The following is a 56,883-nucleotide window of genomic DNA, read 5'->3' as shown; positions in this document are numbered from 1 at the left end:
GGTACGGACCCGCTCGAGCGGGGTAGTGCGGACGCGGGCGATCTCGGTCGTGAACTTGGCCCGCGAGGCCTTCGGTGGCGGGGTCAGGAAGTCCGGCGTGAACCCGACGCGGGGCTGCACTGCCTTCAGCCCGCGCAGGTCGAGCCGGCCGGCCGGCTCCCGCTTCGCCGCGATCCAGTCGCCGTACAGCGGCCGGTGCTTCGATCCGTTCAGCACCCGCACCGCGGACATCGTCTCCCACAACGGCGACGCCCCGAACCGGCAACGCAGCGCGTCCGCCTGCGTGAACCGCAGTACCGTCATGAACCCAAACTTTCGGCCACAACCAAAACTCTACGCCGCCGGGCCGGGACGCGTGCACGCTCAGCGCGTGAGGTCCTACCGAGCTGTACTCAATCTTCCCGGCCTGCGCGCCGTGTACATCGCCCACACCGTCTCGATGCTGGGAACCGTGGCGGCGCAGGTCGCGCTGTCCATCCTGATCTTCGAGCGGACCGGATCGCCGTTGCTGTCGGCACTCGTTCTGGCCTGTTCCTTCCTGCCGTACGCCGTGAGTGGCGTGCTGTTCTCCTCGATCGCGGACCGATTCCCCGCGCGCCGGGTCCTGGTCGTGTGCGATGTGGTCAGCGCGGCCGCCATCGGACTGATGCTGACACCGGGAATGCCGGTAGGCGGGCTGCTCGGACTGCTCGTGATGACCGGGATCGTGGCTCCGGTCTTCGCGGGTGCACGGGCCGCCAGTCTCGCGCACCTGTTGCCGACCGACCTGTTCCCGGCCGGCAGGTCCTTGCTGAGGGCAATCAGTCAGGTCGCGGTGCTGACCGGGTTCGCACTCGGCGGGATCGCGGTCGCGGTGGTCGGCGCGAACTGGTTGCTGGCGCTCGACGCGGTGACCTTCGTCGCGTCGGCGGTGCTGATCGGGACGGGTACGCCGTACACGCCGCCGGGGGAACGCAAGAGCAACACGGTCCGGGAGTCGTGGGCCGGGCTGCAGATCCTGTTCGCCAACGCGAAGCTGCGCAACCTGATCCTGCTGACCTGGGTGGCTCCGGCGTTCTCGTCCGTCCCGGACGGACTGGCCGTCGCATACACCGCGCAGGTCGGCGCCGCGGCCGCGGCCGCCGGTGCGATGTTCACCGGGTACGCCGTCGGCAGTGTGCTCGGCGAGCTCGTCGTCGCACGCTTCACCCCTTCGGTGCGGCGACGGCTCGTCGTCCCGTTCCTCCTGATCAGCCAGCTGCCCGCGATCGCGTTCCTGACCACACCGCCGATCCCGGTCGCCGCGGTACTCCTCGCGATCTCCGGCGCGGGCTACGCGTTCAACCAGGGCATCGACCCGCTGATCCTGCAGCACGCCGACCCGACGTACCGCGGCCGCCTGTTCACCGTCCAAACCAGCGGCCTGATGGCAATCCAGGGCGTCAGCATCGCCCTCGGCGGAGTCGTCGGCTCCTTCGCCGCCCCCAACCTCACCATCGCCGCAGCAGGCATCCTCGGCACCACAACCACCCTGCTGATCGCCCGCCAGGCGCTCGCTAGTGCTGGGGGACCTCTGCGGTGGCGGCCCAGCTGGCGAGGAGTTTGAGGCTGTCGGCGGTGGGCGTGCCGGCGGGTGCGACGTAGACCAGGAGGGTGAGTCCTGGGTGGGCGGGGAGCTCCATCGCCTCGAAGGTGAGCTCGAGGTCACCGACGACCGGGTGGTGGAACTTCTTCAGGCCGGTGCGGTGGAAACGGACGTTGTGAGCGGCCCAGCGGGTGCGGAAATCCTCGCTGCGGGTGGACAGCTCACCGATGAGTTCGATCAGCAACTTGTCGTGCGGGTTGCGCCCGGCCTCGGAGCGCAGCATGGCGGCGATGTCGTCGGCGGCGCGTTCCCAGTCCTGGAAGAAGTCGTGTGACGCCGGGTCGAGATAGACGAAGCGGGCGCTGTTCGCGGGGCGGCGCGGGTCGGCGAGCAGCGGAGCGTGGAGCGCGCGAGCCATCCGGTTGGCCGCCAGCATGTCGTGGCGGGCGTTGCGGACCCAGGCCGGTGCATCGTTGATGGCGTCGAGCACGAGCTGGACGCTGGCCGGTACGCTCGCCGGCGCGGTCTTGCGGCTGCGCGCGGGCGTCGGCTCGGCGGCGCGGGCGAGGTCGAACAGGTGCGCACGCTCGGCGTCGTCCAATTGCAGCGCCCGGGCGAGCCCTTCCAGGACGGTGTCGGAGGCCCCGGCCAGGTTCCCGCGCTCGAGTCGCACGTAGTAGTCGATGCTCATTCCCGCCAGCATGGCGACCTCTTCGCGGCGCAGCCCCTTGACCCGGCGGTTGCCGCCGTACGCCGGCAGTCCCGCCTGCTCGGGGGTGATCCGCGCCCGCCTCGAGGCGAGGAACTCGCGGATCGCAGCTCGGTTGTCCATACCTCCACCGTAGACGGGTGCCAGGGACCGAAGGAGGTACTGGCGTTACCTGGAACGACAGGCACTCCCGCGGCCAGGCAGCAGGACGTTCACTGGCACACATGCAGAAACTTAAGAGGCCCGCGACCGCGAAAGGGCCGGGGGACTGGTTCGCCGGCGACGTCTGGTTCGACCAGATCTGCCGCGGTGAGGAACCGTCTCGCGCCCGGGTGAACACGGTGCACTTCGCACCCGGCGCCCACACCGCCTGGCACACGCACGCCCTGGGCCAGACCCTGCACGTCACCGAGGGCATCGGCCTGGTCGGTACCCGCGACGGGCAGGTGATCGTGATGCACCCGGGCGACACCGTCCACACCCCACCGGGCGAGTGGCACTGGCACGGTGCAACCGCCGACAGCTTCATGACCCACCTGGCCATCTGGGAAGGCACCGACGACCCCGACGTACCGGAGACAACCTGGGGCGAACACGTCACCGACACCGAATACCAACAGACCCGCTGACCCAGCAAGACAGAAGGATTCTTATGCGAGCTACCTACATGTACGGCGCGGGTGACGTGCGTGTTGTCGACGTGCCTGATCCGATCATCAAGGAACCGACTGACGCGATCGTTCGCGTTGTGCGGGCGTGTGTGTGCGGGTCCGACCTGCATCCGTATCACTCGATGGCCGTGAACCCGGACGGCAGTTCGATGGGGCACGAGTTCGTCGGTGTTGTCGAGGACGTTGGCGGCGACGTGAGCACGGTGAAGGTGGGCGACTTTGTGATTGCGCCGTTCGCCTGGTCCGACGGGACCTGTGACTTCTGTCGTGAGGGTTTGCAGACCTCCTGCCGGCACGGCGGTTTCTGGAATGCCGGCGAGGTCGGCGGCGGGCAGGCCGAGGCCGTGCGGGTCCCGCTCGCGGACGGCACCCTGGTCGCCGTACCGGTCGACGAGACCTCACCGCTGATCCCGTCGCTGCTCACCCTGTCCGACGTGTACGGAACCGGCTATCACGCGGCGATCAAGGCGAACGTCGGCCCGCGCACCAGCGTCACGGTGATCGGCGACGGTGCCGTCGGCCTGCTGGCGGTCCTGTCCGCGAAGCGGCTCGGCGCCGAGCAGATCATCCTCATGGGCCGCCACGCCGCGCGGACCGATCTGGGTCGCGAGTACGGCGCGACCGATGTCGTCGCCGAGCGCGGTGACGAGGGGATCGCTCGGGTACGCGACCTGACCGGTGGCGACGGTACGCACGTCGTACTCGAAGCGGTCGGCCATCGGCCCGCGTACGACCAGGCGATCGGCGTCGTCCGGGCCGGCGGTGTCATCAGTCGCGTCGGCGTACCGCAGTACAGCGACGCGCCCGTCGGGTTCCCCAGCCTCTTCGGGCCTAACATCACCCTGACGGGCGGCCCTGCGCCTGCCCGCGCTTACATCGAAACCCTGCTGCCCGACGTCCTCGCCGGAACCGTTGACCCGGGCAAGGTCTTCGACAGCGAGATCGCCCTCGCCGACGTGGCCGAGGGCTACCGCGCGATGGACGACCGCACCGCCCTCAAGGTACTGATCAGGCCTTAGGCGCTCGAGCGGATGACCAGCGGCGCAGTCACGAGCCGACCAGGCTCGTCCGGCTCGCCGCTGATCTCCCGCAGCGCGCGGTCGAACAGGCAGGCGGCGATGTCGCGCAGCGGGATCCGGGCCGTCGTGAGCGGTGTGTCGAGCATGCTCGCGAACGGGAAGTCGTTGAACCCGGTGACCGCGACGTCCTGACCGACCGCGATACCGCGCCGCTGCAGCGTCCGCATCGCGACCACCGCGAACGCGTCGTTGTCCGCGACGAACACGTCCGGCGGGTCGAGCTCCTCGACGTACGCCGCCACCGCTTCGAGCGAACCGAACGAGCGCGCCACCGTCGACGGGAACTCCCGGACGAACCCGTCCCTCCGCTGATGCACCCACGGCAGCGGACTGTCTGTCGCCAGGTACACCGCCCGCTCCCGGCCCGTCGACCGCAGATGCGCGGCGACACCGGCCATCGACGACTCGTTGTCCACGTCGACCCAGCACTGCCGATGCTCCGGCCCCGTCCGCCCGAACGCCACGAACGGGAACCGCCGGCGGCTGAGGAACTCGATCCGCTCGTCGTGCGGCATCGTCTCGAGTACGACGATCGCGTCGACCTGCCGCGCCGCGATCAGCTTCTCGTAGAGCGCGATCTCAGCCGTGGTCCCCGGTGCGCCCTCGGTCGGAGTCGTCACGTGGACGCCGTACCCGGAGACCGCGGCCGCCTTCACCAGGCCGCCGAGCAGTCCGTGCAGGAATCCACCCAGGCCCGGGTTGTCGGGGTCGTCGTCGGGCTCGTCCTCGAAGTACAGCGGCAGGCCGATCACCTGGCTGCGGCCCGACGACAACGCGCGGGCCGCGTGGTTCGGGATGTACCCGAGCTCCTGGATCGCGGCGCGCACGGTCTGGACGGTCGGTGGCGCGACGCGGTGCGGCGCGTTCAGCACGTTCGACACGGTCATCGCCGACACCCCGGCCAACCGGGCGACGTCCGCGACGGTCGTCCGTCGCGGCTTCTGTGCAGTCAATCGTTCCCCCTAAGCACGTACGATCCGGGCCGACCCACCGACCGGTACGTCGATCGCCCACACCTCAGGCGGGGTCGTCGTCTCCCGGTGCACCTCGTGGCCCGAACAGTCAGACACTACGAGGTCGACGGGGAGGCCGCCCGCACCCTCGACGTACAGCCGCCGCTCGGCGCCACCGTTGACCACGACGGTGCATTGCTCGTCGACCCGCACCACAGGGTTCGTGAACACGGCAATCACCGTTTCCGTTGCACCCACCGCACGGACCTGCGAGTAGCGCGCATCCGGTCGCGACGGAAGCAGTACGCCGTGCAGCAGTACGTCGGCGTGGTCGCGCATGAACCCGAGCCAGTACCGGACGACCTGTTCGTGCTCGGGCGGCAACGCGTCCAGCTCCATCGACACCTGCGGCGTACTGAACAACGCGCCGATGAACTGGTGCGCGACGTTCTCCACCGACGCCGACGGGCTCCACATCAGCATGTCCGAATGCACGGCGCGGTCACCGGCCAGCAGTCGGCAGTCGATCGTGCGGACCCGGTTCTCCACCGGGTCGAGCGCGCAATCGCCGGCCCGCAGGAACGTGCCGAACTGCCACAGCCTCGGGTGCACGTAGTCCTGCCGGAACTCGATCAGTACGTCGGGCCGCAGCCTCCGCAGCTCGTCGGTGACGTCCTGCAGGAACCGCTCCACGCCCTCGTCGACGGACGCGCAGTCGCCACCTGGCGCCGGGGGAACGTCGTCCCGCGCCCAGGAATCGATGAAGTCGAGTTTCAGGCCGTCGACGCCCCAGTCGCGCACCGGCCGAATGCAGCACTCCAGCAGGTGTTCGCGCACCTCGGGGTAGCGGGGATCGAGTACGGCGGTCACCTCGCCGTCCGCAAAGCCGAGGATGCGGTCCTTCAACCCGTCCCAGGCTTTCGAGTGCACACCGATCAGCGGCGGCGCGAGCCACAGCACGTAGCGCTGGCCGAGCGTGTGCACGCGACGTACATGCTCGGTCATGTCGGGGAACGTCTGGCTGGTCGGCTCCCAGTCGCCGCAGTACGCGTACCCGCGCCGCGTGTCATCGGTCTGCCAGCCGTCGTCGACGATCACCGCCTCGGTGCCGTACGCCGCTCCCGCGCGGGCGTGCCGCTCCACGGACTCGGTCGACACGTGCTGGTGGTCGCTGTACCAGGTCGAGTACATCGCCTGCCGCGCAACGTCCGGCACTTGCGCGATCCGGTCGCCCAGCTCGGCGGTCCACTCGTCCGTCACCGCACGCAGCGACTCCGCGAAATGCAGTGCGCGCAGGTCGACCCGCAGTGTGAAGCGCGAACTCTCGACATCCGTCACGGTCAGCTCGATCAGCTGCTCGGCGGTCTCCTCGTTCACGCCGACCGCGAAGTCGCAGCCGCGGACGCTCGACGACAAGGAGATCGTCAGCAAACTGCGATCCCGCGCGTCGACCAGCGCGGCCACCGGCGCCGAGCGCACCGACCGGATCTCCCGGTGCGAACCCCAGTCCGTCGGGAGCTCACGGCGTGAACCCTGGGTCGCCCGCCAGAGCGTCACCGCGTCCTCGGCCGGCCAGGTCCACCGCAGCGTCACCGGCCCGTCGGCAACCACGTCGTACCGCAGGACACCGGGCTCGGCGGCGGCACGCTCGGTCAGCGTGCCGCCGGTCAGGGTCGCGCTCCGGACGGTGCGACCGTCGGGGGAGCGGATCTCGAATGTCGTCACGAGCTGGACTATAGCGGTAAAACTCGACCCCCAGAAGGTATTGACGGAATTGCGTGACGTCTCTAGTTTTACCGCTAATATCCGAATGTGAGGAGACGCCGTGCTGGCTGTCAGCTCCGATCTTGCGTATGTCGAGGACGCCTTCACCTGGGCCCGCGACCGGGCACTGGCCTGGGTCCAGACCGGTGGGGAGAACCTGCCGTCGTACTGGGCCGGCTACCCGTCCAGACCGATGTTCTACTCCCGCGACGTGTGCCACCAGGCGGCCGGCGCGCACCTGCTCGGCCTGGACGCGGAGAACTTCGCGATGTTCCGGCACTTCGCCCGCTCCGCGACACCGGCCCGCAAGTGGTTCCCGATCTGGGCCTTCCACTTCGACGGCCGGATCGCCGCCCTCGACTACCACGACGACGAACACTTCGTCCGGGAGATCCCCGCGGTGTTCGACCTCGCCTACCGGGCGCTGGAACAGTACGACTGGACCGGTGACCGCCGCTGGATCGACGACCCCGACCTGGCGGCCTACTACCGGCACACCGTCGACGAGTTCGTCGCCGCCCACGACCAGGACGGCGACGGCATCCCGGAGGCCGGCGGTACGGCGGACATCTTCCTCGGCACCGCGACGTACAACGAACGCGAGGCCCCACTCCTGATCGCGGGCGACGGCCTCGCCACGCAGTACGCCGTACTCCGCAAACTCGGTCGGCACGCCGAGGCCGACGACCTCCAGAAGACGTACGACGGCTGGTGGGACGACGACCACTTCGCCCGCGGCGTGACCAAGGACGGGCTCGACTTCGACTGGGGACTGGAGTCGCACACGCTCGTTCCGCTGTTCGGGCTGAACGGCGACGAACGGTTCCTCGACTACCTCGAGGCGCAGATGGAGTCACATCCGCCGCTCAACATCGAGTCGTTCAGCTACTGGCCCGAGTTCCTGTTCAAGCACGGTCGCGACGAGTCGGCCTGGCGCTGGACGAAACACCTGATCGACAGCCGCGACGACTATCCGGAGATCTCGTTCACGGTCGTCGAGCACCTGGTCGCCGGGCTGCTCGGGCTCCGGCCCGACGCTCCCAACGCGGCCCTGACCGTCGGATCCCATCTGCCCGCGGAGATCGGCGTACTCACCGCCGACCATGTCCCGGTCGGCGACTGGGATCTGCGCATCAGCCAACAAGGCCGCCACACCATCGAGGTCACCGTGCACAGCGGACCAGGTCCGCTCGCCGTGACCGTCGGCATCGAGACCCACTCCCTCGAACCGGGTCAGACCGCCCGGGTCATTCAGCCCAAGGATCTCTCATGAAGAAACTCCTGCCCACCGCGATCGCAATCCTCCTCGCCGCCGGTTGCGCGACCGGCAATGCGCCGGCCTCGAACAAGGACAGCGGGAACGCCGAGATCAGCTTCTCGTTCTGGGGCACGAACTCCGAAGCCGCGTCGCTGAAGGCGATCGCGGCCGCCTTCGAGAAGGCCAACCCGGGCACCAAGGTGACCACGAACTGGATCCAGTCCGACTACGAGCAGAAGCTGCAGACGTCGATCGCGGCCGGCACCCAGTCGACCGTGATGGAGATCAGCAACACGAGCCTGGCCGGGTTCGCGCCCAGCTTCGCCGCGCAGACCGTTGATCCGGGCAAGTACGTGCAGCCGAACATCTCGTCCGCGATGCAGTTCGAGAGCAAGTACTACGCGATGCCGTTCGCCGCGAAACCCAAGGTGATGGCGATCAACACCGACGCCTTCAAGGCCGCCGCCGTACCGTTGCCCAGTGCAACGACACCGCTGACCCTCGACGAGTTCAAGGCGCTCGCCGCCAAGCTGTCCCACGGCGACGGCAAGGCCCGCGTCTACGGGTCCAGCAACCTCTGGTACCGGGGCTGGCTTACCGCGGCCGGCGGCGGCTACTACAACGCCGACGCGACCGAGTGCACCTTCGGCGACGAGACCGGCGTCAAGACCGCGCAGTACGTCGTGGACATGCAGAAGGGCCGTTACGCGCCGACCTCGACGGACATCCAGGGGCAGGACCAGGCGCAGTGGTTCGCGGCCGGACGGCTCGCGACGTTCAGCGACTTCGGGCCGTGGACGGTCGCCGACTTCGCCAAGATCAGCAAGCCGAACTGGACGCTGGTGCCGGTGCCCGGCAAGGGATTCCCGATGGAGGTCGACGGACTCGGCATCGCCAAGACCGCGAGCGGCAAGCAGCTCGAGACGGCCAAGAAGTTCGTCGAGTTCGCCAGTACGCAGCAGGTAGCTCAGGACCAGCTGATCCAGGGCAACACGGCGCTCGGCGTACCGATCATCGCGGCGTCCGCGCCGACGCTCGAGAAGGTGCTGCCGGCCGAGCGGAACCTGGCCGCGTTCACCACCGCGCTGAAGACCGGCGAGGTCGGGGTCTCGGTCGCCAAGGAGGCGCAGCTGTCCGGTGACGCCGACAAGGGCATGACCAGCTACACCGCGCTCGGCACCGGTAAGGACGACGTCGCGAAGATCCTGCCGCAGCTCGCCGAGAAGTGCACGCAGGCCCTCAAGAAATGAATCCGACCATCGGCTGGATCCGCGATCTGGCGTCGTCCTGGGGAGTGCCGGACGCGCTCGTGCCGCTGGTCCCGTTCCTGCTCCTGCTGATCGGCCTGTACGCCGTCATCGCACTGGCGGCGTACGGGGCGCGGCGCCGCTGGCCGCGCGCGGACAAGACGATCGCGTTCTGGCTGTTCGTCTCGCCGTGGCTGATCGGGTTCGTGCTGTTCACGGTCGGTCCGATGGCGTCGTCGGTCTACGTGAGCCTGACCTCGTGGGACCTGATCACGCCTCCGACGTTCGTTGGTCTCGCCAACTACACCGAGGCCTTCCAGGACCCGCAGGTGGCCCAGGCGCTGAAGGTTACCCTGCTATACGCCGTGATCAGCGTCCCGTTGCAGACGGCGCTGGCGTTCCTCGTCGCACTGCTGCTGAACACCGAGCTGCCCGGGATGCGGTTCTTCCGGACGATCTGGTACCTGCCTTCGCTGGTGTCGGGTGTCGCGCAGATGGTGTTGTTCCTGTGGGTGTTCAACCCGCAGTACGGCTTGATGAACGACGTGCTGGCGCGCGTCGGGATCCAGGGACCGGCCTGGTTCAACGACGCGTCGTGGGCACTGCCGACGGTGATCCTGATGAGTCTGTGGACGGTCGGCGGCGCGATGGTGATCTACCTGGCCGGTCTGAAGGACGTGCCGCCGAACCTGTACGAGGCGGCCGCGCTAGACGGCGCCGGCCCGGTGCGGCAGTTCTGGCACGTGACGATGCCGCAGATGTCGCCGATCATCCTGTTCAACGCGCTGACCGGGATCATCGGGTCGCTGCAGATCTTCACCCAGGGCTTCATCCAGAACGGCGGCCCGAAGGACTCGCTGCTGTTCTTCGTCTACTACTTGTACGACAACGCGTTCCAGAACTTCCGGATGGGCTACGCGTCCGCCCTGGCCTGGATCCTGTTCGTCGTGATCCTCGCGCTGACCGCGGTCACGCTGCGCGGGAGCGCGTTCGCCGTGTACTACGAGACCGAACTCGGCCGGAAGCGGAGGCGTCGATGACCGCGCTCGCAGAACCCTTGGTCGTACGTGCGGACCGGCCGTTCTGGCGCCGCAACCTCACACTCACCGTTGTCCTGTACGTCGTGCTCGCACTCGGGTCGCTGGTGTTCGTCTACCCGTTCCTCTGGATGATCGCTACCTCGTTGCGATCGCTCGCGGGCGTGGGGAGCTCGGGCGCGAGCGTCGTACCGCACGAGTTCCTGTGGGACAACTACCGGCGGGCAGTGACGTCGTTCCCGTTCTGGCGGTACGCGCTGAACTCGGTGCTCACCACGCTGATCCCGATCATCGGGACGGTGGTCTCCTGCTCGCTCGCCGGGTTCGCGTTCGCGCGGCTCCGGGTGCGGTTCTCCGGGGTGCTGTTCGCCGTCGTACTGGCGACCATGCTGCTGCCGGGTGAGGTGACGATGGTGCCGCAGTTCATGCTTTTCAACAACTTCGGCATGGTCGACACGCTGTACCCGCTGATCCTGCCGGCATTCTTCGGGTCGCCGTTCTTCATCTTCCTGTTCCGGCAGTTCTTCGCGCGGATGCCGGCCGAGCTCGCCGACGCCGCAGTGGTGGACGGCTGCGGATGGTTCAAGATGTTCCTGCTTGTCTACCTGCCGCTCGCACGCCCGGCCGTCGTCGCGGTGTCGATCCTGCTGTTCATGGGCTACTGGAACAACTTCCTCGGCCCCGCGATCTACATCAACTCCGACCAGTGGAAGACTCTGCCCCTGGCCCTGGCCGGCTTCCAGTCCGTGAACGGCACCGACACCCCGTTGCTGATGGCAACCTCCGTCCTGATCACCGTCCCCTGCCTGCTCATCTTCTTCCTCGCCCAAAAACAACTAACCAACGGCATCACCTTCAGCGGCGGTCGGTGAGTCCGGGCCGGGTTCTGTTGGGTCCGGCCCGGACTCGTCTGCGATCAGTTCACGATGATCTTGTCGACCTCGATCGTGATGCCCTTGACGAGGGGTGTGGAGGTGCCGGTTGTGACCGATCCGGTGCCCTTCTGTACGCCCTTGATGTTCATCGAGTACGTCATCGAGCCACCCGGGGTTCCCGGCGTGCTCGTGACGACGTAGTCCGTCACCGGCGGGCCGGTGATCTGGCTGCCGGCCGTGCCGTCGAAGTTCTCCGCACCCACCGTCAGGCCGTAGCCGGCCGGCGGATCGCCGAGTTGACCGTTGTAGGTGTAGCTGATGTCCTCGGCGCCGTTGAGACCGATCCACTGCTGGAACACCTTCAGTGCGGTCGTGCCGAACACGTTCACCCGCCACTCGAGGACGAGCCACGAGCTCACCCCGTCGGTCAGCGTGGCGGCGAAGATGCCCGGCGCCCCGGTGCCGTCGAGGTCGGTCCAGTACGACGCGAGCACGTTGTTCGGACGCGCCGGGTTGGGCAGGCTCTGCGGAGCGAACGCGACGTCAGCCCCGGACGACGTACCGCCGACCACCGAGTACCCGTTGGAAACCACTCCGATCCGGTTGTACGTCTGGCCTGCGAACACGAACGGCGCGACGTTGAAGTTGAGCGCCTGATCGTCCCCGACCGCGATCGGGGTAATGCCGAAGGCATCCAGCGGTATGTAGCCCGCCGGTGACGTACCCGGCGCGATGACCGGCTTGTCGGGCTGCCGCCCGGCGAGTGTCGCGGTCTTGGTTGCGATCTGGGTGCCGATCTTGGTCGCACCTGTGACGCTGTTGAGCCGCAGGTTGGAACTCAGCGTGCTGACTGCCGTCACGTCCGTGGTCTGCAGGCTGTTGTTCTGCACGGTCACCGTGCAGGTGGACTGGCCGGTGTTCCGCGCGATGGTGGACGGCGCACAGGTCTGGTCGATCGGGACGATGCCCTCCTGGCGGAAGAACGCCACCGGCAGGTGCAGGGCCCGGCTGCCGCCGACCTGCGTGAAGTTGACCTGGCCGAAGTACTGACCGTCGGGTACGTCGGGTGCAGTGATCGCGATCGTCAGCTTCTGCGACTTGCCCGGCTTCACCTGGAACGCCGGCGGCAGCACGGTGATGTTCGCGCCGCTGACCGTCGTACCGGCGGCCTTGAAGGTGAGCGTCTGGTTGGTGACGTTGGTGACCGTCCGCTCGGCGGTGATCAGGCCCGGCATGGTCGGTGCGTTCACCGACGGCAGGTTGAGGTCGATCCGGTTCAGCGGGTCGGCGGCCGAGGCCGCGTAGTTCGCCGCCGTCTCGTCCAGGGTCAGACCGGGGTCGCCGGCCTTGGTGAGGTCGATCCGCCCGCCGCCGTAGTCGAACGGGTCGGCCTGGGTGATGCGGTCCGGCTTCGTGACGGCTGTCTTACCTGTCGTTTCGAGTGCCGACTTGACCTGGCCGGGCGTCCAGGACGGATGCAGGGCGAGGATCAGTGCTGCCGAGCCGGCCACGTGCGGCGACGACATCGACGTACCGGCGATCACCTGGTACAGGTTGCCGGGCGGGCCTTCGGTCGCGGACTCGGGGGTCGGCGTCTGTCCGGCCAGGATCTGCAGACCGGGCGCGGTGACGTCGGGTTTGAGGAAGTCACCACCGGGACCGCGCGACGAGAACGTCGTCATCACGTCGCCCTGCCAGGTGGTCTTGGTGCCCTGCGTGAAGGTTGCCGTGGTCCCTGGATGCGCCGCGAGGAAGGCCAGCAGCACGTCGGCGTCGGGCTTCTCGAGCTGCACGGCCGGCAGCCAGTGGTTGTCGGTGAAGACGTCGGACGGAGCAGTGGCGTTGTACATCAGCATCCCGGCCGCGCCGCCTTGCAGGATGTTGAAGCCCTTCATCACCCGGCCTGGAGTGAACCGGCAGGCGACGATCTTGCCGGTGAACACACCCACAGGAGCCGGGGTGTTGCAGGTCGCGTCGCTGTACCCCGCGGTGCTCCCGGCGAGTACGACGGGTGTCGCGGTGCTGATGCCCGCGGTGATCGACGCGCCGGAGATCGTGGCGGTCGCGGCGCCGCCGGTCAGCGTGACGGTCGAGCGGAACGTGCGGCTCTGGGTCGAGGCCGCGACTGTAGTGACCCACGGGCCGCGGTGGTCGGTGGTGCCTGCGCCCGGACCGGAGTTTCCGGCCGAGGCGGAGACGAACACGCCGGCGGCGTACGCATCGAGGAAGGCGAGTTCGACCGGGTCGCTGTACGGGTCGCTGCCGCCGGAGATCGAGAAGTTGATCACCCGGACGCCGTCCAGGATCGCCCGCGCGACGGCCTGCACCGAGTCGCTCGGGAAGCAGCCCTCGGCGCCGCAGACCTTGTAGACCGACACGGCCGCGGCCGGTGCGATCCCGGCGATGGCGCCGCGGTCGATGCCGAGCGGGTTGGCGTGCGCGACCGGTCCACCGGCCGATGTCGAGGCGGTGTGTGTGCCGTGACCGTTGGAGTCACGCGCGCTGGTCGGGTAGGTGTCGCCGCCGATCACCGCGTTGTAGGTGTCGAGGAACGGCCGGCCGCCGATCAGCTTGTTGTTGCAGTTGAACACGTCGACTGCCGGTGTCAGCGGGTTGTCGCCGAAGTTGCACACGCGTGGTGTCGCGTCCGCGGTCGGCGGTGGTGCGGGCAGGGTGCCCGGGTCGGCGAACGACGGGTGTTCCGGCCAGGCGCCGGTGTCGAGAACACCGACGATGACACCCTTACCGGAGCTGGCCGAGCCGCCGAGCTGGTTGTAGATCGTCGGGGCTCCGATGAAGGCGCCGCTGGAATCGGTGAGCAGCTGCTGCAGGTTGTCCTGCTGGACCGCGGCCACACCGGGTAGCTTCAGCAGGTTGCGGGCCTGGTTCGCCGGCACGCTGAGCGCGATACCGCCGTACACGGTGCGCAGCCGCTGACCTGCCCTCGCGCTTGGGACCTTCGACTGCATCGCGGCGAGGAAGTCGTTCTCCACCGTGGCCACGTGCTTCAGGTACTTGGTGGCGTTCGCGCCCTTCACGTCGAGGCGCTTGCCGGTGACGGACGGGCTGGTGCCGGGCAGGCCCTTGAGCCCGCCGCGGTACGCCGCGAGCGAGTCGTAGTCGAGCTTCACGACCACCCGGACCTGCTTGGGGGACGTGCTGTTCACCAGCGCAGGATCGCTCTTCGCGAGTTGCCCGCTGGGTGACTTGGCGCCGTTGACCGTGCTGGCGGCGCTCAGCGGCGTCGCGGTCCAGGGCCGGCCGTTCGGCGCGGTAGGGGACGGATTTGCGGCTGCCGCGGTCATCGCGGGCAGCAGCGCAGCGACCAGCAGACCGGCGGACACTCCGGCCGTGACACGTCGAGTGGCGGATCTTTGAGTGGCGGTTGTTTGAGTGACGGTACGACGATGACCTCGTCGGTGATGCGGTGACCTCATGCGCGGGCCTCCAGTGAGACGGAACGCCGTCGCCGAAGGAGCAGCACGGGACGTCGGGAGACCCCCAAGGTCGAAACGCGGAAACCCCTCTGTCCTGCGACCGTATCCCCCCGGACCGGCGGCGCGGCCGGCACCCCCGCGGCGCCTGCCTGAGCCGAGGCTATGCCGAGAACCCGTCCTCGGCCAGACCTCGGGGTTCGTCAGTCGCGTCCGAGAATGCCCTGCTCGTAGCCTTTGGCAACGGCTGCGGCACGGTCCGTGACGCCGAGTTTGGTGAAGACGTGGCTGAGATGCGTCTTCACCGTGGCCTCGCTGATGAACAGTTCGCGGGCGATGTCGCGGTTCGACGTACCCTTCGCGACCAGCTCCAGGACCTGCCGTTCGCGCGCGGCCAACGGGCTCGGCGCCGGCGAGCGGACGGCCGAGACCAGCCGCGACGCGACCGCGGGGGAGAGGACCGTGCGACCCGCCGCAGCCTGGCGGACGGCGTTGAACAGCTCGTCCTGGGGCGCGTCCTTGAGCAGGTAGCCGGTGGCGCCGGCCTCGATCGCCGGCAGCGTGTCGGTGTCGGTGTCCCAGGTCGTCAGGACCAGCACCTTCGAGCGGATGCCGCGACGGGTCAGCTCGGTGATCGCGTCGAGCCCGCCGCCACCCGGCATCCGGAGATCCATCAGGATCACGTCCGGACTCAGGTCCGCGGCCAACTCGACCGCCTCGACGCCGTTCGACGCCTCCGCGAGCACGGTGAAGCCCGGCGTGGACTCGAACATGCCACGCAGACCGTTGCGGACCACCGGATGGTCGTCGACGAGGAGCAGCGAGATCTCAGCCATGGAGAACCAACGGTATGCGAGCCGACACCGCCGTACCGAACCCTGGCTCGGACTCGACCGTCAGGGAGCCGGCGATGCGCTCGGCGCGGGCGCGCATGCCGTCGACGCCGAACCCGCCGGTGCCGGTCCGGGCGGAGAGAGCCAGCGGATCGAAACCCTGGCCGTCGTCGCGAATATCCACCGTCACCTCGTCGTCCATGAAGCTGAGGGTCACGCCGACGCGGGTCGCGGCCGCGTGCTTCGACACGTTCGTGAGCGCCTCCTGCGTGATCCGCAGGACGGTCGCCGAGAACTCACCGTGCAGGTGCTGCGCCGTACCGGTCAGGGTGAACTCGGCGGGTACGCCGGTCCGCTCGGACCACTGGTCGACGGTCTTGCGGAGCGCCTCGGGGAGACCGTCGTACGAGAGGCCCGCCGGGGCGAGGTTCTGCACCGAGCGACGGGCCTCACCCAGACTGTGCCGGGCCAGCTCGGTCGCGCGGCCGACGTGCTCCTTGACGGTTGCCGGGTCGGCCGAGTTCGCCACCACCTGCAGTTGCGCGATGATGCCCGTCAGCCCCTGCGCGATGGTGTCGTGGATCTCCGCGGCCAGCCGGCGACGCTCGTCCGCGATGCCCGCTTCCCTTGCCTGCACGAGGAGTTGGGCCTGCAACGCGGCGTTCTCCTCGTGCGCCTGCTCGAGCTCGGTGATGGTGGCGGCTCGGGCCTTCGACTGCGCCTCTTGCTGGTCGGCGAAGTGCTTCACGATGGTCAGCAGCAGGTTGTTCGCGATCAGGAGGCCGGCGAACACCAGCCAGCCCGTCCGGTCGTGGAACGGCATACCGCCGGTCTGTGCGCCGGCGATCGGGATCGTGCAGGCGAACAGCGCGAGCCGCCGCCGTTTCCGGCCGGGAATCAGTTCGTCGGTGTCGTAGTAGCCCGCCACGACGAAGAACGCGAAGAACCCGTTCAGGACCGTCAGCACGAACGCGATCGCCCACCGCACCACGAAGTACGTCACCGACACGGCGTTCGGACCGTGGCGGATGCGACCGCTCCGATCCCACCACACCAGCAGCACCAGCGCGATCGCGACCAGCGCCACGGCCACCAGCCGCTGGCCGACGAGCGGCATCAGCTTCCCCGAGGTCACGCTCGCCAGGAAAGTGCCGAGACCGAGCAGGAAGTACGGCGCCCAGCGCTGGAAGGCAGCCTGGCGCCGCTCGAGCTCGCTGTCGGCCGTCGTCACTCGCCCAGTCTGCACGAAGGTCCTACTCCCACCGGAACCAGCGCGCGGCCGCAACCGACAGGACCACCGTCCACGCCGCCAGCACGCCCAGGTGGGACCACGCCGGCCAGTGCCCGGCCGCGGACTGCTCGAGCGCCTGAGAGGCGGCACCGAACGGCAGCAGTACGACGATCTCCCGCAGTGTGTGCGGCATCGACTGGACGGGAGCCCACAGGCCGGCGGAGAACAGGCTCGGGAAGAACACCACCATGCCGATGCCGGTCGCGAGCCGTGCGGTCGGAGCGAGCGCCGAGATCAGCGCGCCGAGGGCCAGCGCGGCGGTGACCGTGAGCAGGAACGTCAGCGCGTAGGCGAAGGCCTGCTTCGGCAGCTGTACGTCGAATGCGAGCCGCCCGATTGTCAGGCAGAGCAGCGCCGACAGCACTCCTGCGGCGCCGTTCAGCCCCATCTGCGCGGTCAGCAGCGCGGACGGGCGGATCGGGGTCAAGGACATCCGGCGCAGGATGCCGCGTTCGCGGTAGCCGGTGATCACCGGCGGCATCGCCTGCAGACCGGTGACGATCAGCGCGACCAGGACCAGGGTCGGCACGTACACGTCGATGACCCGCATCCCGAGCCCGGCGTCGAACTTCCGGAAGCTCCGGATCGACCCGAGGATCACCAGCAGCAGCGGCGGGAAGCCGAGCGTCCAGAACAGGCTGCCGGCCTCCCGGCGGAACAGCCGCGCCTCCGCGCGCAGCACAGCGATTCCCGGCGAGGTACGGCGTACGGCCGCGGTCGTGCTCATTTGCTGGCTCCCGTGAGGTCGAGGAAGGCGTCGTCGAGGGTGGCGTCGGTGACGCGGAGCTGGTGGGCGGTGATGCGGTGCCGGGCGAGCAGCGACAGCAGCGCGGTCACGGTCTCGTCGGATCCGCCCAGGGTGATCCGGCCGTCCTTGTTCTCGACCGACGCGAGTGCCGGCAGCGCGGCCACGTCCGCGTCGTCGAGCGGCGCCGACGGGGTGAACGAGATGATCGTCGAACCCGCGGTCCGGCTGATCAGTCCCTGCGGAGTGTCGAGCGCAGTGATCCGGCCCTTGTCGATCAAGGCGATCCGGTCGCACAGGCGCTGCGCTTCCTCCATGAAGTGCGTGACCAGCAGGACGGTGACGCCACTGGCGCGGACATCCTCGACGATCTCCCACGTGTCCCGGCGGGCGCGCGGGTCGAGACCGGTGGTCAGCTCGTCCAGTACGACGACGCGCGGGTTGCCGATCAGCGCGAGCGCGATGAACAGTCGTTGCTTCTGGCCACCACTGAGGACACCGAACCGGGTGTTCAGCCGGCCCGTCAGCCCGAGTCGCTCGGCGAGTGGCCGCCAGTCGGCCGGGTTCGGGTACAGAGCGGCGTACAGCTCGAGGGCTTCGCGGACCGTGAGCTTGGCCTGCAGCTCGCTCTCCTGCAGTTGCGCGCCGAGCACCTGCGTGACGGCGGCATGATCGGCGACCGGGTCGAGCCCGGCGACCCGGACCCGCCCGCCGTCGGGGATCCGCAGACCCTCGACGCACTCGACCGTGGTGGTCTTACCGGCGCCGTTCGGCCCGAGGATCCCGAAGATCTCGCCCTCGTCGACACTGAACGACACGTCGTCGACAACGGTCCGCCCACCGTACGTCTTGCGCAGGTTGCCGACTTCGACGATCGGCCTCGTGGTGATCATGCATCGAGCTTCGCGGACGGCGTACGCCGCCCACATCGCCCGACGGGATAGTCCCGGCATCAGCCAATCGGCTGATGCCGGCTCCTACTTCGCGTAGAGCGCCTCGACGTCCGCGCCGTGGTTCTTCATCACCACGTGGCGGCGCAGGGAGAGTTTCAGCGACAGCTCGCCGGTCTCCTGGGTCCAGTCGATCGGGAGGATCGAGAACTTCTTGATCGCCTCGGCGTGCGAGACCGTGGCGTTCGCGTCGTCGATCGCCTTCTGCACCTCGGCGATCAGATCCGGGTCCTGGGTCAGGGCCGCCGGGTCGGTCGGCTTCCCGCGCTCGGTCGCCCAACCCACGATGGTCTCCGGGTCGATCGTGATCAGCGCGGCGATGAACGGCTTGCCGTCGCCGACGACCATGCACTGGCTGACCAGCGGATGCAGGCGGATCTGGTCCTCGAGCATCGTCGGCGCGACGTTCTTGCCACCGGCCGTCACCAGGATCTCCTTCTTCCGGCCGGTGATCTTGATGAACCCGTCGACGTCGAACTCGCCCAGGTCGCCGGTGTGGAACCAGCCGTCCGCGTCGATCGCGTTCGCGGTCGCCTCGTCGTTCTTCCAGTAGCCCTGCATCACCTGGCCGCCCTTGAAGAGCAGCTCACCGTCGTCCGCGACACCGACCGTCACACCAGGAAGCGGCCGGCCCACGGTGCCGATGCGGAGGTCGTCGGGCAGGTTGACCGACACCGCGGCGGTGGTCTCGGTCAGGCCGTAGCCCTCCAGGACCGGTACGCCGATCCCGCGGAAGAAATGACCGAGCTTGTCGCCGAGCGGGGCACCGCCCGAGACGGCGTACTGCACCTGGCCGCCGAGCACCGCCCGCAGTTTGCCGAAGACCAGGCGGTCGAACAGCAGGTGCTTGGCCTTCAGCCCGAACGACGCGCCGCCCTTGTCCTGCGCCTGCGAGTACGCGATCGCGGTCTCCGCGGCGGCGTCGAAGATCTTGCCCTTGCCGTCCGCGTGTGCCTTCTGGCTGGCCGAGTTGAACACCTTCTCGAACACCCGCGGCACGCTCAGGATGAACGTCGGCCGGAACGCGCCGAGGTCCTCGACCAGGTTCTTCACGTCGGCGCTGTGCCCGACCTTGACCCGCTTCATCACGCAGCCGACCTGGATGATCCGGGCGAACACGTGCGCGAGCGGCAGGAACAGCAACGTGCTCGCGCCGGTGGTGTCGAACAGGTCGTCGAGGATCTTCACCGCGGGACCGAGCTCGTCGAGGAAGTTCGAGTGGCTGATCTTGCAGCCCTTCGGGCGTCCCGTCGTACCGGAGGTGTAGATCAGGGTCGCGAGATCCGACGGCGTAACCGCGGAGCGGCGCTTGTCGAACTCGGCGTCGGTGACGTCCTGGCCGAGCGCGGTCAACTGGTCGACGGCGCCGGCCTCGATCTGCCAGACCTCCTGCAGCGCAGGCGCCTCGGCCCGTGAGGACTCGACGACCGCGGCGTGGGTCGCGTTCTCGACGATGGCGACGACCGCCTCGGAGTCGGTCAGGATCCACTGGATCTGCGAGGTCGAGGAGGTCTCGTAGATCGGCACGGTGACCGCGCCGATGCTCCAGATCGCGTAGTCGATCAGGGTCCACTCGTACCGCGTCGGGCTGAGCAGGGCGACCCGCTCACCCGGCTTCACACCGGCCGCGATCAGGCCCTTCGCGACGCCGATCACCTGCTGCGCGAACTCGGCCGCGGTGACATCTGTCCAGGTCGACCCCGTACGGCGGCTGAACACCGCGGTGTCAGGATGAGAGGACGCGTTCGCCCACACCGGATCGCTCAGGCTCCCGGTGGGCGGTTCTGTCACAGCAGGAACGGTGTACTCACGCATCCGCGTCTCCTCAGTCGGTCCCGAATTGTCGACTTCCGGCGCACGCTACAGTCACCTACCCACAAGTAGCCAGGTTTATGTGACCGAAGGAACTAGGTTCTGGGCATGCCATTGCTCGACATCAGTTGCGACGACCTGGTCGTTGCTGATCCAGCCTACGTCGCCGAGCGACTCGGTTCGGACACCCTGTGGCGTGAGTGGTGGCCGGACCTCACGCTGACGCCGTCCGAACGGCGCGGTCGCGAGGGGGTCCGGTGGACCGTCACCGGCGCCGCGGTCGGTACGGCGGAGTGGTGGCTGGAGGCGGTCCGGGACGGGGTCGTCGTGCACTGGTACCTCCGGGCCGACCCCGCGAAACCGGTCCGCGGCCGCGCCGTCGAGCGCTTGAAGGAGCGGTACGTCGCGGCGTACCGGAAGCGGCTGTGGGCGTTCAAGGACGACGTCGAAGCGGGCCGGGCGGCGGGCGAACGCCGTACCGGATCCGATCCCGCGATAGTCTCCGGGGAGGACACGGATCCATCGGGGGGTCCGGCCGTCCCGCAGACCCCGGGCAAAGCGAAGAGGTGAATCGATGGCGGAACAGACCACCTCGACCATCCAGGTGAACGCCACACCCAAAGAGATCATGGCGGTGATCGCGGACTTCGCGGCGTACCCGGAATGGGCCGACTCGATGCGGGAGACCGAGGTGCTGTCCACCGACGAGGCCGGCCGGCCGAACAAGGTGCGGTTCAAGGTGGACGCCGGCGCGATCTCCGACGAGTACACGCTGGCCTACGTCTGGTCCCGCAACGAGGTGACCTGGACGCTGGTCGAGGCGAAGATGGTGAAGGGGATGGACGGCGCGTACGTCCTGAAGGATCTGGGAGCTGAGGGGACCGAGGTGACGTACCGGCTGGCTGTGGATGTGGCGATCCCGATGATCGGCATGCTCAAGCGGAAGGCCGAGAAGGTCATCATCGACACGGCTCTCAAGGGCCTCAAGACGCGCGTCGAGTCCTGATCCAGTGACTCGGGTACTGCTCTACACAGGTAAGGGCGGCGTAGGCAAGACGACCTCCGCTGCCGGGACGGCCACGCTCGCGGCGCTCCGCGGGCTGCGGACGCTGGTGCTGTCGACGGACGCCGCGCACTCGCTGTCGGACGCGTTCGACTCCGAGGTCGGGCCGGAGCCGACCGAGATCGACGACCTGCTGTTCGTCCAGCAGATCGACGTACAGCGCAAGTTCGAACAGTCCTGGGGCGACATCCAGAACTACCTGCGGTCGGTGCTGCACATGGTCGGCGTCGACCCGATCGAGGCCGAGGAGCTGACCGTGCTGCCCGGCGCCGCGGAGGTGCTCGCGCTGCTCGAGGTGCGCGACCACGTCCGGTCCGGTCGCTGGGACGTGATCGTCGTCGACTGCGCCCCGACCGCGGAGACCCTCCGGCTGCTCGGGCTGCCCGAGGCGCTGAACTGGTACCTGGACCGGATCTTCAACGCCGAGCGCAAGATGATGCGGACGTTCCGGCCCTTCATCAACCGAGGCGTCAGTCTGAACCGTGGGTCAAGCATCCCGATGCCGGACGACACTGTCTTCGACGCGCTGCGGCGACTGCAAGCCGACCTGTCCGACATCCGCACGCTGCTGGCCGGCCCGGACGCCTCGGTGCGGCTGGTGCTGACGCCGGAGGCGGTCGTGGTCGCGGAGGCCCGGCGGTCGCTGACCCGGTTGTCGCTGTACGGGTACCGCGTGGACGGCGTCGTGGCGAACCGGGTGTTCCCGGCGGCCGGGGCCGACACATGGCGCCGGCAATGGGTCGCCGCGCAGCGGGGCATCCTCGAGGAGGTCGCGGACTCGTTCCGGCCGCTGCCGATCTGGGAGTCGCCGTACCGCGTCTGTGAGCCGGTCGGCGTCGAGGAACTGGCCGCGTTCGCGGTGGAGATGTACGGCGGGGACGACCCGTTCGCGCGCGCCACCGACGACACGTCCCTGTGGGTGGATCGGCACATCGACACCGACGGGCGGACGTACACGCTGACGATGCCGTTGCCGTTGGCATCCGCCGACGAGCTCGAGCTCGCGCGGCACGGGGACGAGCTGATCATCACCGTCGGGTCGTACCGGCGCGTGCTGCCGCTGCCGGCCGCCCTGGCGCGCGGCGTGGTCGCGGGTGCGCGGCTGGACGACGGACGGTTGCAGGTGCGGTTCTCGCCGCGAGAGGCTACGCGACCGGTTGCACCCTCGTCGGATGTGCCAAGCGGGTCCGGTCCGTTGGAGTCGGCGCAGGGGCTGGCCCAGGGCCTGACGGCGGAGTACCACGAGGCGCTGACCCGCCGCGAGGCGGCCCGGTGAGTAAGGATTCAGTCGGCTCGGTCGCTGAAGAGGCCGCGAAGCTGTTCGCCGTACTGCAGAACGCTGCTCATGACGCGCCGCCTGCGGACGAGACTGCTGAGCATGAGCACAAGCTGGGGCCCGACTGTGTCTGGTGCCCGGTCTGCCAGCTGATCCACCGGGTGCGGAACACCAGCCCGGAGACGATCGAGCAGCTGTCGACCGCGGCCGCGCACGTGCTCGGCTCACTCAGATCTCTGCTTGAGGCCGCCGCGGACGCGGCCCGGCAGACGCGGGAGGACGCAGCGTCGCGGTCCTCGCCACCGGAGGACGAACCGGCCCAAGAATCGACCCGGTCCCGGGTGGACCGGATCGACGTGAGTGAGGACCCCGAACCATGGGACTGACGATCGGCATCGACGTCGGCGGTACGAAGATCGCGGCCGGTGTGGTCGACGAGAGCGGCACGATCATCGCGCGCACGCAGCGCGACACCCCGGCGGACTCGGTCGACGCCACCGCCGCGGCGATCTGCGACGCGGCGGCCGAGCTGATCGCGAACCACGACGTGGAAGCGGTCGGGATCGGCGCCGCCGGGTTCGTCTCCTCGGACCGGTCGACGGTGCTGTTCGCGCCGAACCTGGCCTGGCGGGACGAGCCGCTCGGCGCGCGCGTCGCGGAGCAGCTGAAGATCCCGGTCGTGGTCGAGAACGACGCGAACGCGGCCGCCTGGGGCGAGTTCGCGTTCGGCGCGGCCAAGGACGTCGACCACATGCTCTGCATCACGGTCGGCACCGGGATCGGCGGCGGTGTGGTGATCGACGGCGAGCTGCTGCGCGGCGCCTATGGCGTGGCGGCCGAGCTCGGCCACATGCGCGTCGTACCCGGTGGGCATCGGTGTGGATGCGGGGCGCGGGGCTGCCTGGAGCAGTACGCGTCCGGGCGGGCACTGGTGCGCGAGGGCAGGGCGCAGGCCGAGTCTGGGTCGCTCGCGGCGGCGCAGATGCTGAGCGTGTGCGGGATCACCGACCCCGAGGAGCTGACCGGGCCGATGATCACCGAGGCGGCGATGAAGGGCGACCCGTGCGCCGTCGAGCTGCTCGAGGACCTCGGGCGCTGGCTCGGCGAGGGACTGGCCAGTCTCGCGACCATGTTCGACCCCACGCTGATCGTGATCGGCGGCGGTGTCAGCGCGGCCAAGGACCTGCTGATGAAGTCCGCGCTGCAGGCGTTCGAGAAGAACCTCCCGGCCCGGTCGAACCGGCCGCACGCGACGTTCAGCCTCGCGGAGCTGGGCAACGACGCCGGCCTGATCGGCGCCGCCGACCTGGCCCGCCGCCCTGCGGTGAGGTCGAGCTGAGGCGTAGCGTCCGAAGAACTGTGGCCGACAGCCCTCGATTCTTCGGACCTCACGGGTGGGCGCGGACGACCTGGGATACTGGAGGCAGTTCGGCGGGGGTCGGGGGAACCGCGAGGAAGGGCGTGCTGTGGCTCTGACGCAGGCTTTGACGATCGGGATCGACATCGGCGGGACGAAGGTGGCCGCCGGGGTCGTCGACCCCGAGGGCAACATCCTGGACCGGTTGCGCCGGGACACGCCGACCAAGGACCCCAAGGAGACCGAGGACGCGATCGCGGAGATCGTCCACGACCTGGAGTCGCGGCACGACGTGATCGCGGTCGGCATCGGCGCCGCCGGGTTCGTCGACGGCACCCGGTCGTCGGTGCTGTTCGCGCCGCACCTCGCCTGGCGGCACGAGCCGCTGCGGGACGCGGTCGAGCGCCGGCTCGGCCTGCCGGTCGTGGTCGAGAACGACGCGAACGCGGCCGCCTGGTCCGAGTGGCGGTTCGGCGGCGGGCAGGGCGAGAGCCACCTGGTGTGCGTCACGCTCGGCACCGGCATCGGCGGCGCGATCCTGAACGACGGCGCGTTGCAGCGCGGGAAGTTCGGCATCGCGGGCGAGTTCGGGCACATGCAGGTCGTGCCGGGCGGTCACCGCTGCGAGTGCGGGAACCGGGGCTGCTGGGAGCAGTACGCGTCCGGCAACGCGCTCACCCGGGAGGCGCGGGAGCTGGCGCTGTCCGGTTCGCCGGTCGCACACAACCTGCTGCGGGCGGCCGAGGGCGATCCGCGCAACATCAACGGCCCGATGGTGACCGAGCTGGCCAAGGACGGCGACCCGGTCGCGGTCGAGCTGCTCGAGGACGTCGGCCGCTGGCTCGGCATCGGCCTCGCGAACCTGGCCGCCGCACTCGACCCCGGCACGTTCGTGATCGGCGGCGGCGTGTCCGACGCGGGCGAGCTGCTGCTGGCGCCGGCACGGGAGGCGTTCAAGCGGACGCTGACCGGTCGCGGGTTCCGCCCGGAGGCACGGATCGTCCGCGCGGTGCTCGGGCCGGAGGCAGGCCTCGTCGGCGCGGCCGACCTGGCGCGTGAAGAGGCGACGTGGTTGCGGCGGGTCCGGGTGAAGACCACGGCCGTGACCGCGAAGACGGCCGCGGCGCGTGGACGGTCGACCCGCCTCGAGCGCGCGGCCCGGAAATCCGCGGGACGACGTACCGGAATGCGCGCCGCGCCCGCCGACACCGAGCTCCACCCAGCCGACCTGAACGGCGACCCCGACGCATGACCGGCGGCGCCACCGGGGGCGACTCGAACCTGGGTCCGTCCGGTGGCAGGGCGATGCTGCGGGTGCTGTCCTACAACGTGCACCGGTGGGGTGATGACCGTACGGCGCTCGCCCGGGTCGTGAAGGCGTGCGCGCCGGACGTGATGCTCGTGCAGGAGGCCCCGACCTGGTTCGGGACGCGTCGTAAGCGCCGGGCGATGGCCGCGACCTTCGGCATGCGGTACGTCGCGGCGTCCGCCCGGAACGCGATCCTGGTTGCCGACGGCATCCAACTGACCGGGATCCGTCGCCGGCGCATCTGGCGCCCGTTCGTCCGCCGCCGCCTGAACTTCATCGCCACCCAACTCCCCGGCGGCGCGGTCGGCGGCGTACTGTCCCTCGGCCCCACCCGCCTAGCCGTAGTCGTCTGCCACCTGGGCCTCCACCCTCGCGGCCGAGTCCACGAGATAGCCCAGGTCCTCACGCTGTGCCGCGCGTTCGGTACGCCGTACCTCCTGGCCGGAGACGTCAACGAACAACCCGACGGCCCGATCTGGAAACAACTGGCCGAGGAAGGGCTCGTCGACCTCGACGGCGGGCCGACTTTCAACTCGACCACACCCCACAAACGCATCGACGCCGCCGTACTCTCCCCCCAACTCACCGGCCACCTCCGCCACCTCCCCGCCACCCACGAGGACCTCGCCGCCGCCTCCGACCACCTGCCGCTACTGGTGGAGCTCACAACCTGACACAGGCTCCGGCGACACCAACTGGTGACCGGCGACAAGGTATTGCAGCCAACCACTCGCTGTCTCTGATCTCCGCCACGCCCCGAACCCCCGCCGGGGTGCGGGGCGTGATGTGCAAGCTCGACAGGATGTGTCGGGTGGTGGGGTAGTGCACCTAAGCGTGAACGCGCCCGCGCATACACCGTCTCACCGGTGCACTACCTGTCGAGCGTGCACATCACCCCGCCACGAGCAGCCGTCCCGCACCAACCCGACCACCCAGCCGGCCACCCGATGCTGCAGCCCATGCCAGCCAGATGCCGGCCCGATGCCGGCCCGTCGGTGGGTCACCACTGGCGGGTTATGTCACCGCTGGCCTGCTGCTGCTTCCCGCGAGCCGTGACATAACCCGCCAGCTGGCACCACAACACCCACCCACCCAGCCGTCCGACAGGAGAACGGATATCCCCTGGTGTTGTGGGTTCTCCCCTCTAGCACCAACAGAGAAGCCACAACACCGTCGGATATCCCCTCGTGTGCGAGGGCCCGCCGCCCCGAGATGGTGTTCCCGGTCTCGGCGGGGCGGGGCTTAGGGGCGGAACTCGAGCAACGGGTCAGTGACCACGTCGCGCCAGCGGTCGCGGTGGGCGTGGGCGTGCAGGCGGTAGTAGATCGTCTCCCGGCGCTCGGGCCCGGTGTTGCCGCCGATGTTGTGGCCGAGCAGGTAATGCGCGAACAGTACGCTCCCGGCCGGCCCGGTGGCCTGGAGTTGCTCGCCGAGCTCGATCTTCGGGTACGGCGCCCCGCTCGTGTCCTCGGCCAGCTCGGCAAGGGCGTCGGCACCCCGCTCAGCCAGGTACTCCCCGAACCGCAGATGCGTCCCCGGCCAGACATGCAGGTTGCCGTTGTACAGCTCTTCCTGGTCAGTCAGCCAGACCCCGGCGAGCATCGAGAACGTGTACGGCGTGCCGTCCGGACCGAGCGGGCTCACCCCGTCGACGTGCGGTGCCCCCGGCCGGTGCGACCACGGCGGAATCGTCGTCGCGATCTGCGCGAAGTCGGGCTCGTCGACGCCGAGCTCCGGCCGGATGAGCTCGGCCGCCAGTTCGGCGACAGTGTCCCGGTAGAAATCGAGCAGCGGATGTGGCCCGTCCTCGAACCTGGGCCAGACGAAGTGGTGTCCCACGTGAGCAGGCTCGGGCGGCTCCTTCTCCAACGCCGCTGCGACCAACTCCCGCCCCGTCGCGACCTGCTCGTCGGTGAGTACGCCGGGCACGACGACGTACCCCTCGGTCCGGAAGTGCGTCAGCTGTGCGTCGGTGATCCGCATGCCGCCAGTCCAGCAGCGGCGCCGGGACGCGGCAAACGAATTAGCCGGTTCTGCGCCACTCACTAACCTTCGTTTGCAACCGATGTGTGGCCGCAGCCGAGCGTAAGGCGGGTGGGTTGGTGAGTGCGGGAGGTCCGCTAGTTCTTCTTGCGGCTGAGGAAGGCGAGCATGGCTTCTTGGGCGGTGGGGGAGCCGAAGAGGGAGGCGGAGAGTTCGGCGAGGTCTTTGCCGCGGGCATCGATGTCTGCGAGGAGTTCGCGGTTGAGGAGCTTCTTCGTCTCGCGCAGGCCCTGGGGGACGCCCTTCAACAGCGAGGTGAGCACCGTGCTGACCGCATCCTCCAGATCGGCATCCGGGACCGTCAGCGTGAGCAGGCCGAGCCGCGCAGCTTCGAGGGCGTCGAAGGAGTTGCCGGTCAGGAACGTGTACGCCGCCGCGCGGTCCGTCAGCCGGGGGAGGACCGTCAGCGAGATCGTCGCCGCCGCGAGCCCCAGCCGGACCTCGGTCAGCGCGAACGTCGCGCTCTCCCCGGCGACGCTGAGGTCGGCCGCCGCCACGATCCCGATACCACCCGCCCGTACCGGCCCGGCGACCCGTGCGACGACCGGCTTCGGGTTCGCCACGATCGCCCGCTGGACGTCGACCATCCGCTGCGCGCCGACGCCCATCCCGACGGTCGTCGCCTCGGACAGGTCGGCCCCCGAACAGAACACGTCCAGCGCCGACCGCACCACGATCACCCGCACCGCGTCATCCGCACCCGCCGTCTCCAGCTGCGCGAGCAGTTCCCCGGTCAGCTGCTGCGACAGCGCGTTCTTGTTGTGCGGTGAGTTCAGCGTGATCGTCGCCACGCCGTCGGCCACATCCAGCTGCACGAGTTCCGTCATGTGGACATCAAACACCCAACGGCGGCCCGTCCGCTGTGGGCCGGATTACGTCACGGGCCCGACGGTGCCGAGGTGGGGTTGAGGGGGTCGGCGTGGCGGTGGGTGATCCTCCACGCGCCGTCCTCGGCACGAAACACCATCGTCGTCCGCAGCAGGTGCGGCACCGGATCCGGCTGGGTGAGGTGCTGGACGATGCCGCGCTCGATGGCGACCGTGTACGCCGTGTCGGCGCCGACGTGCTTGACCAAGTACTCGAACTCGATCTTCGCGCCGCTGTCACGGAACTGTGCGGACGCCCATTCGTACCGCGGCCCGATCTCCGACCACCCGACCTCCTGGCCGCCGAACCCGCCGAAGATCGAGGTCTGTTCGCTGTGCGACACCAACGGCAACCACAACGACGCATCACCGTTCACGAACGCGGTATTGGCCTCCTCGAAGCGTCGCAGAAACGATTCGAAGTCGCCGGTCATGGGGCCTCCCGTCCTGGACTGAGGAGCGGAGGGAGCGAAGCGACCGGAGCGACGAGGGAAGGCCGGGAGTTACAGCCCCATGACCCGCCGCGCCGGAGGCGTGGCATCAGTACAGTCATAGGTCCAGCCTGTACGCCGGAAGGGTCACTTGGCGTCGGCGTACGACGGGGAGAGTTCGCGGGCGAGGTGTTCGATGAAGAGGCCGACGTCTGTGACGATGCCGCGGGCCTGGGACGAGCCGCGGTCTGCGAGCTTCGTCACCGTTGCCGGGTTGATGTCCACGCAGGTCAGCGGGATCGACGCCGGCAGGATGTTGCCGGTGGCAACCGAGTGCAGCATGGTCGCGGCCATCAGGCAGTACCCGACGCCGTCCAGTTCGGCCCGCATCGCCCGCTGGCCCTCGAGTACGTCGGTGTAGACGTCCGGCAGCGGCCCGTCGTCGCGCACCGAACCGACCAGCACGAACGACTTGCCCTGCCGGACCAGCGCATGCATCACGCCCGACGTCAGCACGCCCTGCTCGACCGCGGCCGCGATCGACCCGGCCTTGCGGATCGTGTTGATCGCGCGGATGTGGTGCTCGTGCCCGTGCTCGACACCTCGCCCGCGGGCGAGATCGACGCCGAGGGACGTCCCGTACAGCGACGACTCGATGTCGTGCGTCGCGAGCGCATTGCCGGCGAACAGTACGTCGACGTACCCGGCCTCGACGATCGCGACCATCGCGGGCGCGGCGCCGGTGTGCACGATGCCGGGCCCGCCGACCCAGAGCACCTTCTGCCCGTTCGCCTTCGCCTCGCGCATCCCGTCCGCGACCTGCTTGACCAGCACCCGCTGCGGCTTCTCCGACGACACGTCCGACTCCATGAAGCCGAACCCCTCCTCGGTGTTCACCGCGATCGGGGGAGTGACCCGCACCCCCTGCGCGCTGGTGATGATCCGCATCCCGGCGCGTACGTCGGACATCGGAATGGTCCGCACCGTCTCACCTTCGACGAGCAGACCGCAGTCCATCTCCGGGTTCTGCACCAGGACCCAGTGGCCGCCGAGCCGGACACTCGTCGGCAGGTTCGTGGTCGAGTAGAACCCGTCCGGGAACACCCCGTCCTGGGTCACCTCGGTGATCTCCGGCGTACCGGGGTCGACCAGGTTCGCGCCCTTGGTCTGGATCCGCATCAGCAGCCGCTGCAGCGATTCCTCGTCGTCCGCGCCGACCGTCATCCGGACCGTCGACGGGTCGTCCTTGTCGTAGCCGAGGTCGAACTTGTCCAGCGTGTACTCGCCGCCGTACCCGCGAATGTCGTCGAGGACCCGGGACAGCAGCCCGGAGTCCATCAGGTGGCCGGTGATCTCGACCGTCTCGGTGACCTGCACGGGTAGCCTCCCTCGGAAGTCGTCGGATTGTCCGACGATCCGCACTCTAACTCAGACGACCGCCCCGTCGTCGCCGCCGTCGCCCGGAGGGAGGCGGTCCTTCATCCGGAAGACCAGAGTGAGGAAGCCGCCGATGAATCCGGTCACCGCGATCGTGGTGATCCGGCCGGTGCCGAAGTCGAGCAGCGCGGCCAGGATCAGCAGCAGCGGGCCGCCGAGCAGGCCGAGCCAGGCGAGCCGGCTGACCCAGTCGAGCCGCGGGCCGCGCGGAGGCTCCGGCGGGACGTAATGGTCGTGCGGGTCGTCGGCCTTCTTGGCCGGCGGCTCCGGGTCCTCGGTCTTCTTCTCCTCGACGGTGAGCCCGGCCGGTACGTCGATCAGCGGCTCGTACTTCTCGTCGACGTCCTCGCTGGCCGGCCAACGCGCGACCGTTTCCTCGACGCTGTCGTGCCCCGGTGCGGACGGCTGGTTGAACTGTTCGACCAGCGACTGCCACTCGGCGTCCTCGGTACTGCGGTCGATCACCGGACGGGCCCGCTCGACTGCCTCGGCGTCGACGAAGATCTCGTCGTACCCGACCGGGATCCGGACCGGTTCCTCGGCCTCTTCCGGCGTCCGGGCCTCGCTCTGGTTCTCGCAATACGCCGCGATACCGGCCGCCTTGAGCGCGTCGAGGACCGGCTCGGCGACAAGCGGGTCGATGCCCCCGAGCGACGTGTACGACGTCGCGGTCAGTCCGTTGTCACGCATCGCTGTTCTCACTCGCGGGCTCACTCTGGGGCTCGCTCAGCCGGCTGATGAAGGCTGTCGAGTCCGCGAAGATCCGCGGGGCGTCGTTGTCCAGGGTTGCCACGTGATAGCTGTTCTCGAGCAGGGTCTCGGTCACGTCGCGGGACGAGATCGAGGACAGCACCGTCCGTCCCGAGCTCGGCTCCACCACATGATCGACAGTACTGCGGAACAGCAGGACCGGCTGCGTGATCTTCGCCAGATCGTCCCGGGTGAGCTTCCACAGCTGCGACAGCGACTGCAGTGCCCGCAGCGGCATCCGGTCGTACGCGCCTTCCTCGACGCCGGGCTTCTTGATGTCGTTCGAGATGCCCGGGAAGGACGGCACCAGCTTGGACAGCACCGGCAGCAGCACCAGCCGCTTGTCGTCGGTGCGCACCGACGGGTTGATCAGGACCAGACCGGATACGTCCGCACCGTGCTCCTCGGCCAGCCGCAGTACGAGGCAACCGCCCATCGACAGCCCGACCAGGAACACCCGGTCGTGCTCTTTGCGCAGCCGCTCGAGCTCGTTGTCGAGTACGGCGTACCAGTCCGGCCAGCCGGTCTTGTTCATCTCCTGCCAGCTGGTCCCGTGACCGGGCAGCCGCGGCACCGCGACGCCGTACCCCTCGGCAGCCAGGTGCTCACCGAACGGCCGCATCGACTTCGGCGAGCCGGTGAATCCGTGGCTCAGCAGTACGCCGACGGCGGCGTTCTCCCCGGTGCCGGGACTGCGAAACTCCTCCGCGTGGGCTTGCACTGGCACGCTCGACTCCTCGCCGTTCACTGTCCTCACAGACGCACCGAATAGGCGCGTGACAATCGTCGCATCTGGGCTGCCTCCAGTCTGCATTCAGGTGACAACACGGTGAGCAACACCCGCATTCCTGGCGGTGACATTGCCTGAGGGGGAAGCTGGAACGTAGTCTCCGCACCGGAAGGGTGGCGCGCCGGAGCTGTCGCGTGACCGCCACCGGTGTGCACTGGTGCCGGAGTGGGTACGGGCCGACCATGGTAGGTGGGTTCTGGTGAGTGCTGTCGGGTGAGTGTGTCGGCGAATGGCGGAGGTCGAGGCGGATGCTGTACCTGTTCCTCAGACGGTTCTTGGTCGCACCACTGGTCAGGCTGCTCTTCCGGCCCAAGGTGACCGGCGCGGAGCACGTGCCGACCGACGGTCCGGCGCTGCTGGTCAGCAACCACCTGGCGTTCTGTGACTCGATCTTCCTGCCGGTCTCGATTCCGCGGCAGATCGTCTTCCCGGCCAAGTCGGAGTACTTCACCGGCCCCGGTCTGAAGGGGAAGCTGGTCGCCACGTTCTTCCGGTCCGTGGGCCAGATCCCGATCGACCGCTCCGGCGGGCGCGCCTCGCTGGCCGCGCTGAACACCGGCCTGGGGATCCTCGAAAAGGGCGGCCTGTTCGGGATCTACCCCGAAGGCACCCGCTCGCCCGACGGCCGGCTGTACAAGGGCAAGACCGGCGTCGCCCGGATGGCGATCGTGGCCGGCGTCCCGGTGATCCCGGTCGCGATGATCGACACCGAGAAGCTGCAGCCGCCGGGCCAGATCTGGCCGAAGTGGTTCTACCGCGAGAAGGGCCGCCTGCTGCCGCGCCTCGTACGCCCGGGTGTCGCGTTCGGCACGCCGCTCGACTTCTCGCGCTACGAGGGCATGGAGCGCGACCGCTTCGTGCTGCGCTCGGTCACCGACGAGATCATGTACGCCCTGATGGACCTGTCCGGTCAGGAGTACGTCGACATGTACGCCGACAAGGCCAAGGAACTGCTCAAGGCCGGCGAGTCGATCGACGCGCACGTCCGCCTCGGCGACACCAAAGCCAGCTGACCGCTTTCCGGCCGCCGTACGACGAGGATGACGGTCATGGACAACGACCTGAACGTGCTCGGTGAGCCGCTCGAGGAATGCGGCACCGACCCGGTGACCGGGTTCTACCGCGACGGCTGCTGCACGAGCGGGCCCGAGGACCTCGGCAACCACACCGTCTGCGCGGTGATGACGTCGGAGTTCCTCGCCCACCAGGCCTCGATCGGCAACGACCTGATCACCCCGCGCCCCGAGTGGCAGTTCCCGGGCCTGAACCCGGGCGACCGCTGGTGCGTCGTAGCAGCCCGCTGGCTCCAGTCGTACCACGCCGGCGCCCCGGCACCCGTCGTACTCGCATCGACCCACGTCCGCGCCCTCGACACCATCCCCCTGACCGCCCTCCGGACGCACGCCGTCGACGTACCCCAGGACCCCCGCTCTCTCACCTAACCCGCCCCCCGCCAGCGTGCTAGGAGGTTTTTGCTGGGATAGCGCCAGAATCCCTCCTAGTGGGTGTTGAAAAGCCTCCATTGAGCGAGCAGGTGGGGGAGCAGGGAGTGGGAGTGCCGGTCCAGCCGCGGAGGGCGAGCGCCGCGCCGACCTGGCCCGCGGTGCCGCAGGGATCGGTGACCAGCTGATAGCCGAAGCGCAGAGTGGTCTTGCCCTGCAATGCCGCTGCGTTGTCCCGGCGCATGTCTCGCCAGGTGGAGATAGCATCGGCATGCCCGGCGCGACCGTCCAGCTCGATGATCAGCTCGTACGGGACGTACTCGACGTCGCGGTATTCCACCGGCAAGTCGCTGGTCGAGCTGCTCATCGCGCGGACCTGTCGAGTGCCGGTAGGCAGACCATGAGCACGTTCGACCCGGGTCAGATACACCTGCTCGAGGAACGATTGCACGCCGCACGCGGCATCCGACAGGACCGGTATCAGCAGCTTGCGTCCGCGGAGTCGTGGTAGCCGGTTCAGTTCGCCCAGCAACCGGTCAGGTGTTGTCCGGCGCTGACGGCACGCGTCGAGGACGATTGCGGCCCGCCGATCCGGGTCGAGCCTCCGGGCCGCTGCGGTCAGCACAGCGATCTCCAGGCGTACGACGTACGGCTCGCGTCCCCGCACCAGCCACGAGGAGAGGTCTTGATGGCGAGTGAGCCGGATGCCGGACCGGCGCTCGATCCGACGGTTCTGCGGTACGGCGAGGTGGACCGGCGAGTCCTGCCAGTCGCCGCTCAGCCCGTGCCAGCGCAACGCGGTATCAGCGGTCAACGCGGCGTCGGGACCGCACGCCAGCCAGGCGGCCCATACGCGCGCCGACCACGGCAACGGGCCGGTGAAGTCGGCGTACACACCTTGGTGGACCCGCTGGATCTGCCGGTTCCGGCACCGCCGCGCCAGCGTGTTGTCGTCGATCCCGTGCGCCACCGCCTGGGCGCGAGTGAACATGCCCTGCTGCCGGCCGCGCAGCTCGACGAATCGCCGGATCCGCTCATCGTCTGCCGCCATCTCTGATTGCCGAAGTCCCTCCACGCCTACAACATGCCGTCGATCACCCGCCTCGATCGCGACGAGTTCGCTGCTGTGGACAACTTGCTGCCGGATCCTGGCGGGTTTTCACCCGCTGAGGGGGCGTTTCTCTCCTAGGAGAGTTTTGGCGACGGGCGAGGGGCGGGGGCGGCGGGTGGGGGCAGGAGGTGGTGGTGGGGGAGGTGGTGAGACGTGTGGGGTGGGGTGCGAGGGGGTCAACTAGGCTGAGGGCATGCAATTTGCGACGTTGACGGCGGGGCAGGTTCCCGGGGTTCCTACGCTGGACGAACTGCGGGCGCTGAAGCCGCTGCAGCAGCCGGAGTGGCCGGATCAGGGTGTGCTGGAGCAGGTGATCGGTGAGCTCCGGAGGCTGCCGCCGCTGGTGTTCGCCGGTGAGTGCGACGACCTGACCACGAAGATCGGTGCGGTCGCCCGCGGTGAGGCGTTCATCCTCCAGGGCGGCGACTGCGCGGAGACGTTCGCGGGCGTGACCGCGGAGAACATCCGGGCCAAGCTGCGGGTGCTCCTGCAGATGTCCGTCGTACTGCAGTACGCCGCCAGCGTGCCGGTCGTGAAGATCGGCCGGATCGCGGGGCAGTACGCCAAGCCGCGCTCGTCCGGCGAGGAGACCCGCGAGGGCGTGACGCTGCCGTCGTACCGCGGAGACGCCGTGAACGGTTTCGACTTCACCCCCGAGTCGCGGATCCCGGACCCGCAGCGCCTGCGCGGCGTCTACAACGCGGCGGCTGCGACGCTGAACCTGACGCGTGCGTTCACGACGGGTGGGTACGCCGACCTGCACCAGGTGCACGCCTGGAACACGGACTTCGTGAAATCGTCGCCGGTCGGGGTTCGCTACGAGCAGCTGGCGTCCGAGATCGAGCGCGCGCTCGCGTTCATGCGGGCCTGCGGCGCGACCTCGGACGAGTTCCGGACCGTCGACTTCTACGCGTCGCACGAGGCGCTCATCCTCGAGTACGAACACGCGCTGACCCGGATCGACTCGCGGACCGAGCAGCCGTACGACGTGTCCGGCCACCTGCTCTGGGTGGGGGAGCGGACCCGGCAGCTGGACGGCGCGCACGTCGAGTTCCTCGCCTCGCTGTCGAACCCGCTCGGCGTGAAGATCGGCCCGACCACGACGCCGGAGTACATCCGGGCCCTGATCGACAAGCTGAACCCGAAGGGCATCGAGGGCCGGCTCACGTTCATCACCCGGATGGGCGCGGGCAAGATCCGTTCGGCGTTGCCGCCGTTGCTGGAGGCGGTCCGCGATCACGGCTCGCCGATCGCGTGGGTCAGCGACCCGATGCACGGCAACACGTACGAGACGCCGAACGGGTACAAGACCCGCAACTTCGACGACGTGATGGACGAGGTGCAGGGTTTCTTCGACGCCCACGAGCAGGTCGGGACCTGGCCGGGCGGCGTCCACATGGAGCTCACCGGCGACGACGTCACCGAGTGCCTCGGCGGCGGTGAGGAACTGGTCGCGGAGGACCTCGTGAACCGGTACGAGACGGCCTGCGACCCGCGGCTGAACCGGCACCAGTCGCTCGAGCTCGCGTTCCTGGTCGCCGAGCGGCTGCGAGGCGCGAAGGCATGATCGACCTTCGCTCGGACACCGTCACCCGTCCGTCCGCCGACATGCTGGCCGCGATGACGTCGGCCCCGCTCGGCGACGACGTGTACGGCGAGGACCCGACGGTCAACGCCCTGGAGGAGCGGGTCGCCGGCCTGCTCGGGCACGAGGCAGGCCTCTTCACCGTCACGGGTTCGCTCGCGAACGTGCTCGGCGTACGGGCGCTGGTCCCGCGCGGCGGCGAGGTGCTGTGCGAAGCGAGCGCCCACATCGTCCGCGCCGAGCTCGGCGCCCACGCGGCGGCGAGCGGCGTCACGACGCGGACGTGGAGCGCGCCGTCCGGGCAGATCGACCTCGAGCAGATCCGCGCGCTGATCGCGCCCGACCTCGGCCCGTACTTCGTCGTCACGTCGGCCGTCTCGGTCGAGAACACGCACAACTTCGGCGGCGGGTCGATCCAGCATTCGTACGACGTACTCGCCGACGAACTCTCGGCGCGCGGGCTGCCGCTGCACCTCGACGGCGCCCGGCTGTGGAACGCTGCGGTCGCCACCGGGCGGAGTATGTCTTCGTTCGCGTCACGGGCGGCCGCGGCGAGCGTCTGCCTGTCCAAGGGGCTCGGCGCACCCGTCGGCTCGGTGCTGGTCGGGTCGACCGAGCTGATCCGTGAGGCGCGAGTCTGGCGGAAGCGCCTCGGAGCCGGCTGGCGGCAAGCCGGCGTACTGGCCGCGGCCGGTCTGTACGCCGTTGAGCACAACGTCGAGCGACTGGCCGAGGACCACGCGAACGCCCGGGCGATTGCTTCGTTGCTCGCGGACGCGGCGCCTGGTTCGGTGAAGCCCGACCAGGTCGAGACGAACATCGTCGTCGCGGACCTCGCCGGCACCGGTCACACGGTGCCCGACGTGGTGGCCGGCGCTCGCGACGCCGGCGTACTGGTCGGTGGTGTCGGGGCGACCCAGCTGCGGGTCGTCACGCATCTCGACGCGTCGGCGGCCGACTGCCGTCGGGCCGCGGAAATCCTCGCGCGGCTGATCAGCTAGGGTTCAGCTGTCGGGGTCGCAGCGTTCGGGGAGAGCCGTGCGAGAGATCGTCGTGTTCAGCGGAAGTGCCCACATCGAGTTGGCGGAGCAGATCTGCAAGGATCTCGGCGTACCGCTTTCTCCGGTGGAGATCCATCGTTTCAGCAACGACTGCCTACAGGTCCAACTGCAGGCGAACTGCCGGCAACGAGACGTGTACATCGTGCAACCGTTGGTGCCGCCCACGCAGGATCACCTGATGGAGCTGCTGCTGATGATCGACGCCGCCCGCGGCGCGTCGGCCCAGCAGATCACCGCGGTCATCCCGCACTACGCGTACGCACGGTCCGACAAGAAGGACGCCTCCCGGATCTCGATCGGCGGCCGGCTCGTCGCCGACATGCTGACCACGGCCGGAGCCAACCGGGTGCTGACGATGGCGCTGCACGCGCCCCAGGTCCACGGCTTCTTCTCGGTCCCGGTCGACCACCTGACCGCGATCGGCATCCTCGCCGACCACTTCCGCGGCCGCGACCTGTCCGACACCGTCGTGGTCAGCCCTGACCTCGGCAACGCGAAGACCGCGACCCAGTTCGCCCGGCTGCTAGGCCTCCCGGTCGCGGCCGGCAGCAAGCAGCGGCTCGCCGACGACCGCGTGGTCATCGACACCATCGTCGGCGACGTCGCCGGCAAACGCGCGATCGTCCTCGACGACGAGATCGCCACCGGCGGCTCCATCATCGAACTCCTCGACCGCCTCAAGGACCGCGGCTGTACGTCGGCCGCCGTCGCCTGCACCCACGGCCTGTTCGCCGGCCCAGCCGTCGAGCGCCTCCGCTCGCACCCCTCCATCTCCGAAGTCATCAGCACCGACACCGTCCCCCGCCCCGCCGGCTTCCCCGACCTCCAGGTCACCTCAGTAGCCGGCCTCTTCGCCGAAGCCATCAAACGAATCCACGACGGCGAATCAGTCAGCAGCCTCTTCGACGGCGTAGACCCCACCCACGCCCCACCCCAACCCAAACTCCCCTTCTAGTACGACGTGGGACGTGGCGGGGTGCGGGGATTGTGATGGGGAGCTGGTTGTGTGATGGGGCAGTACGTGGTGGGAACCTGGTTGTGACCAATGGGGCTGTGACGTGAGGGCTGCCGCCCGCCTTTCTGCTCGCTACCGCTCGCAGGCGACTACCCAAGCCAACACCCGCGACCAAGCAAACCCGCACCGCGGGCGACTACTACGCTCCCAGCCCTTCACACATCCAGACCGGCAGCTGGACGAATGCCCGCAACCGAAGCGGCAGCAACTCGGCGTTCGACGGTGTGAACACTGCCGTCACTCTGCAGCTGGCGGCAGCGATTCGCTTGGTTGGTCCGAGACCTGCTGCCAAGATCGCTCCTGCGCCGGATCCAACGGCACCATAGGAACGTTGCTCAGGTAATGATGAGCGAGCTCGATCAGTTGGGTCGGCGCGACGTTGGGAAGTCCATGGAAGTCCGGCCTGCTGATGTCGAGCGTGTACGCCCCTGCTGGACGATCCCTCACGACAGAAAATACGACGCATCGGTAGAATCCGTGACCTTCCGGTCCAAACACGACAACGTAGTGGTAGCCGAGGTCGACGGAATGCTCCTCGAGCCATGCCGGACGACCGGTGGCGCTCACCCCTGGCGTGTGCGCAGCCTTCTCCATGAGCTGTTTGAGGACCTCGGTCGACATGACCTTGATCTCGGGGAGATCGCCTGTACCCCAAGGCAGTCGATCGGCATCGAGTTTCGGCCACCGACGAACCCGGCCGCGCCAGCCGAACAGCAGGTCCATGGAAAGACCTTACAGGCCCACCAGAGTGAGATGGACGCTGATTGAGGCCACCTCTGTGGACACGAGACGCCTGTCACGAATTCCCGTACGGCCTGACGGACCTGCTCGATGGTGACCTCAGAGTCTTGCGGCCAGCCCTGATCATGTCCTGGTAGTAGTAGTAGAAGACTTCTTCGCGCTGGCTGGTCTGTTCGGGTACGTACCAGCTGCCCTCCTGGGTGCCGCCGTCGCCGTCACATCCCCGACCCGAAGCCCAGCTACGTAGCCGATTGGGACGACCTGCCGGCCTGGCAGCGGGAAACCGACGCGGACATCTTCGAACGGATTGAAAGTGCCAGCTGACACCACTGGATCCGTACAGAGCCTGCTGCCTACGAACGCGATCGGGCTGCTCAGTCGGTGAATTCGTTGACGCCGAGAGCGAAGTCCCAGTGGCCGATCCCGTTGCCGGCGAGTCCGACCGTGAGCACGCCCGCTCCTTCCAGCCAGTGGGCCATTTTCAGGCTGCCGACGTCCAGCGGGCGCAGGCCGATGGTCTCGATGAATGCCTTCACGCTCGCCTTCGACTGCGTGCTGTCACCGGCGATGAAGACGTCGGGCCGGCCCTTCTCCAGGACATTACGGAAGATGGTGTTGAACGCCTTCACGACGCCGGCGCCGGCCGGGGCCACCTTGGCGACTTCCTGCGCAATCGAGGTCTCCTGGCTGTGGGCCAGCCCGTCGAACGTGGCATTGAAGGGGTTGCTGATGTCGACGATGACCTTGCCCGCGAGGGCGTCTCCGTACTCGACGACGACTGGAACGACAGCGTCGTACAACAGGGCCGTGATGACGATCTCCCCGGCCGGGGCGGCGCCCCATTTTCCCGCCGTCGCGCCACCGCCGAGAGCGTTGGCCAGGTCCTCGGTCTTGGACTGATCGCGGCCCATGACCTCGACGGTGTTGCCGCCCGCCACCGCCAGCGTGCCGATGGTACGGGCCATGTTTCCCGTGCCGATGATGGTGATGCTGCCCATGATGTGCGCTCTTTCCGCCGGCGGATTCGGGACGCGGGGTGTGCCCGCGGTATTCGTGGTGTGTCGTTCAGATGGCGGTGGTGCCGCCGTCGGTGACGAGTTCCAGGCCGTTGACGTAGCTGGAGTCGTCGGAGGCGAGGAACAGGGCGACGGTGGCGATTTCTTCGGGGCGGCCCATCTGTCCGCGGGGGATCAGGGACTCGAAGGCGGCCTTGGTAGCCTCGTCGAACAGTTCTTCCTGTTTGGCGGTGGCGACCTGGCCGGGGGTCAGGACGTTGACCCGGATCTTGCGGTCGCGTAGTTCGTTGAGCCAGACGCGGGCCCAGGCCTGCTGGACGGCTTTGCTTCCGGCGTACAGGCTCCAGCCGGGGAAGGCGCCGAGCGAGGCGTTGGATCCGGTCATCAAGATCGAGCCGTTGTCGTTGATCAGCGGCAATGCCTTCTGCACGGTGAACAGCGTGCCGCGCGCGTTGAGCCAGAAGGCGCGGTGGAACTGTTCCTCGGTGATCTCGCCGAGGACGGCCGGTTCGCCCATCCCGGCGCTGGCCCACAGCACGTCGATCGAGCCCTTTTCCCGCTTGACGGTGTCGTACAAGCGGTCCAGATCGTCCAGTTCGGCGGCGTCGCCCTGCACGGCGGTGACGTTGCGGCCGATCAGCTTGACGGCGTCGTCCAGTGCTTCCTGCCGCCGGGCCTGGATGAAGACGTGAGCTCCTTCGTCGACAAACAGCCTGGCGCCGGCCAGAGCCATGCCGGTGGATCCGCCGGTGATCACCGCAACCTTGCCATCGAGCTTTCCCACGACGACTCCATTCCTCTGCTGTGCCGATGTTATGTACACCGATCTGCGTACGTAACGTATCGGAGTTTTGCGAGGGGTGCAAGCTATGCACACCGATCGGTACCCAAGTGGGCTACGCTGGGCGGGTGACCGAGTTGGAGAAGGGCCCGCGAGGCCTGCGTCGTGGCAGGGGCGCACGAGAGCGCATCATCAGCGCGTCACAACAACTGTTCCGCGATCAAGGCATCAACGGCACCGGCATGGACCAGCTCTGCGCGGTGGCTGAGGTGTCCAAGCGCACGCTGTACCAGCACTTCACCGGCAAGGACGAGCTGATCGCCGAAGGCCTCCGCCGATTCGATCCCGACATCCTGCCCGAAGTGTTCGACCGCACCGACCTCACACCTCGCGAACGACTCCTCGCCGTGTTCGACGTGCACTCGCCCCTGTGTCCCTTCATCGCGGCGGCCGTCGAAATCCCCGACCCGGGCCACCCGGCGCGCGTACTCGCCCGCGACTACAAAAAAGGCTTTGCCGCCCGGCTCACCGATGCCGCCCGCGAGGCCGGCGCCACCGACCCCGAACAACTCGGCGAGCAACTGGCGCTGCTCCTGGACGGCGCCTCGGCCCGCAGCCGAGTCCTCAACGCCGACGCGTTCACCACCGCCGCCGCCATCGCAACCGTCCTCGTCGACAACGCCATCCCCACGGCAGCGGCATCGGCCGCCGCGAGCGCTGTCGAGCAGCACGGCCAGGATGGCGATGACGACGTACCGGCAAGGGCTAGCGGGTCAGCTTCTCGACGTTGATGCCGTTGGCGGTGAGTGTGCCTGTGATCCATGCGCGTTGGAGCGGGCTTGCTGTGGCGAGCAGGTACTCGATGGCGTCAGTTGCTCGATGTTTCGCGACCGATGGGCGTAGCGGCGTCTTTCGGGTGTGGGGTTATCTTCGGGTTGTGGGTGGTTGGGAGAGCCTGCGGGTGGATTTGCAGCGGTTGCAGGCGGAGTCGCCGGGTGCGCTCGTCGTACGGCCGAACCCTGAGACCGTGCGCCGGTCCGAGGCGCGGTTTCACATCGTCCTGGCTGCCTGGGCGACGGACATCGCGGCAGAGTTGCACTCGAAGTACGGCGACCTGGTGGATCTGCAGGTCGGGGCGATCAGGTTTCCGACCAGAGAGCTGTTGGTGAATCCGCACAGTGTCCAGCTGCGCGGTGAACCCGCTGAAGACGCGGGCGTCGGTGTCGAAGCACTCACCCCGTTGTCGGTCCGAACCGGCTGGCATGCGATCCGGGACGTGCTGGTGACGAATCGGACCGACCGCGCCGAGGTTCTGATCACCAATGGTCAGCTGTCGTCCGCGGTGATCGACAGCTCCGGTGCCGTGGTCGGCCGGTTCACCGGGCCGCACAACGCACGCCGAGTGGGATTCGAGATCGCACCTCACGAGACCCGCACGGTCCCCGTCCTGATCGGAACAGCCTCGATGGTCCCCGACCTGGGGTACGCCGTTCCACCGGGCCGGTGGACGCTGGTCGCCGTACTGCAAACCGAGACCGGCACCATACTGCAGGCACCCCTGGACATCACCATCACCCCCTGAGCGTCAACATCTGATGTGGGGGTGAACTGCGGGGCCGGGGACATGTTCTGGTGGGATCGCACCTGATATTCCCTGTCCGCACTACCCGGAAGGTGTCGCTTCCCCCGGCGACCGGCGACCGGCGACCGGCGACCCGCTGACCGCGCTCGCGGGTGGCCGCAGTTCGCCGACAACTGCAACTTCGACGGGACGTATACGTCTACTACCTGTCACCCCGCACCGGCGCAGACGTCTGGATCCGGGCCACGCTCCACCACAAGAGACGGATATCCCCTCGTGTTGTGGGTTCTCCCCTCGCATACCAACGGAGAACCCACAAGACGAGGGGATATCCAGTCCCGTGCACAGACGACCGGCCGCCACATGGCTCCCAACTCAACCCAGCCGACCACACATCCGTCGACGGCAACCCGATAACCCTTTGCCTGGGGCTGCGCGGTCCCGGAGACTCCGGTCGCGTGGATGATGCTGAGCTCGACGTACTGCTGAGGAATGAGCGCTACCCGCGGTCCGCCGCGTACTCGGGCCGGTGGATGGTCGACGGGGCGATGGGGCCGAATCCGGTGTGGCAAGCGGAGGCTCTCACCGGACTCATGGCGCTCCAACCCGGCATGCGAGTGCTCGACATGGGTTGTGGGACCGCGTTGAGTTCGGTCTTTCTGGCGAAGGAGTTCGGGGTTGAGGTGTGGGCGGCCGACCTGTGGGTCCGGCCCGACGAGAACTTGCGCCGCGTGGCCGACGTACAACTAGAAGGTCGGGTGCATCCGATCCACGCCGAGGCTCATGCGCTGCCGTTCGCTGAGGGGTTCTTTGATGCGGTTGTCAGCATTGGCGCCTACCACTACTTCGGCACCGACGACCTTTACCTCGGCTACTACTCACGCTTCGTGAAGCCCGGTGGTCAGCTCGGCATCATCCAGCCGGGTCTTGCCGAGGGGTACGACGCGCTTCCGCCGCCACACCTCGAGCCCTACTGGCAGTGGGACTTCTGCGCTTGGCACAGCCCGGCCTGGTGGCGGCGGCATTGGGAGAAGACCGGGCTGGTCACCGTCGAGGTCGCCGACCGCCTGCCCGACGGGTGGCGGGACTGGCTGCAGTGGAACGAGGCTTGCGACCACGACAGCGGTACGCCGGGGCGCGGGGAAGCCCAGATGCTCCACGCCGACGCCGGCCGAACCCTCGGCCTCACCCGAATGGTCGCCCGGCGCAACAGCTAGGCCGAAGCGCAATCCGTCCGAGGTGCACGGACATCGCGGTGGGCCGGGGCGGGCTGTTCACGGGCCTAGATGCGCTCGACGCGGGCGCGGCTTTGGCGGGCGTGGTCGGCACATGCGGCGGGGACTGGGAACAGGCGATTGCTTGTTCCCAGTCCCTGGCGGGGGTGATCAGTAGGGGAGGTCGCCGCTGAACCGCGGCAACTGGCAGAGGCTGGGCGCGGCAGCGGCTGGCTGGTAGCTTCGGCCGCGTGTGGGATGAGGGGGAGGTGGAGCGCACCGGGTTCTCCGGTGTCGTTCGGGTTGATCGGGCTGGGGTTACTGAGTTCTGTGCGGCCTATGGGTACGCCGATCGGCGGCATGGGGTTCGCAATGCGGTGGAGACGCAGTTTGCGATTGCGAGTGGGACGAAGGGGCTGACGGCGCTGGCCGTGATGAGTCTCGTCGAGCGGGGGACGTTGCAGCTTGGTACGACGGCTCGTTCGCTGCTGGACGATGACTTGCCGCTGATTGCCGATGACGTGACGATCGAGCACCTGCTGGCCCACCGGTCCGGGATCGGCGACTACTTCCCTGAAGACGGCGACATCATCGACTACGTGATGCCGGTGCCGGTGCATGAGCTTGCGACGACTGAGCAGTACCTGCCGGTGCTCGATGGGCACGCGACCGTGTCCCCGGCCGGTGAGCGGTTCGCATACAACAACGGCGGGTACGTCGTCCTCGCCCTGCTGGCCGAACGCGCGAGCGGGATCAACTTCCAGCAACTGGTTCGCACGCTGGTCTGCGAGCCGGCGGGCATGGTCGACACCGCGTTCCTGCGCTCCGACGAACTCCCCGGACGCGCCGCCCTGGGCTATCTCGCCGCCGACGGCGTGCGAACGAACGTGTTCCATCTCCCCGTGCTCGGCACCGGCGACGGCGGCATCTACTCGACCGCCGCCGACTTCAGCGCGTTCTGGGACGCACTCTTCGCCGGCCGGATCGTCTCGCCGGAACGGGTCGCGGAGATGGTGCGACCGCGCAGTGACTGGCCGGAGGAGTCCAGGCGCTACGGCCTCGGGTTCCACCTCCGCGCGACGGGCGACGGAGTCTTCCTGGAGGGGTACGACGCGGGCGTGTCGTTCGCGAGCCTGCACCAGCCCTCGTCATCGATCACCTACACCGTCATCTCGAACTGGTCCGACGGCGCCTGGCCGATCGTCAAGCTGCTCAACAACCAGCTCGGCTTGTGAAGCACGAAACGGGCCACGCGCACAGTCGCACCATAGGATTGCCGGTATGGCGGATTCTGTGCGGATCGGTGTTGTCGGCGCGGGGAGCATTTCGGTCCGGGGGCTGCTTCCACATCTGGGGCAGCCGGATCTCGCCGGCCGGGTGTCGTTGGCAGCGGTGTGTGATCCCGTCGAGGGACGGGCGCAGGCGGCGGCCGAGCGATTCGGGGTCGAGCGGGCGTTCGTCGAGTACGACGAGTTGCTGGCCCGCGGCGACGTCGATGCGGTGACGATCGCTTCCCCGATCGGGCTGCACTACGAGCAGGGCAAGCTCGCGTTGCAGGCCGGGAAGCACGTGCACTTCAACAAGACGATGACGCTGACCGTCGCCGAAGCGACCGAGGTGATCGAGCTCGCGGCGGCGAACGATCTGCGCATCGTCGCGTCGCCGGGGGAGATGCTGCGGCCGCATCAGGTGCGGACTAGGGAGCTGATCGCCGAGGGCGCGATCGGGACGTTGTCGTGGGTGAGCTGCGGTGCGGCGTTCGGTACCTACCACGAGAACGAGTCCGTGCGCGGCGGGAACGACGTACTGACGAACATCGATCCGTCGTGGTACTTCCGCAAGCCCGGCGGCGGACCGCTGTACGACATGACGGTCTACGCACTGCATTCGGTGACCGGGGTCCTCGGGCCGGCGCGCCGGGTCACGGCGATGTCCGGCGTACGGGTGCCGGTCCGCGGCGACGTACGGACCGAGGCCGACGACAACACCGTCATCCTGATCGACTTCGGCGACAACCTGTTCTGTGTCGCGACCGGGACCGCCGCGGGCGGGATGCGGGGCGGGTTCGGCGGCGCCTATTACGGTACGGCGGGAACGATCGACGGACTGCTGCTCAACGGCGAACCGTTCGACTTCCCCAACCGCGACCCGTCCGAGCAGTCGCCCCGCGGGCCGGGGAACCAGGCGCTGCTTCCGCACGTGACCGGCGTACACCGGGAGATCGAGGAGCAGCACGTGTACGAGGACGTGATGCAGCTCGTCGACTGGGTCCGCGACGGCAAGCCCTCGATCGTCACCGCCGAACACGCGCGCCACGTCATCGACATCATCGAGTCCGCGTACCGCGCGTCGGCGACCGGTCAGACCCAGGACCTCACGACGACGTTCTGAGTTCGGGCTAGCTTTCGCAGCAGGCTCGGTGGAGCCATTCGGGTTCGTGCCACCAGTAGTCGGTGTTGTGCACGTGGGCTTGGGCGCGGGTCAGGGGTTGTGGGGCGTTGGCGGTGTGGACGGTCGGCTGCAGGTTGTTCGTGGACGCGTACGGCGCCAGTAGGTCGTCGACTGTGTAGTGGCTGCCGGCAATCATCACCTGTTGTGCGGCGGCCGCCGCGCGGATGTCCGCGAGTGGGTCCCCGCTGACGAACGACAGGTCGGCTTGGGCGCCGGGCTTCACGACGCCGAGTTTGTCGTCCAGGTTGAGCCATTTCGCCGGGTTGCGCGTCGCCGTCGTGAGGGCCTCGTACGGCGTGAAGCCGCCCGCGACCATCGAGCGGAGGTTCGCGTGCAGCGACACGGCCATGTTGTCGAGGGGAGTGTCGGTGCCGGAGATGACCAGCCCGCCGCCGCGGTGGATGCGGAGGATCATGTCGACGTTGCCGCGCAGCAGTTCGCGCGTGGTGACGCCGGCCGGGCCCTTCGCGGTGTTCACCTCCGCGATCAGCGCGTTGTACTCCCAGGACGGGTAGAGAGTCGTCGTACGGCGGTCTGTGAGCAGGGACGGATCGTCGACGTGCGCCATCGTCGAGTTGAAGAGCGTCGGCGTCACGGACAGGCCGGCCCGCGTGAACAGTGTCACCACGTCGGCGTACGCGCGTCCCAGCCGGCTGACCGTGTGCGAGTACCCGAGCCGGTTCGTCGCGCCGGTGTGCTCCATGCCGTCCATCCCGAGATGCTCCGCGGGATAGAGGTAATGCGACGACAACTGCAGCCCGAGCTGATGCACGTAGGCGATCGCCCGCCGCTGGTACTCGATCGGCAACCGCACATACGTCTTCACCAGGTCGTACGCGAGCCCCTCGACCCGATCGAGCTCCAGACCGAGCTGCTGCAGCGACAACGTGGGCCGCATGAAGTTGTAGTACACGCGCGATCCGTCGATCGCCTCACCGGTCGCGAAGTACCGCGGTCCGCGCAAGGACCCGCTGACGAGCGCCTCCCGGGTCTCCTGCATCTGGTAGACGGGGTCACCCGGCGATCGGGTCGACGTGATCCCGTACGCGAGCCACAGGTTCCCCTGACGCGCACCCCACGCCCGTCCGCGCAGATGCCAGTGGTTGTGCGCATCGATCAACCCGGGCATCACGGTCAAGGCCGATGCGTCGATGTCGGCACGACCGCTGTGCGGGCGTACGGCGGCGATGCGCGCACCGTCGACGACCACGTCGACGTCCCGGCGCAGCGTGGTCGCACGTCCGTCCCACAACGCACCGGCGTGGATCGTGACGTGCTGGTTGACGGTCGCCCGCCGGTACTGCAGATCGAGCTTGATCGTCCCACCCGTTGTCCTGCGCAACCGTCCGTTGTTGAGGTAGAGCAACGTGTCGTTGTCCAGCCACACGGGGGAATCCGTCACCTCGTCGGTGATTGCGCGCGGCTCCCCGGTGAAGCGACCGCGCGCATCGACCGGTACGACGTACAGCAGGCTCTCCACTACGAAGGCGAGCTGCTTGCCGTCGGGTGAGAACACGGGGCCGTCGTCGCCGCGGGTGGCGAGTGAGCGGAACGGCATCGGCTCGACGTACTCGAGTGCGGCCGACGCGACATCGACGTACAGCAGCTGGCTTGTGCCTTCGCGGAAGCGTTTGGAGAACGGCTTCACCGCGGCCAGGACGAGCGTCTTGCCGTCGCGCGACCAGCTGACCCGCCCAGGCTGGAACAATGTGGGCGTAAGCTGGCGAACCTGGCCCGACGCGAGGTCGAGAACCCAGGCGATACCGTCCTGGTCCTGGTACGCGATCCGCTGCCCGTCGGGCGCGAAACGCGGCGCGGTCTGGGCGCCCGGGAGACCCGACAGCTTGGTGTCCGTGCCCGTCGCCAGATCGTGTAGCCACAAGTCCGCCGTACCGTCGCGATCGCTTGCGTAGAGCAACTTCTTGCCGTCCGGCGAGAAGTCCGGGTCCGAGTTGAAGTAGCCGTCGGCAACCACCTTGCGCGGTGGCGTCCTGCCGTCGGTCGATGCCAGCCAGAGCGCGTTCAACGCCCGGAACGCGAGCCACTTGCCGTCCGGCGACGCCGTCGGGCTCGCGATGCCACGCACGGGCCGCCGGCCGGTCGACTCGAGATCAGGAGCCTTCGGCCGCGGCCGCCGCGACGTCACGGGGACAGTTGCTGCAAACGGCACGACGCTGTGCTCGCCGCCGACGCGATACCGGTGGACCGTGCCGTCGGCGGTGTAGAAGAGGTCCGTCGACGCCCAGGACGGCGGGACCGCGAAGACGTCCTTCCCGGCCGTGACCTGCTGACCGTCGACGACGAGATCGCAGGTCGGACCGGTCAGCCGAACGTAGGCGAGCTTCCCGTCCGGCGAGTACGACGGCCCGAACAGGCTGATCCCGGTCTGCGCCGCGACCACCGTCGTACGTGCGCCAGATGTGAGGTCGAGCTCGACGATCGAACTGGTGTCGACGGTGAAGGCGAGCTTCCGGCCGTCGGCGGAGACGGTCGGCTCGGCCTCCTCGCTGGTCTCGTCAGTGAGCGCGACGATCGCGCCGCTCGCAAGGTCCAACCGGTGGATGCCGTAGCCGCCGGCGCCGCCGCGGTCGGACGAGAAGACGAGCGATCGGCCGTCGGGCGTGAAGTGCGGCTCGCGGTGGTCGTACCGCCCGCTGGTCAACTGCCGCAGGCCGCTGCCGTCGGGCCGGATCGACCAGAGGTGGAAGTTCCCGTCGCGGTACGACTGGAACACGATCGACCGCCCGTCCGGTGACCAGCGCGGGCGGGTCGCATCCTGCAGGTCGTCGGTCAGGCGGCGCGACGTACCGCCCGCGGCCGGCGTCACCCAGATCGCCGTCACCAGATCGAACGCCAGCCACTTGCCGTCCGGCGACACCGACGCCATCAAGTTCGTGCCTTCGGTGAGCACGGCCTGCCGTTCGGTGCCTGCCTCGGCGGGGAGGGCCGGGTGTTGTACGGCGCCGACGGCGGCGGCACCTCCGCCGAGTTGCAGCGCGCGCCGCCGCGAAATGCTCCAGGAACCAGGGTTCTCGGTCACGTCATCGGATCCAATCCCTCGGGGGCGGTGGGACTCCTGCAAATCTGCCAGTACCGTTCGAGTCGCACGAACCTGACCGGCGCGTCCCGCGCCCAACGGCCGCTACCGTGCGCCGAACGGCCCACCGTCTATCGTCTGCGGCATGCAATCTCTGTCTCCACGGGCCCGGGCGCTGAGTGCGGCCGGGCTCTGTCTGGTGGTCGCCGTCGCGGCCGGGCTCGCGGTCGACAGCCGTCTCGACCGGCACTGGATCCTGCGCGGCCTCACCGCCCTGCTAGCGGTGTGCTGCGCCGCGCTCCTGCTCGCCGACCAGACCCGGAGGCTCCGGCAGATCGTGACGGGTGTCGGGCTGGGGATGTTCGGGCTGATCATCCCGGTGTCGCAGACGACCTGGTCGAAGCCGCCGGAGGTCGACTTCGCGCTGCAGGTCGCGACCGACGCCAAGAACGCGGCCCAGAAGAACGCCCGGAGCACGGTGTCGGTCGCCGACGTGCGGGCCGCGGCCGAGGCGCGCGGGGGAGCGGTCGGCTCGTTCCCGACCGAGAAGAACCCGCAGGTGCACGGCGCCGACGCCTACCCCCTCATCATCCGCGCCAACCGCGACCAGGGCCGCCCCTGGGCCTGCCTCTCCTTCACGCACGGTCTGGACGCAAAGGTCCGCGCCTGCTGAGTCCAGGTGATGGGCAATCGATTTCTCAGCGGCCCTGGTGCGGCCTAAGGTCGCGGGTATGACTCTTGGGAACCTCACCGGCATCAGTGCGCTCGCCGACGTCGAGTCGCGCTCCATCAGTGCGGAGAACCCCACCGGCGAACCCGGTCAGGGTGGGCGGCGGACCGAGGGGACCGGCGCGCACGCGGCCCGGGACCTCGGTCAGGGCTGGAAGGTCTCGCCGTCGATCGAGATCGGGCCGGGGGAGACCGTGACGCTGGCGGACATCGCCGGGTCCGGGTGCATCACGCACATCTGGCTGACCACGCACGTCGACCACTGGCGCCGGCTGGTACTGCGGGGGTTCTGGGACGGCGACGCCGCGCCCGCGATCGAGACGCCGGTCGGTGACTTCTTCTGCTCAGGCTGGGGCAAGTTCGCGCAGGTGAGCTCGCTGCCCGTCGCGGTGAACCCGAACGGCGGCTTCAACTGCTACTGGGAGATGCCGTTCCAGTCCCAGGCGCAGCTGACGCTGGAGAACACGCACGACGAGGCAGTGGTCGTGTACTTCCAGGTGGACTACTGGCTGGGCGCCGTGCCGGACAAGTCGGCGTACCTGCACGCGCAGTGGCGTCGGAGTAACCCGCTGCCTTCCAAGACGGTGCACACGTTGCTGGACGGTGTAGAGGGGCCGGGGCACTACGTCGGCACCTACCTGGCTTGGGGCGTCAACAGCACCGGCTGGTGGGGTGAGGGCGAGGTGAAGTTCTACCTGGACGGTGACGACGAGTTCCCGACCATCTGCGGCACAGGTACCGAGGACTACTTCGGTGGCGCGTGGAACTTCGACGTACCCCACCTGGGCGGCTACACCGAGTTCAGTACGCCGTACCTCGGTATGCCGCAGGTGATCCGGCCGGACGGGCAGTACCGGAGCCAGCAACGCTTCGGCATGTACCGCTTCCACCTGCCAGACCCGATCCGCTTCAAGGAGCGGTTGCGCGTTGACGTACAGGCGCTCGGCTGGCGCTCCGGCGGACGGTACCTGCCGCTGCAGGACGACATCTCGTCCACGGCGTTCTTCTACTCGGGCAAGACGAGTACGGCGGGACCGGACGCGCCGACGCACGACGTGATGGAGATCTGTTAGCCAAAGGGCTAGGGGACTGGCAGTGGGTTCTGGAGAGCTGTGTCGGCGAGAACCACCAGTGCGGCGGTCCACGCGAGTGGGGCTTCGCCGGCCGGCTCCAGGTCCCGGTTGACCTTCTCGGGCAGCGCTCCGGTGCTGGTCCGGTGCTGGTCGAGCCAGGAGAGCAGTGCCTCGGCGCCGGAGCGATCGCCGCGCGCCGCGGCGCTCAACGCGAACAACGCGGTCTGAGGCGTCCACGACACTCCGTCCGCACGCCACGCCTCTCCCGGTGTCACGCCACCGTTGGGCTGCGTGAGTACGTCGTGCGCGCGGTCGATCGCCGTGGATACGACGGGCCGAGCCGGTGCGAACGGCGGCCCGAGTACGGCAACGAACGCGTCGGCATCGCCGCCGACGCTGATCGGTTCGACACCTGGCTCGACGAAGCTCGTCGCTCGTGCCGGTGTCCGCGGGTAGTCCGGCCCGAAGACCCGGTCGGTTGCCGCCGACAACTTGTCCAAGCCTTCCCGCCACCTGGTCGCCTCGGCCGGACGGTTCTGCTCGGTGGCGATCCGCACTGCCGACCGGAGGCCCGTCAGCAACGGGGCGACCGTTCCTACCGTCAGCTCCTTCTCGGAGCGCTCCCAGTAGTCGGACGAAGGCGCAGGCAGCCCATCAGGTCCAAGTTCGCTGAGGATCTGGTCGGCCGACTCCTCGACCAGGTCCCAGTACCGCTCGCCCGATCGGCAGAACCAGGTGGCCCAGAGCACCCACCCGGAGGCATCCAGCTGCGGCTCGCGACCGTCGTCGACATGACGCCCGGCGTCGGTGTAGCGCGCCTGCCAGCGACCGGTCGACGGCCGAACGCGGTCCAGGAACGACAGTACGTCGAGCGCCTCGTCGTACTGGCCGATCGCGCAGCGGGCGACGGCGACGAACGACGCGTCCCGCGGCCAGACGTACCGCCACGGACCGTCCCAGCCAGCCAGAGTCGCACCGTTCGGGAGGGTGAGCCCGTCGAGGTCTGCCAGCGCATGTCGGACCAGGTCGTCGTACTTGTCGCTCCGGAGCGACGAACTGCTGCGTACGGGCGCAGTGTCACCAGGGAGGCCTTCGGCGACCAGGCGGGGCTGCGGGTTGCGCACCAGGTTGGTGGCGGTCCCGGCGGCCAGTATCGCGAGCAGGAGGGCAATCACGACGTACGGGAACCACCGGTCCCGCCGCCGGTTCCCCTCCCGCATACAAACCCCCTACTGGGCCAGGTGCTGCACTTCCGCCTCGAACTTACGCCGTGGTGCCAGCTCGACTAGATACATGGCCGAGACGACCAGTGCGCCGCCGACCAGCATCCGCCAGGTGAGGCTGTCGGAGCCGAACAGCACCGCGAACCCCGAGGCGAACACTGGCTCCATTGTCATCGCAATCGCCGCGCGGGTGGGAGTCAGGTGTGCCTGCGCCCAGGTCTGGACGATCAGCGCCAGCGCTCCGGCGACCAGCGCCATGTAGACCACTGCCACCCAGTCGCCGCCCGTCGAAGGCACCGAGAACCCGCCAGGCAGGGCGCCGATCGCGCAGACGCACGTGATCACGATCATCTGCAGCGACGACAGACCGAACGCGTTCCTCGAGGTGGACCAGGCGCCGAGGCCGATGATGTGCAACGCATAGAGACCGGCGGACGCGAGCGTCAGCAGTTCGCCGTGCCCGAGGGTGAGACCGCGCAGCGACAGTACGCCGAGACCGGTCGTGGCGAGGATCACGGCGACCCAGGCCCAGCGACCGATCTTGTGCCGCAGAATCACGGCGCCGAGCAGCGGCGTGAAGACGACGTACATGCCGGTGACGAAGCCGGAAACGCTCGCGGAGGTGTGCCGCAGGCCTTCGGTCTGGAGGAGCTGCGCGATGCCGTACGTGATGCCGAGGGCAACGGCGCGGCCGCGGTCCAGCCGGCTCAGCCGCGCGATGGCCGGCGGATGGACCAGGATCAGCGCGACCGACGCGATCAGGAACCGCAACGCCAAGTAGTCGGCGACGTCCATCCTGGTGAGCAGGTCCTTGGTCAGGAAGAACGTCGACCCCCAGGCGGCCGCAACCGACAGCAGGGCCAGCACGGCAAGACGCGGGTGGTTCACGCCGGACATCAGATCAGACGCCTTGCGTGCAAGGCAAAAGAACAGGTGGCTACAGGACCGTGATCACGATCGTGCTGCCGGGTTTGACCTTCCGGCCGCCCGCGGGGCTCTGGGCGGCGACGATGTTCAGGCCGAGGTTGAACGGCGCCTTCTGCACGGTCACCTTGAAGCCGGCGTCGGTGAGGATCTTCTGCGCGTCGGCAGTGGTCTTCCGCTTCACGTCCGGGACCTCGACCAGCGGCGGTCCGAGTGAGACGACCAGCGAGACCTTGTCCTTGGCGAACAGCGTGCCGTTGTTCGGGCTCTGGCTGATCACGTTGCCTTCGGCGACCTTCTCGTCGTACTGCGTGCTGCGCCCGACGACGAACCCGAGGTTGCGCAACGTCTTGTTGGCCACCCGGTACGACTTGCCGGTCAGGTCCGGCACCGCGATCGGCCGTTTGCCCTTGCTGACTGCGAAGTTCACCGCGGTCCCCGGCTTCACGACCGTGTTGAACTTCGGGCTGATCGCGATCACCTTGCCCTGCGGCACGGTCTCGTTGTACTGCTCGTTGATCTGCCCGGTGATCAGCTTGATCGGCGACAACGCCTGCTGCGCGGCGTCCAGTTGCAGACCGACGAGCTGCGGCACGCGGTACCGCTCCGGTCCCTTGGAAACAGTGAGACCGATGTCACCGTTCTTCCGGATCCGGTCACCTGCCTTCGGGTCGGTCCGGATGATGCGACCGCTCGGCACGTCCTCCGAGTAGTCCTGGTTGTCCAGGCTCGTGTGCAGGCCCGACTCGGCTGCCTTCACGTTCGCGGCGGCGGGCTCCAGGCTCACCAGGTCGGGCGTGGTGGTGTACCGGTGGATGCCGTAGTACCAGGCCGACGTACCGAGGCCGATCGCGGCCACCAGGATCAGGATCAGCGCGATCGGTCCCCGCGACCTGCGCCGTGGCGGTGCCGCTGCAGGGGGTGGCGACTTGGCGGGAGCGCCCGTCGGCCGTCCGTGCTCCACCGGTACGACGATCGTGTCGTGACGGATCGGCTGGCTGTCCGGGGGCGCTTCGCGCGTGTAACCGTCGTCGTACCCGCTGTCCTGCCGGATCTGCTGAATCGGCACCGTCAGGTCCCCGGTCAGCTCGGGATCGTCCGGCAGCCCTTCGTCGAGCGCACTGCGCACCCGGTGCACCTGACGGCTGAACACCCGCGCGTCGGTCGGCCGCAGGTCCCGGTCCCGCGCGGTCGCACGCTGCACGAGCGCATCGACGTACGGCGGGATGCTCGGCTGCTCCAGCGACGGTGGGGGTACGTCGGCATGCACGTGGGCGTAGGCGACCTGGATGGGGGTGTCACCGGAGTGCGGCTTGTTGCCGGTGAGCATCTCGTACAGGAGGATGCCGGCCGAGTACACGTCCGAGCGGGCGTCCGCACTGCCGTCTGTGACCAGCTCCGGCGCCAGGTACGACACCGTGCCCATCAGGAGCCCCTGGGTGGCGGTGTTGCCGCTGGCGCTCACTGCACGGGCCAGACCGAAGTCGGCGACCTTGACTGTGCCCTTGTCGGAGATCAGGACGTTCTCGGGCTTGATGTCGCGGTGCACGATGCCGGCGTCGTGGGCGGCCGACAGCGCGGACAGGATCGGGGCCAGCAGGTCCAGCGCGCGGGCGGGGGAGAGCGGCGCCTCCTCCCGGACGACGTCGCGCAGCGTGCGGCCGCGCACGTACTCCATCGCCAGGAACAGGGTGCCGTCGTCGTCGCCCTGGTCGAAGACAGCTACGACGTTCGGGTGCGAGAGGCGGGCGGCGGCGCGGGCCTCGGCCACGAACCGGCGGGTGAACTGGGCGTCGTCACCGAGCCCGTCGTGCATCACCTTGAGGGCGACGGTCCGGTCCAGCCGCATGTCCAGCGCCTCGTAGACGGTGGCCATTCCGCCCTTCGCGACGCGCGCGCCCACGCGGTACCGACCGTCGAGCACTCGCCCGACGAGGCGGTCGCTGACCTGCGTGTCCACGTCGTCCGTCACTTGCGGTGAGCCGCCTCTCCCCAAACCGTCCTGCTCAGAGAGTGTAGATAACGGCTCAGCGTGACAGCGCCAGGCTCACCGCAGGGGGTCCCACCCGCGTTCGAGCTGGGTCTGGATCCGGAGCACGTTCTTCACGTAGAGCTTCGTGTCGGCGTACATGCCGTTCTTCTTCACCCCGCCGAGCCCCTGGTAGTAGCCGGCCACCGCGATGTCGAGCTTGGCGGCGCCCGTCAAGCGGCTCAGCAGGACGACACCCGCGGTGACGTTGTCGCGGGGCTTCAGCAGGTCCAGTTCGCGGCCGACGAGCCGGGAGGCGAACCGGCCGGTCGACGGGATGACCTGCATCGCGCCGATCGCGTTCGCCGGGGAGACGACCCGCTGCTTCCAGCCGGACTCCTGCCAGCTCACGGCGAGCGCGAGCTCCGGGTCGACGCCGTACTGTTTGGCAGTGCTCACGATCAGTGAGCGCATCTGGGTCCGGGTCGGCAGCTTGCGCTTCTTCAAGGTAGCCCGATTGCGGTTGGCCGCGGCGACGATGTGGTCGGCGTACGTGCGGCCCGCGAACGTGTTGTCGGTCCGGGCCTTCGGGCGGGTCTTCACCCGCACCTTCACTGGCACCTGCAGCGGCTTGCCGGCGTAGATGCGGGCGCCCGCCTTCAGTCCGTTCGCGGCGAGCAGGTTGGCCTGGGAGCACTTGAAGCGCTTCGCGATCCCGGAGACGGTGTCGCCGGGCTTCACGACGTACGTCACCCGGCCCAGCTTTGAGCGCGTCTTCGTCGGGGTAGTGGTCGACCCCTTGCCGGGGACCTTGAGCACCTCGCCGGCGTAGATCGCGTTGCCGTTGCCGGGCAGCTTGTTCAGCGCGACCAGCGTCGAGACCGTCGTGCCGTAGCGCCCGGCGATGTGGCTGAGGGTGTCGCCCTCCTTGACCTTGTACGCGCCGAAACCGGGCGCACCGGCAGTGATCACCGCTGCGGTCAGCACCGGTACCGCCAGGCCGCTCAGAATCCGTACGACGTTGCGCATCGCAACCAACTCCCCGTGTGAACGTCACCTGACCGTATGTGCTGATACGGATGGGACAACAGGGGCGCATGGGGTTGGTGTTACGCCTGTAACGCAAAGGTTACAATTCAAGGCTGAACTACATTGTTGTCGTTCACAATCTTTCCGGTTGCCGGGGGCAACAGTGAGGCAACGGTGGGTCAGTGCCCGAACCTGCTGGCGAGGAAGGGCTTCCCGAGATCCGGCAGCGTTCCGGTGCGCACGGTGTCGGCCAGGATCTGCGCGGTGACCGGGGTCAGCAGTACGCCGTTGCGGTAGTGGCCGGTTGCCCACAGCAACCGATCCAGACCGGACGGGCCGAGTATCGGCGCGTTGTCCGGGGTCGCCGGGCGGAGGCCCGCGATCGACTCCACGAATTCGAGCTCGTCGATGACCGGCAGCACGGTCCGCGCGTCGCGGAGCAGGGCGAACACCCCACCGGCCAGCACCCGGGTGTCGTAGCCGAGCTCGGTGGTGGTCGCACCGATCACCAGCTCGCCACCTGGTCGCGGCACGAGGTAGACGGAGAAGCCACGGGCCGTGGCGCGCACAGTGTGCTGCAGCGCCGGGCGGTACGCCTCCGGGACCCGCAAGCGCAGTACCTCACCCTTCACCGGACGCACCGGCGGACGAAGCTCCTCGGGTACGCCGTCCAACTGTGACGACCACGGTCCGGTCGCCGCGATGACGTGACCTGCGTGCACCGTGTCGCCGTTCTCGAGCTGTACGCCGAGTGCCGTCGTACCGGATGTGATGACTCGGGTGACGCGCTGGCGGATGAGCTGTACGCCGGAGAGCTCGACGGCGCGGAGCAGAGTCGCTACGGCCTGCCTGTTGTCGACGGAATGGTCACCTGGGACCCAGACGCCACCGGAGACACCCGTGGCGAGCATGGGCTCGCGGCGACGGGCGTCACGACCGGACAGCTCCTCCACCTCGAGGCCAAGGCGTCGCTGGTAGTCGGCGAGCCTGCGGAGCGCTGCTGCGTCGTCCACGTCGTACGCGACGGACAGTGTGCCGGTCTGGTGGAGGCCCGCGGGCTGTCCGGTGAGCTCTTCGAGTTCCGCGGCGAAGGTCGGCCAGGCGTTCACCGATGCGAGGTTGAGCGCCAGCAGGTCGTCCTCGCCGTACTCGACCTCAGTGACCGGCGCGAGCATGCCGGCGGCAACGTTCGAGGTCTGGGCGCCTGGTGTGGGGTCACAGATCGCTACTCGAACCCCGTCCACAGCCAGCCGCCACGCCGTCGCCAGCCCGATCAGTCCGCCGCCGATAACAACTACGTCGGTCATGGGGCCTCCCGGTCTGGACTGAGGAGCGGAGGGAGCGAAGCGACCGGAG

Annotated in this window: 52 protein-coding genes and 1 pseudogene (1 of these 53 only partly in view); 26 read left to right on the top strand and 27 right to left on the bottom strand. The window is 68.6% G+C overall.

Annotation, left to right across the window (positions count from 1 at the left end; all coding sequences use genetic code 11):
- Positions 1-303 carry the 5' portion of a DUF5937 family protein gene (locus tag ACWF0M_RS19165; protein WP_452237019.1) on the bottom strand. It extends 675 nt beyond the left edge of the window, so 303 of the gene's 978 nt are visible here — the first part of the coding sequence; it begins with the start codon at positions 301-303; the stop codon falls past the left edge of the window.
- Between the two features lie 67 nt (positions 304-370).
- Between ACWF0M_RS19165 and ACWF0M_RS19160 the strand changes: the two genes are divergently transcribed.
- On the top strand, positions 371-1,585 hold the full coding sequence (locus ACWF0M_RS19160) for an MFS transporter (protein ID WP_452237018.1): 1,215 nt from the start codon (positions 371-373) through the stop codon (positions 1,583-1,585).
- On the opposite strand, the gene ACWF0M_RS19155 is transcribed toward ACWF0M_RS19160, so the two are convergent.
- On the bottom strand, positions 1,536-2,396 hold the full coding sequence (locus tag ACWF0M_RS19155) for a helix-turn-helix transcriptional regulator (protein WP_452237017.1): 861 nt from the start codon (positions 2,394-2,396) through the stop codon (positions 1,536-1,538). The two genes, ACWF0M_RS19160 and ACWF0M_RS19155, sit on opposite strands and share 50 nt — an antisense overlap.
- A gap of 101 nt (positions 2,397-2,497) precedes the next feature.
- Between ACWF0M_RS19155 and ACWF0M_RS19150 the strand changes: the two genes are divergently transcribed.
- Complete coding sequence (locus ACWF0M_RS19150; protein ID WP_452237016.1) at positions 2,498-2,902, top strand: (R)-mandelonitrile lyase; 405 nt, start codon at positions 2,498-2,500, stop codon at positions 2,900-2,902.
- Positions 2,903-2,925: 23 nt separating this feature from the next.
- On the top strand, positions 2,926-3,963 hold the full coding sequence (locus ACWF0M_RS19145; RefSeq protein ID WP_452237015.1) for a zinc-binding dehydrogenase: 1,038 nt from the start codon (positions 2,926-2,928) through the stop codon (positions 3,961-3,963).
- Here the strand turns inward: ACWF0M_RS19145 and ACWF0M_RS19140 are convergent.
- On the bottom strand, positions 3,960-4,976 hold the full coding sequence (locus tag ACWF0M_RS19140; protein ID WP_452237014.1) for a LacI family DNA-binding transcriptional regulator: 1,017 nt from the start codon (positions 4,974-4,976) through the stop codon (positions 3,960-3,962). The two genes, ACWF0M_RS19145 and ACWF0M_RS19140, sit on opposite strands and share 4 nt — an antisense overlap.
- 9 nt (positions 4,977-4,985) lie before the next feature.
- Complete coding sequence (locus tag ACWF0M_RS19135) at positions 4,986-6,701, bottom strand: glycoside hydrolase family 36 protein (RefSeq protein ID WP_452237013.1); 1,716 nt, start codon at positions 6,699-6,701, stop codon at positions 4,986-4,988.
- Positions 6,702-6,801: 100 nt separating this feature from the next.
- Here ACWF0M_RS19135 and ACWF0M_RS19130 point away from each other — a divergent pair, with 100 nt between their 5' ends.
- The 4 genes from ACWF0M_RS19130 to ACWF0M_RS19115 are packed head-to-tail and all read left to right on the top strand — an operon-like array spanning position 6,802 to position 11,154.
- Positions 6,802-8,013, top strand: coding sequence for a hypothetical protein (locus tag ACWF0M_RS19130; RefSeq protein ID WP_452237012.1), 1,212 nt, complete (start codon positions 6,802-6,804; stop codon positions 8,011-8,013).
- Positions 8,010-9,248 (top strand): extracellular solute-binding protein, encoded by a 1,239-nt coding sequence (locus ACWF0M_RS19125; protein WP_452237011.1) that lies wholly within the window; start codon positions 8,010-8,012, stop codon positions 9,246-9,248. Before ACWF0M_RS19130 ends, ACWF0M_RS19125 begins: the two co-directional genes overlap by 4 nt.
- Positions 9,245-10,285: a carbohydrate ABC transporter permease gene (locus ACWF0M_RS19120; protein ID WP_452237010.1), complete on the top strand. Its 1,041-nt coding sequence runs from the start codon at positions 9,245-9,247 to the stop codon at positions 10,283-10,285. Before ACWF0M_RS19125 ends, ACWF0M_RS19120 begins: the two co-directional genes overlap by 4 nt.
- Complete coding sequence (locus ACWF0M_RS19115) at positions 10,282-11,154, top strand: carbohydrate ABC transporter permease (RefSeq protein WP_452237009.1); 873 nt, start codon at positions 10,282-10,284, stop codon at positions 11,152-11,154. The genes ACWF0M_RS19120 and ACWF0M_RS19115 overlap by 4 nt, the downstream gene beginning before the upstream one ends.
- A gap of 44 nt (positions 11,155-11,198) precedes the next feature.
- Here ACWF0M_RS19115 and ACWF0M_RS19110 read toward each other — a convergent pair whose 3' ends face one another.
- The 6 genes from ACWF0M_RS19110 to ACWF0M_RS19085 all read right to left on the bottom strand — a co-directional run bounded on the left by ACWF0M_RS19110 (position 11,199) and on the right by ACWF0M_RS19085 (position 20,225).
- Entirely contained in the window at positions 11,199-14,501 is a 3,303-nt protein-coding gene (locus ACWF0M_RS19110; protein ID WP_452237008.1) for a S8 family serine peptidase, read from the bottom strand.
- A 293-nt stretch (positions 14,502-14,794) separates the two neighbouring features.
- Positions 14,795-15,427 (bottom strand): response regulator, encoded by a 633-nt coding sequence (locus tag ACWF0M_RS19105; protein WP_452237007.1) that lies wholly within the window; start codon positions 15,425-15,427, stop codon positions 14,795-14,797.
- Positions 15,420-16,655 carry a sensor histidine kinase gene (locus ACWF0M_RS19100; protein WP_452237006.1) on the bottom strand — a complete coding sequence of 412 codons (1,236 nt, stop codon included), beginning with the start codon at positions 16,653-16,655 and terminating at the stop codon, positions 15,420-15,422. The genes ACWF0M_RS19105 and ACWF0M_RS19100 overlap by 8 nt, the downstream gene beginning before the upstream one ends.
- Positions 16,656-16,677: 22 nt before the next feature.
- Positions 16,678-17,442 carry an ABC transporter permease gene (locus tag ACWF0M_RS19095; protein WP_452237005.1) on the bottom strand — a complete coding sequence of 255 codons (765 nt, stop codon included), beginning with the start codon at positions 17,440-17,442 and terminating at the stop codon, positions 16,678-16,680.
- A complete protein-coding gene (locus ACWF0M_RS19090; RefSeq protein ID WP_452237004.1) occupies positions 17,439-18,353 on the bottom strand; it encodes an ABC transporter ATP-binding protein in 915 nt (304 codons plus the stop codon). The genes ACWF0M_RS19095 and ACWF0M_RS19090 overlap by 4 nt, the downstream gene beginning before the upstream one ends.
- Positions 18,354-18,437: 84 nt before the next feature.
- Positions 18,438-20,225, bottom strand: coding sequence for an AMP-dependent synthetase/ligase (locus tag ACWF0M_RS19085; RefSeq protein WP_452237003.1), 1,788 nt, complete (start codon positions 20,223-20,225; stop codon positions 18,438-18,440).
- Positions 20,226-20,330: 105 nt separating this feature from the next.
- Between ACWF0M_RS19085 and ACWF0M_RS19080 the strand changes: the two genes are divergently transcribed.
- The 7 genes from ACWF0M_RS19080 to ACWF0M_RS19050 all read left to right on the top strand — a co-directional run bounded on the left by ACWF0M_RS19080 (position 20,331) and on the right by ACWF0M_RS19050 (position 25,901).
- Positions 20,331-20,792: a hypothetical protein gene (locus ACWF0M_RS19080; RefSeq protein ID WP_452237002.1), complete on the top strand. Its 462-nt coding sequence runs from the start codon at positions 20,331-20,333 to the stop codon at positions 20,790-20,792.
- 4 nt (positions 20,793-20,796) lie between these two features.
- Entirely contained in the window at positions 20,797-21,228 is a 432-nt protein-coding gene (locus ACWF0M_RS19075) for an SRPBCC family protein (protein WP_452237001.1), read from the top strand.
- A gap of 4 nt (positions 21,229-21,232) precedes the next feature.
- The gene (locus ACWF0M_RS19070; protein ID WP_452237000.1) at positions 21,233-22,561 is read left to right on the top strand and encodes an ArsA family ATPase; all 1,329 of its coding nucleotides are present in this window, start codon (positions 21,233-21,235) and stop codon (positions 22,559-22,561) included.
- The gene (locus ACWF0M_RS19065; protein WP_452236999.1) at positions 22,558-22,947 is read left to right on the top strand and encodes a hypothetical protein; all 390 of its coding nucleotides are present in this window, start codon (positions 22,558-22,560) and stop codon (positions 22,945-22,947) included. Before ACWF0M_RS19070 ends, ACWF0M_RS19065 begins: the two co-directional genes overlap by 4 nt.
- Positions 22,938-23,900: an ROK family glucokinase gene (locus ACWF0M_RS19060; RefSeq protein ID WP_452236998.1), complete on the top strand. Its 963-nt coding sequence runs from the start codon at positions 22,938-22,940 to the stop codon at positions 23,898-23,900. Before ACWF0M_RS19065 ends, ACWF0M_RS19060 begins: the two co-directional genes overlap by 10 nt.
- A 127-nt stretch (positions 23,901-24,027) precedes the next feature.
- Positions 24,028-25,170, top strand: coding sequence for an ROK family glucokinase (locus tag ACWF0M_RS19055; RefSeq protein ID WP_452236997.1), 1,143 nt, complete (start codon positions 24,028-24,030; stop codon positions 25,168-25,170).
- Positions 25,167-25,901 (top strand): endonuclease/exonuclease/phosphatase family protein, encoded by a 735-nt coding sequence (locus tag ACWF0M_RS19050; RefSeq protein WP_452236996.1) that lies wholly within the window; start codon positions 25,167-25,169, stop codon positions 25,899-25,901. Before ACWF0M_RS19055 ends, ACWF0M_RS19050 begins: the two co-directional genes overlap by 4 nt.
- A 568-nt stretch (positions 25,902-26,469) precedes the next feature.
- Here ACWF0M_RS19050 and ACWF0M_RS19045 read toward each other — a convergent pair.
- The 6 genes from ACWF0M_RS19045 to ACWF0M_RS19020 form a co-directional block, all read right to left on the bottom strand.
- Positions 26,470-27,210, bottom strand: a complete 741-nt coding sequence (locus ACWF0M_RS19045) for a phytanoyl-CoA dioxygenase family protein (RefSeq protein WP_452236995.1) — start codon at positions 27,208-27,210, stop codon at positions 26,470-26,472.
- Between the two features lie 137 nt (positions 27,211-27,347).
- A complete protein-coding gene (locus ACWF0M_RS19040) occupies positions 27,348-28,097 on the bottom strand; it encodes an enoyl-CoA hydratase-related protein (RefSeq protein ID WP_452236994.1) in 750 nt (249 codons plus the stop codon).
- A gap of 50 nt (positions 28,098-28,147) precedes the next feature.
- A complete protein-coding gene (locus ACWF0M_RS19035) occupies positions 28,148-28,570 on the bottom strand; it encodes a YybH family protein (protein ID WP_452236993.1) in 423 nt (140 codons plus the stop codon).
- Between the two features lie 144 nt (positions 28,571-28,714).
- Complete coding sequence (locus tag ACWF0M_RS19030) at positions 28,715-29,944, bottom strand: ornithine cyclodeaminase (RefSeq protein WP_452236992.1); 1,230 nt, start codon at positions 29,942-29,944, stop codon at positions 28,715-28,717.
- A 51-nt stretch (positions 29,945-29,995) separates the two neighbouring features.
- Complete coding sequence (locus tag ACWF0M_RS19025; RefSeq protein ID WP_452236991.1) at positions 29,996-30,694, bottom strand: hypothetical protein; 699 nt, start codon at positions 30,692-30,694, stop codon at positions 29,996-29,998.
- On the bottom strand, positions 30,687-31,481 hold the full coding sequence (locus tag ACWF0M_RS19020; RefSeq protein WP_452236990.1) for an alpha/beta hydrolase: 795 nt from the start codon (positions 31,479-31,481) through the stop codon (positions 30,687-30,689). The genes ACWF0M_RS19025 and ACWF0M_RS19020 overlap by 8 nt, the downstream gene beginning before the upstream one ends.
- A gap of 311 nt (positions 31,482-31,792) precedes the next feature.
- Between ACWF0M_RS19020 and ACWF0M_RS19015 the strand changes: the two genes are divergently transcribed.
- Together ACWF0M_RS19015 and ACWF0M_RS19010 are read left to right on the top strand one after the other, a co-directional pair.
- Positions 31,793-32,557, top strand: coding sequence for a lysophospholipid acyltransferase family protein (locus ACWF0M_RS19015; protein WP_452236989.1), 765 nt, complete (start codon positions 31,793-31,795; stop codon positions 32,555-32,557).
- A gap of 36 nt (positions 32,558-32,593) precedes the next feature.
- The gene (locus tag ACWF0M_RS19010; protein WP_452236988.1) at positions 32,594-32,986 is read left to right on the top strand and encodes a DUF2237 family protein; all 393 of its coding nucleotides are present in this window, start codon (positions 32,594-32,596) and stop codon (positions 32,984-32,986) included.
- A 19-nt stretch (positions 32,987-33,005) separates the two neighbouring features.
- On the opposite strand, the gene ACWF0M_RS19005 is transcribed toward ACWF0M_RS19010, so the two are convergent.
- The gene (locus ACWF0M_RS19005) at positions 33,006-34,037 is read right to left on the bottom strand and encodes a type IV toxin-antitoxin system AbiEi family antitoxin domain-containing protein (RefSeq protein ID WP_452236987.1); all 1,032 of its coding nucleotides are present in this window, start codon (positions 34,035-34,037) and stop codon (positions 33,006-33,008) included.
- 253 nt (positions 34,038-34,290) lie between these two features.
- Here ACWF0M_RS19005 and ACWF0M_RS19000 point away from each other — a divergent pair, with 253 nt between their 5' ends.
- From ACWF0M_RS19000 to ACWF0M_RS18990, 3 genes are read left to right on the top strand one after another with little or no spacing between them, the layout of a single operon-like run.
- The gene (locus ACWF0M_RS19000; RefSeq protein WP_452236986.1) at positions 34,291-35,664 is read left to right on the top strand and encodes a class II 3-deoxy-7-phosphoheptulonate synthase; all 1,374 of its coding nucleotides are present in this window, start codon (positions 34,291-34,293) and stop codon (positions 35,662-35,664) included.
- Positions 35,661-36,683: a threonine aldolase family protein gene (locus tag ACWF0M_RS18995; RefSeq protein WP_452236985.1), complete on the top strand. Its 1,023-nt coding sequence runs from the start codon at positions 35,661-35,663 to the stop codon at positions 36,681-36,683. Before ACWF0M_RS19000 ends, ACWF0M_RS18995 begins: the two co-directional genes overlap by 4 nt.
- Positions 36,684-36,720: 37 nt before the next feature.
- Positions 36,721-37,698, top strand: a complete 978-nt coding sequence (locus ACWF0M_RS18990) for a ribose-phosphate diphosphokinase (RefSeq protein ID WP_452236984.1) — start codon at positions 36,721-36,723, stop codon at positions 37,696-37,698.
- A gap of 297 nt (positions 37,699-37,995) precedes the next feature.
- On the opposite strand, the gene ACWF0M_RS18985 is transcribed toward ACWF0M_RS18990, so the two are convergent.
- The 4 genes and pseudogenes from ACWF0M_RS18985 to ACWF0M_RS18970 all read right to left on the bottom strand — a co-directional run bounded on the left by ACWF0M_RS18985 (position 37,996) and on the right by ACWF0M_RS18970 (position 40,299).
- Complete coding sequence (locus tag ACWF0M_RS18985) at positions 37,996-38,481, bottom strand: hypothetical protein (protein WP_452236983.1); 486 nt, start codon at positions 38,479-38,481, stop codon at positions 37,996-37,998.
- Positions 38,482-38,561: 80 nt separating this feature from the next.
- Positions 38,562-38,687 (bottom strand): annotated as a pseudogene (locus tag ACWF0M_RS18980) (Imm1 family immunity protein); the annotation flags it as partial.
- Between the two features lie 186 nt (positions 38,688-38,873).
- Positions 38,874-39,497 carry an NADPH-dependent F420 reductase gene (locus tag ACWF0M_RS18975; protein ID WP_452236982.1) on the bottom strand — a complete coding sequence of 208 codons (624 nt, stop codon included), beginning with the start codon at positions 39,495-39,497 and terminating at the stop codon, positions 38,874-38,876.
- A gap of 67 nt (positions 39,498-39,564) precedes the next feature.
- A complete protein-coding gene (locus tag ACWF0M_RS18970; protein WP_452236981.1) occupies positions 39,565-40,299 on the bottom strand; it encodes an SDR family NAD(P)-dependent oxidoreductase in 735 nt (244 codons plus the stop codon).
- A 125-nt stretch (positions 40,300-40,424) separates the two neighbouring features.
- Between ACWF0M_RS18970 and ACWF0M_RS18965 the strand changes: the two genes are divergently transcribed.
- The 5 genes from ACWF0M_RS18965 to ACWF0M_RS18945 all read left to right on the top strand — a co-directional run bounded on the left by ACWF0M_RS18965 (position 40,425) and on the right by ACWF0M_RS18945 (position 45,483).
- Complete coding sequence (locus ACWF0M_RS18965) at positions 40,425-41,087, top strand: TetR/AcrR family transcriptional regulator (RefSeq protein WP_452236980.1); 663 nt, start codon at positions 40,425-40,427, stop codon at positions 41,085-41,087.
- Between the two features lie 146 nt (positions 41,088-41,233).
- Complete coding sequence (locus ACWF0M_RS18960; protein ID WP_452236979.1) at positions 41,234-41,878, top strand: hypothetical protein; 645 nt, start codon at positions 41,234-41,236, stop codon at positions 41,876-41,878.
- A 458-nt stretch (positions 41,879-42,336) separates the two neighbouring features.
- Positions 42,337-43,095 carry an SAM-dependent methyltransferase gene (locus ACWF0M_RS18955; protein WP_452236978.1) on the top strand — a complete coding sequence of 253 codons (759 nt, stop codon included), beginning with the start codon at positions 42,337-42,339 and terminating at the stop codon, positions 43,093-43,095.
- Between the two features lie 248 nt (positions 43,096-43,343).
- Positions 43,344-44,327 carry a serine hydrolase domain-containing protein gene (locus tag ACWF0M_RS18950; protein WP_452236977.1) on the top strand — a complete coding sequence of 328 codons (984 nt, stop codon included), beginning with the start codon at positions 43,344-43,346 and terminating at the stop codon, positions 44,325-44,327.
- Positions 44,328-44,373: 46 nt separating this feature from the next.
- Entirely contained in the window at positions 44,374-45,483 is a 1,110-nt protein-coding gene (locus tag ACWF0M_RS18945; protein WP_452236976.1) for a Gfo/Idh/MocA family protein, read from the top strand.
- A gap of 7 nt (positions 45,484-45,490) precedes the next feature.
- Here the strand turns inward: ACWF0M_RS18945 and ACWF0M_RS18940 are convergent, their stop codons facing one another.
- Positions 45,491-48,583 carry a DPP IV N-terminal domain-containing protein gene (locus ACWF0M_RS18940; protein ID WP_452236975.1) on the bottom strand — a complete coding sequence of 1,031 codons (3,093 nt, stop codon included), beginning with the start codon at positions 48,581-48,583 and terminating at the stop codon, positions 45,491-45,493.
- Positions 48,584-48,725: 142 nt separating this feature from the next.
- On the opposite strand from ACWF0M_RS18940, the gene ACWF0M_RS18935 reads away from it, so the two are divergent.
- Both ACWF0M_RS18935 and ACWF0M_RS18930 read left to right on the top strand, forming a co-directional pair.
- Positions 48,726-49,253 (top strand): hypothetical protein, encoded by a 528-nt coding sequence (locus ACWF0M_RS18935; protein WP_452236974.1) that lies wholly within the window; start codon positions 48,726-48,728, stop codon positions 49,251-49,253.
- 58 nt (positions 49,254-49,311) lie between these two features.
- Positions 49,312-50,382 (top strand): glycoside hydrolase family 172 protein, encoded by a 1,071-nt coding sequence (locus ACWF0M_RS18930; RefSeq protein ID WP_452236973.1) that lies wholly within the window; start codon positions 49,312-49,314, stop codon positions 50,380-50,382.
- 8 nt (positions 50,383-50,390) lie between these two features.
- Here ACWF0M_RS18930 and ACWF0M_RS18925 read toward each other — a convergent pair whose 3' ends face one another.
- From ACWF0M_RS18925 to thiO, 5 genes are all read right to left on the bottom strand, one after another.
- The gene (locus tag ACWF0M_RS18925) at positions 50,391-51,602 is read right to left on the bottom strand and encodes a glucoamylase (protein ID WP_452236972.1); all 1,212 of its coding nucleotides are present in this window, start codon (positions 51,600-51,602) and stop codon (positions 50,391-50,393) included.
- Positions 51,603-51,611: 9 nt separating this feature from the next.
- On the bottom strand, positions 51,612-52,502 hold the full coding sequence (locus ACWF0M_RS18920) for a DMT family transporter (RefSeq protein ID WP_452236971.1): 891 nt from the start codon (positions 52,500-52,502) through the stop codon (positions 51,612-51,614).
- Between the two features lie 40 nt (positions 52,503-52,542).
- On the bottom strand, positions 52,543-54,501 hold the full coding sequence (gene pknB / locus ACWF0M_RS18915) for a Stk1 family PASTA domain-containing Ser/Thr kinase (RefSeq protein WP_452236970.1): 1,959 nt from the start codon (positions 54,499-54,501) through the stop codon (positions 52,543-52,545).
- 75 nt (positions 54,502-54,576) lie between these two features.
- Positions 54,577-55,527 carry a LysM peptidoglycan-binding domain-containing protein gene (locus ACWF0M_RS18910; RefSeq protein WP_452236969.1) on the bottom strand — a complete coding sequence of 317 codons (951 nt, stop codon included), beginning with the start codon at positions 55,525-55,527 and terminating at the stop codon, positions 54,577-54,579.
- Positions 55,528-55,706: 179 nt separating this feature from the next.
- Positions 55,707-56,834, bottom strand: a complete 1,128-nt coding sequence (gene thiO, locus ACWF0M_RS18905; protein ID WP_452236968.1) for a glycine oxidase ThiO — start codon at positions 56,832-56,834, stop codon at positions 55,707-55,709.
- Positions 56,835-56,883 lie beyond the last annotated feature (49 nt).

This window comes from Kribbella sp. NPDC055110, from assembly GCF_053607525.1.
The sequence above is the reverse complement of the archived record's forward strand: the minus strand, read 5'-3'. Positions and strand labels throughout refer to the sequence as shown.

What these genes read in the sequence shown, in the direction of transcription:
- ACWF0M_RS19155 (WP_452237017.1), bottom strand. Translation starts at nt 2,396, where the DNA reads ATGGACAACCGAGCTGCGATCCGCGAGTTCCTCGCCTCGAGGCGGGCG.
- ACWF0M_RS19150 (WP_452237016.1), top strand. Translation starts at nt 2,498, where the DNA reads ATGCAGAAACTTAAGAGGCCCGCGACCGCGAAAGGGCCGGGGGACTGG.
- ACWF0M_RS19145 (WP_452237015.1), top strand. Translation starts at nt 2,926, where the DNA reads ATGCGAGCTACCTACATGTACGGCGCGGGTGACGTGCGTGTTGTCGAC.
- ACWF0M_RS19125 (WP_452237011.1), top strand. Translation starts at nt 8,010, where the DNA reads ATGAAGAAACTCCTGCCCACCGCGATCGCAATCCTCCTCGCCGCCGGT.
- ACWF0M_RS19120 (WP_452237010.1), top strand. Translation starts at nt 9,245, where the DNA reads ATGAATCCGACCATCGGCTGGATCCGCGATCTGGCGTCGTCCTGGGGA.
- ACWF0M_RS19115 (WP_452237009.1), top strand. Translation starts at nt 10,282, where the DNA reads ATGACCGCGCTCGCAGAACCCTTGGTCGTACGTGCGGACCGGCCGTTC.
- ACWF0M_RS19105 (WP_452237007.1), bottom strand. Translation starts at nt 15,427, where the DNA reads ATGGCTGAGATCTCGCTGCTCCTCGTCGACGACCATCCGGTGGTCCGC.
- ACWF0M_RS19095 (WP_452237005.1), bottom strand. Translation starts at nt 17,442, where the DNA reads ATGAGCACGACCGCGGCCGTACGCCGTACCTCGCCGGGAATCGCTGTG.
- ACWF0M_RS19090 (WP_452237004.1), bottom strand. Translation starts at nt 18,353, where the DNA reads ATGATCACCACGAGGCCGATCGTCGAAGTCGGCAACCTGCGCAAGACG.
- ACWF0M_RS19085 (WP_452237003.1), bottom strand. Translation starts at nt 20,225, where the DNA reads ATGCGTGAGTACACCGTTCCTGCTGTGACAGAACCGCCCACCGGGAGC.
- ACWF0M_RS19080 (WP_452237002.1), top strand. Translation starts at nt 20,331, where the DNA reads ATGCCATTGCTCGACATCAGTTGCGACGACCTGGTCGTTGCTGATCCA.
- ACWF0M_RS19075 (WP_452237001.1), top strand. Translation starts at nt 20,797, where the DNA reads ATGGCGGAACAGACCACCTCGACCATCCAGGTGAACGCCACACCCAAA.
- ACWF0M_RS19060 (WP_452236998.1), top strand. Translation starts at nt 22,938, where the DNA reads ATGGGACTGACGATCGGCATCGACGTCGGCGGTACGAAGATCGCGGCC.
- ACWF0M_RS19050 (WP_452236996.1), top strand. Translation starts at nt 25,167, where the DNA reads ATGACCGGCGGCGCCACCGGGGGCGACTCGAACCTGGGTCCGTCCGGT.
- ACWF0M_RS19045 (WP_452236995.1), bottom strand. Translation starts at nt 27,210, where the DNA reads ATGCGGATCACCGACGCACAGCTGACGCACTTCCGGACCGAGGGGTAC.
- ACWF0M_RS19040 (WP_452236994.1), bottom strand. Translation starts at nt 28,097, where the DNA reads ATGACGGAACTCGTGCAGCTGGATGTGGCCGACGGCGTGGCGACGATC.
- ACWF0M_RS19035 (WP_452236993.1), bottom strand. Translation starts at nt 28,570, where the DNA reads ATGACCGGCGACTTCGAATCGTTTCTGCGACGCTTCGAGGAGGCCAAT.
- ACWF0M_RS19025 (WP_452236991.1), bottom strand. Translation starts at nt 30,694, where the DNA reads ATGCGTGACAACGGACTGACCGCGACGTCGTACACGTCGCTCGGGGGC.
- ACWF0M_RS19015 (WP_452236989.1), top strand. Translation starts at nt 31,793, where the DNA reads ATGCTGTACCTGTTCCTCAGACGGTTCTTGGTCGCACCACTGGTCAGG.
- ACWF0M_RS19010 (WP_452236988.1), top strand. Translation starts at nt 32,594, where the DNA reads ATGGACAACGACCTGAACGTGCTCGGTGAGCCGCTCGAGGAATGCGGC.
- ACWF0M_RS19005 (WP_452236987.1), bottom strand. Translation starts at nt 34,037, where the DNA reads ATGGCGGCAGACGATGAGCGGATCCGGCGATTCGTCGAGCTGCGCGGC.
- ACWF0M_RS19000 (WP_452236986.1), top strand. Translation starts at nt 34,291, where the DNA reads ATGCAATTTGCGACGTTGACGGCGGGGCAGGTTCCCGGGGTTCCTACG.
- ACWF0M_RS18995 (WP_452236985.1), top strand. Translation starts at nt 35,661, where the DNA reads ATGATCGACCTTCGCTCGGACACCGTCACCCGTCCGTCCGCCGACATG.
- ACWF0M_RS18985 (WP_452236983.1), bottom strand. Translation starts at nt 38,481, where the DNA reads ATGGACCTGCTGTTCGGCTGGCGCGGCCGGGTTCGTCGGTGGCCGAAA.
- ACWF0M_RS18975 (WP_452236982.1), bottom strand. Translation starts at nt 39,497, where the DNA reads ATGGGCAGCATCACCATCATCGGCACGGGAAACATGGCCCGTACCATC.
- ACWF0M_RS18945 (WP_452236976.1), top strand. Translation starts at nt 44,374, where the DNA reads ATGGCGGATTCTGTGCGGATCGGTGTTGTCGGCGCGGGGAGCATTTCG.
- ACWF0M_RS18935 (WP_452236974.1), top strand. Translation starts at nt 48,726, where the DNA reads ATGCAATCTCTGTCTCCACGGGCCCGGGCGCTGAGTGCGGCCGGGCTC.
- ACWF0M_RS18930 (WP_452236973.1), top strand. Translation starts at nt 49,312, where the DNA reads ATGACTCTTGGGAACCTCACCGGCATCAGTGCGCTCGCCGACGTCGAG.
- ACWF0M_RS18925 (WP_452236972.1), bottom strand. Translation starts at nt 51,602, where the DNA reads ATGCGGGAGGGGAACCGGCGGCGGGACCGGTGGTTCCCGTACGTCGTG.
- ACWF0M_RS18920 (WP_452236971.1), bottom strand. Translation starts at nt 52,502, where the DNA reads ATGTCCGGCGTGAACCACCCGCGTCTTGCCGTGCTGGCCCTGCTGTCG.
- ACWF0M_RS18910 (WP_452236969.1), bottom strand. Translation starts at nt 55,527, where the DNA reads ATGCGCAACGTCGTACGGATTCTGAGCGGCCTGGCGGTACCGGTGCTG.
- thiO (WP_452236968.1), bottom strand. Translation starts at nt 56,834, where the DNA reads ATGACCGACGTAGTTGTTATCGGCGGCGGACTGATCGGGCTGGCGACG.